General features: G+C 66.7%; 49 protein-coding genes and 2 riboswitches (1 of these 51 cut by a window edge). Of the genes, 30 read left to right on the top strand and 19 right to left on the bottom strand.

What is annotated here, in order from left to right:
* From gcvP to ASE28_RS30875, 6 genes are all read right to left on the bottom strand, one after another.
* Window positions 1–983, bottom strand: the 5' portion of a protein-coding gene (gene gcvP / locus ASE28_RS30900; RefSeq protein ID WP_057269795.1) for an aminomethyl-transferring glycine dehydrogenase. It extends 1906 nt beyond the left edge of the window; only the first 983 of its 2889 coding nucleotides appear in the window; it begins with the start codon at window positions 981–983; the stop codon falls past the left edge of the window.
* Window positions 984–1013: 30 nt separating this feature from the next.
* Window positions 1014–1388, bottom strand: coding sequence for a glycine cleavage system protein GcvH (gene gcvH / locus ASE28_RS30895; RefSeq protein ID WP_057269794.1), 375 nt, complete (start codon window positions 1386–1388; stop codon window positions 1014–1016).
* A gap of 86 nt (window positions 1389–1474) precedes the next feature.
* On the bottom strand, window positions 1475–2617 hold the full coding sequence (gene gcvT, locus ASE28_RS30890) for a glycine cleavage system aminomethyltransferase GcvT (protein ID WP_057269793.1): 1143 nt from the start codon (window positions 2615–2617) through the stop codon (window positions 1475–1477).
* Between the two features lie 50 nt (window positions 2618–2667).
* Window positions 2668–2794, bottom strand: a riboswitch (glycine riboswitch).
* A 13-nt stretch (window positions 2795–2807) separates the two neighbouring features.
* A riboswitch (glycine riboswitch) is annotated at window positions 2808–2899 on the bottom strand.
* 6 nt (window positions 2900–2905) lie between these two features.
* Window positions 2906–4183: a TRAP transporter large permease gene (locus ASE28_RS30885; RefSeq protein ID WP_057269792.1), complete on the bottom strand. Its 1278-nt coding sequence runs from the start codon at window positions 4181–4183 to the stop codon at window positions 2906–2908.
* Window positions 4180–4674, bottom strand: a complete 495-nt coding sequence (locus tag ASE28_RS30880) for a TRAP transporter small permease (protein ID WP_057269791.1) — start codon at window positions 4672–4674, stop codon at window positions 4180–4182. The genes ASE28_RS30885 and ASE28_RS30880 overlap by 4 nt, the downstream gene beginning before the upstream one ends.
* A gap of 108 nt (window positions 4675–4782) precedes the next feature.
* Complete coding sequence (locus ASE28_RS30875; RefSeq protein ID WP_057206097.1) at window positions 4783–5754, bottom strand: TRAP transporter substrate-binding protein; 972 nt, start codon at window positions 5752–5754, stop codon at window positions 4783–4785.
* Between the two features lie 432 nt (window positions 5755–6186).
* On the opposite strand from ASE28_RS30875, the gene ASE28_RS30870 reads away from it, so the two are divergent.
* The 10 genes from ASE28_RS30870 to ASE28_RS30825 all read left to right on the top strand — a co-directional run bounded on the left by ASE28_RS30870 (window position 6187) and on the right by ASE28_RS30825 (window position 18942).
* Complete coding sequence (locus ASE28_RS30870; RefSeq protein ID WP_007860247.1) at window positions 6187–6645, top strand: Lrp/AsnC family transcriptional regulator; 459 nt, start codon at window positions 6187–6189, stop codon at window positions 6643–6645.
* 88 nt (window positions 6646–6733) lie between these two features.
* Complete coding sequence (locus ASE28_RS30865; RefSeq protein WP_057269790.1) at window positions 6734–7642, top strand: LysR family transcriptional regulator; 909 nt, start codon at window positions 6734–6736, stop codon at window positions 7640–7642.
* Window positions 7643–8106: 464 nt separating this feature from the next.
* Complete coding sequence (locus tag ASE28_RS30860) at window positions 8107–8931, top strand: putative hydro-lyase (protein ID WP_057269789.1); 825 nt, start codon at window positions 8107–8109, stop codon at window positions 8929–8931.
* Between the two features lie 18 nt (window positions 8932–8949).
* Window positions 8950–9915 (top strand): TRAP transporter substrate-binding protein, encoded by a 966-nt coding sequence (locus tag ASE28_RS30855; RefSeq protein WP_057269788.1) that lies wholly within the window; start codon window positions 8950–8952, stop codon window positions 9913–9915.
* A gap of 122 nt (window positions 9916–10037) precedes the next feature.
* Entirely contained in the window at window positions 10038–10547 is a 510-nt protein-coding gene (locus ASE28_RS30850) for a TRAP transporter small permease (RefSeq protein ID WP_082608326.1), read from the top strand.
* Window positions 10548–10562: 15 nt separating this feature from the next.
* On the top strand, window positions 10563–11864 hold the full coding sequence (locus ASE28_RS30845; RefSeq protein ID WP_057269786.1) for a TRAP transporter large permease: 1302 nt from the start codon (window positions 10563–10565) through the stop codon (window positions 11862–11864).
* Between the two features lie 51 nt (window positions 11865–11915).
* Window positions 11916–12881, top strand: a complete 966-nt coding sequence (locus ASE28_RS30840) for a TRAP transporter substrate-binding protein (RefSeq protein ID WP_057269819.1) — start codon at window positions 11916–11918, stop codon at window positions 12879–12881.
* Window positions 12882–12912: 31 nt separating this feature from the next.
* Window positions 12913–13461 (top strand): hypothetical protein, encoded by a 549-nt coding sequence (locus tag ASE28_RS30835; protein ID WP_057269785.1) that lies wholly within the window; start codon window positions 12913–12915, stop codon window positions 13459–13461.
* Between the two features lie 38 nt (window positions 13462–13499).
* The gene (locus ASE28_RS30830) at window positions 13500–17156 is read left to right on the top strand and encodes a hydantoinase B/oxoprolinase family protein (protein WP_082608325.1); all 3657 of its coding nucleotides are present in this window, start codon (window positions 13500–13502) and stop codon (window positions 17154–17156) included.
* Window positions 17157–17274: 118 nt separating this feature from the next.
* The gene (locus ASE28_RS30825; protein WP_057269783.1) at window positions 17275–18942 is read left to right on the top strand and encodes a methyl-accepting chemotaxis protein; all 1668 of its coding nucleotides are present in this window, start codon (window positions 17275–17277) and stop codon (window positions 18940–18942) included.
* A 152-nt stretch (window positions 18943–19094) separates the two neighbouring features.
* On the opposite strand, the gene ASE28_RS30820 is transcribed toward ASE28_RS30825, so the two are convergent.
* Entirely contained in the window at window positions 19095–20792 is a 1698-nt protein-coding gene (locus ASE28_RS30820; RefSeq protein ID WP_057269782.1) for an electron transfer flavoprotein-ubiquinone oxidoreductase, read from the bottom strand.
* A 140-nt stretch (window positions 20793–20932) separates the two neighbouring features.
* Between ASE28_RS30820 and ASE28_RS30815 the strand changes: the two genes are divergently transcribed.
* From ASE28_RS30815 to ASE28_RS30800, 4 genes are all read left to right on the top strand, one after another.
* Window positions 20933–21715, top strand: a complete 783-nt coding sequence (locus tag ASE28_RS30815) for an SDR family oxidoreductase (protein WP_057206117.1) — start codon at window positions 20933–20935, stop codon at window positions 21713–21715.
* Between the two features lie 18 nt (window positions 21716–21733).
* Window positions 21734–22630, top strand: coding sequence for a DMT family transporter (locus ASE28_RS30810; RefSeq protein ID WP_057269781.1), 897 nt, complete (start codon window positions 21734–21736; stop codon window positions 22628–22630).
* A complete protein-coding gene (locus ASE28_RS30805; RefSeq protein WP_057269780.1) occupies window positions 22627–23049 on the top strand; it encodes a thioesterase family protein in 423 nt (140 codons plus the stop codon). Before ASE28_RS30810 ends, ASE28_RS30805 begins: the two co-directional genes overlap by 4 nt.
* Window positions 23050–23207: 158 nt before the next feature.
* Window positions 23208–26282 carry an EAL domain-containing protein gene (locus ASE28_RS30800; RefSeq protein ID WP_057269779.1) on the top strand — a complete coding sequence of 1025 codons (3075 nt, stop codon included), beginning with the start codon at window positions 23208–23210 and terminating at the stop codon, window positions 26280–26282.
* 18 nt (window positions 26283–26300) lie between these two features.
* Here the strand turns inward: ASE28_RS30800 and ASE28_RS30795 are convergent, their stop codons facing one another.
* Genes ASE28_RS30795 through ASE28_RS30785 form a run of 3 tightly spaced genes read right to left on the bottom strand, consistent with a single transcriptional unit; the run spans window position 26301 to window position 28460 of the window.
* Entirely contained in the window at window positions 26301–27032 is a 732-nt protein-coding gene (locus ASE28_RS30795; protein ID WP_235516253.1) for a hypothetical protein, read from the bottom strand.
* A gap of 20 nt (window positions 27033–27052) precedes the next feature.
* Window positions 27053–27634 (bottom strand): peroxidase-related enzyme, encoded by a 582-nt coding sequence (locus tag ASE28_RS30790; protein ID WP_057206256.1) that lies wholly within the window; start codon window positions 27632–27634, stop codon window positions 27053–27055.
* Window positions 27635–27677: 43 nt separating this feature from the next.
* Window positions 27678–28460: an IclR family transcriptional regulator gene (locus ASE28_RS30785; RefSeq protein ID WP_057269778.1), complete on the bottom strand. Its 783-nt coding sequence runs from the start codon at window positions 28458–28460 to the stop codon at window positions 27678–27680.
* Between the two features lie 122 nt (window positions 28461–28582).
* Here ASE28_RS30785 and ASE28_RS30780 point away from each other — a divergent pair, with 122 nt between their 5' ends.
* From ASE28_RS30780 to ASE28_RS30730, 11 genes are all read left to right on the top strand, one after another.
* Window positions 28583–29590, top strand: a complete 1008-nt coding sequence (locus ASE28_RS30780) for a tripartite tricarboxylate transporter substrate binding protein (protein WP_057269817.1) — start codon at window positions 28583–28585, stop codon at window positions 29588–29590.
* Between the two features lie 44 nt (window positions 29591–29634).
* Entirely contained in the window at window positions 29635–30588 is a 954-nt protein-coding gene (locus ASE28_RS30775) for an amidohydrolase (protein WP_057269777.1), read from the top strand.
* Complete coding sequence (locus ASE28_RS30770) at window positions 30585–31568, top strand: tripartite tricarboxylate transporter substrate binding protein (protein WP_057206130.1); 984 nt, start codon at window positions 30585–30587, stop codon at window positions 31566–31568. The genes ASE28_RS30775 and ASE28_RS30770 overlap by 4 nt, the downstream gene beginning before the upstream one ends.
* Window positions 31569–31633: 65 nt before the next feature.
* Window positions 31634–32320 carry an RraA family protein gene (locus ASE28_RS30765; RefSeq protein ID WP_057269776.1) on the top strand — a complete coding sequence of 229 codons (687 nt, stop codon included), beginning with the start codon at window positions 31634–31636 and terminating at the stop codon, window positions 32318–32320.
* Window positions 32317–33255 carry an NAD(P)-dependent oxidoreductase gene (locus ASE28_RS30760; protein ID WP_057269775.1) on the top strand — a complete coding sequence of 313 codons (939 nt, stop codon included), beginning with the start codon at window positions 32317–32319 and terminating at the stop codon, window positions 33253–33255. The genes ASE28_RS30765 and ASE28_RS30760 overlap by 4 nt, the downstream gene beginning before the upstream one ends.
* Before the next feature lie 49 nt (window positions 33256–33304).
* Window positions 33305–34297 carry a tripartite tricarboxylate transporter substrate binding protein gene (locus ASE28_RS30755; protein ID WP_057269774.1) on the top strand — a complete coding sequence of 331 codons (993 nt, stop codon included), beginning with the start codon at window positions 33305–33307 and terminating at the stop codon, window positions 34295–34297.
* Window positions 34298–34314: 17 nt separating this feature from the next.
* The gene (locus ASE28_RS30750) at window positions 34315–35271 is read left to right on the top strand and encodes a tripartite tricarboxylate transporter substrate binding protein (RefSeq protein ID WP_057269773.1); all 957 of its coding nucleotides are present in this window, start codon (window positions 34315–34317) and stop codon (window positions 35269–35271) included.
* Window positions 35272–35277: 6 nt separating this feature from the next.
* A complete protein-coding gene (locus ASE28_RS30745) occupies window positions 35278–36177 on the top strand; it encodes an amidohydrolase (RefSeq protein ID WP_057269772.1) in 900 nt (299 codons plus the stop codon).
* A 26-nt stretch (window positions 36178–36203) separates the two neighbouring features.
* Window positions 36204–37121, top strand: coding sequence for an SMP-30/gluconolactonase/LRE family protein (locus ASE28_RS30740; RefSeq protein ID WP_057269816.1), 918 nt, complete (start codon window positions 36204–36206; stop codon window positions 37119–37121).
* Window positions 37122–37264: 143 nt separating this feature from the next.
* Window positions 37265–39469, top strand: a complete 2205-nt coding sequence (gene katG, locus ASE28_RS30735; RefSeq protein ID WP_057269771.1) for a catalase/peroxidase HPI — start codon at window positions 37265–37267, stop codon at window positions 39467–39469.
* Window positions 39470–39583: 114 nt separating this feature from the next.
* The gene (locus tag ASE28_RS30730) at window positions 39584–39973 is read left to right on the top strand and encodes a carboxymuconolactone decarboxylase family protein (RefSeq protein ID WP_057269770.1); all 390 of its coding nucleotides are present in this window, start codon (window positions 39584–39586) and stop codon (window positions 39971–39973) included.
* 5 nt (window positions 39974–39978) lie between these two features.
* Here ASE28_RS30730 and ASE28_RS30725 read toward each other — a convergent pair whose 3' ends face one another.
* The gene (locus ASE28_RS30725) at window positions 39979–40521 is read right to left on the bottom strand and encodes a PAS and helix-turn-helix domain-containing protein (RefSeq protein WP_057206148.1); all 543 of its coding nucleotides are present in this window, start codon (window positions 40519–40521) and stop codon (window positions 39979–39981) included.
* 90 nt (window positions 40522–40611) lie between these two features.
* Between ASE28_RS30725 and ASE28_RS30720 the strand changes: the two genes are divergently transcribed.
* Complete coding sequence (locus ASE28_RS30720) at window positions 40612–41319, top strand: CoA transferase subunit A (RefSeq protein WP_057206149.1); 708 nt, start codon at window positions 40612–40614, stop codon at window positions 41317–41319.
* 2 nt (window positions 41320–41321) lie between these two features.
* A complete protein-coding gene (locus ASE28_RS30715; protein WP_057269769.1) occupies window positions 41322–41960 on the top strand; it encodes a 3-oxoacid CoA-transferase subunit B in 639 nt (212 codons plus the stop codon).
* Between the two features lie 119 nt (window positions 41961–42079).
* On the opposite strand, the gene ASE28_RS30710 is transcribed toward ASE28_RS30715, so the two are convergent.
* The 8 genes from ASE28_RS30710 to ASE28_RS30675 form a co-directional block, all read right to left on the bottom strand.
* Entirely contained in the window at window positions 42080–42373 is a 294-nt protein-coding gene (locus ASE28_RS30710; protein ID WP_057206153.1) for a hypothetical protein, read from the bottom strand.
* A gap of 52 nt (window positions 42374–42425) precedes the next feature.
* On the bottom strand, window positions 42426–42719 hold the full coding sequence (locus tag ASE28_RS30705; RefSeq protein ID WP_057269768.1) for a hypothetical protein: 294 nt from the start codon (window positions 42717–42719) through the stop codon (window positions 42426–42428).
* 249 nt (window positions 42720–42968) lie between these two features.
* Window positions 42969–47648, bottom strand: a complete 4680-nt coding sequence (locus ASE28_RS30700) for an Ig-like domain-containing protein (protein WP_057269767.1) — start codon at window positions 47646–47648, stop codon at window positions 42969–42971.
* A 172-nt stretch (window positions 47649–47820) separates the two neighbouring features.
* Window positions 47821–48675 (bottom strand): class I fructose-bisphosphate aldolase, encoded by an 855-nt coding sequence (locus ASE28_RS30695; RefSeq protein ID WP_057269766.1) that lies wholly within the window; start codon window positions 48673–48675, stop codon window positions 47821–47823.
* A gap of 43 nt (window positions 48676–48718) precedes the next feature.
* Window positions 48719–49699, bottom strand: a complete 981-nt coding sequence (locus tag ASE28_RS30690) for an aldo/keto reductase (protein ID WP_057269815.1) — start codon at window positions 49697–49699, stop codon at window positions 48719–48721.
* A gap of 23 nt (window positions 49700–49722) precedes the next feature.
* On the bottom strand, window positions 49723–50757 hold the full coding sequence (locus ASE28_RS30685; RefSeq protein ID WP_057269765.1) for an ABC transporter permease: 1035 nt from the start codon (window positions 50755–50757) through the stop codon (window positions 49723–49725).
* Window positions 50754–52274: a sugar ABC transporter ATP-binding protein gene (locus ASE28_RS30680; RefSeq protein WP_057206261.1), complete on the bottom strand. Its 1521-nt coding sequence runs from the start codon at window positions 52272–52274 to the stop codon at window positions 50754–50756. The genes ASE28_RS30685 and ASE28_RS30680 overlap by 4 nt, the downstream gene beginning before the upstream one ends.
* A gap of 11 nt (window positions 52275–52285) precedes the next feature.
* Window positions 52286–53332 (bottom strand): substrate-binding domain-containing protein, encoded by a 1047-nt coding sequence (locus ASE28_RS30675; protein WP_057206162.1) that lies wholly within the window; start codon window positions 53330–53332, stop codon window positions 52286–52288.
* A 180-nt stretch (window positions 53333–53512) separates the two neighbouring features.
* Here ASE28_RS30675 and ASE28_RS30670 point away from each other — a divergent pair, with 180 nt between their 5' ends.
* The 3 genes from ASE28_RS30670 to ASE28_RS30660 are packed head-to-tail and all read left to right on the top strand — an operon-like array spanning window position 53513 to window position 57592.
* A complete protein-coding gene (locus tag ASE28_RS30670) occupies window positions 53513–55063 on the top strand; it encodes an FGGY family carbohydrate kinase (protein WP_057269764.1) in 1551 nt (516 codons plus the stop codon).
* On the top strand, window positions 55060–56835 hold the full coding sequence (locus ASE28_RS30665) for a glycerol-3-phosphate dehydrogenase/oxidase (protein ID WP_057269763.1): 1776 nt from the start codon (window positions 55060–55062) through the stop codon (window positions 56833–56835). Before ASE28_RS30670 ends, ASE28_RS30665 begins: the two co-directional genes overlap by 4 nt.
* A 1-nt stretch (window position 56836) precedes the next feature.
* Window positions 56837–57592 carry a GntR family transcriptional regulator gene (locus ASE28_RS30660; protein ID WP_057269762.1) on the top strand — a complete coding sequence of 252 codons (756 nt, stop codon included), beginning with the start codon at window positions 56837–56839 and terminating at the stop codon, window positions 57590–57592.
* Window positions 57593–57671 lie beyond the last annotated feature (79 nt).

Here is a 57671-nt window from a genome sequence, read left to right as displayed (position 1 = left end):
TCGCGCGTCTGCAGTGCCAGGCGGTAGGCGGGCTTGCCATGCACGTCCACGCTCACGCCGACCAGGCGGCCGGGCAGCGAGCGCTTGAACTCGTCGCGGCAGGCCATGTAGGCAGCGTGCGGGCCGCCCGCGCCCATGGGCATGCCAAAGCGCTGCGTGGTACCCACGACGATGTCGGCGCCCCATTCGCCGGGGGCGGTGATCAGGGTCAGGGCCAGCAGGTCGGCTGCGGCGATGAATGCGGCCTGCTTGGCATGGGCCTTCTCCACGTCGGCACGCAGGTCGTCGATGCGGCCGCTGGTCGCAGGGTACTGGGCCAGCACGGCGAAGTACTCGCCGTCCAGAGCGGCGTGCCACTCGGGCGCGGAATTGGCCAGCACCACCTCGATGTTCAGCGGCTTGGCACGGGTCTGGATGACCTCGATGGTCTGCGGGTGCGCGTCACCGGCCACGATGAAGCGATTGCTCTTGGATTTGACGGAGCGCTTGGCCAAGGTCATGGCCTCGGCCGCGGCCGTGGCCTCGTCGAGCATGGAGGCGTTGGCGATCGGCATGCCGGTCAGGTCGCAGACCATGGTCTGGAAGTTGACCAGCGCCTCCATGCGGCCCTGCGAGATCTCGGCCTGGTAGGGCGTGTAGGCCGTGTACCAGGCTGGGTTCTCCAGGACGTTGCGCAAGATCACGCCCGGCGTGTGCGTGCCGTAGTAGCCCTGCCCGATGAAGCTCCTCAGGACCTGGTTCTTGCCTGCCATGGCCTTGAGCTCTGCCAGGGCCGCCGCTTCCGTCACAGGCAGCGGCAGGTCCATGGCCGTGCTGCGCGCAATCGAGCGCGGCACGATGCTCTCGATGAGGGCGCGGCGCGAGGCCTCGCCGATCACCGACAGCATGTGCGCCTCGTCGGCCGCATCGATGCCGATATGGCGGGGCAGGAATTCGGTGGCGTTTTCGAGCGCGCCGAGCGGCAGGGCGGATTGCATCAACATGGGGCAGGTCTCAGGCAGGGGCGGTTGCAGTTATGCGTTTTTCGCGAACTCGGTGTAGTCGGTCTCGCTCAGGAGGGCGTCGAGCTGGCCGGCATCGCTGAGCTTGACCTTGAAGAACCAGCCGGCGTTCAGGGGATCGGAATTGGCCAGCGAGGGGTCGGCGCGCAGGGCTTCGTTGACCTCGACGATCTCGCCCGAGACGGGCATGTACACGTCGGCTGCTGCCTTGACGGACTCGACCACGCCGGCGACTTCGCCCTGGGCAAAGGTCTTGCCGACTTCGGGGAGGTCCACGAACACCACGTCACCCAGGGCGTCCTGGGCATGCACGGTGATGCCCACGACAGCGGCAGCCGCGTCGGCGGCGTTGATCCATTCGTGGTCTTTGGAGAATTTGACGGTCATGGGGAAGCTCCTGTGGCTCTTGAAAAATGAAGGAATCTGCAATGTAAGCGGCATCGGCCCACGCAGGGGCCGTGCCAGGGCGGGCTTCAGCCCCGGAAATAGTTGGCGGGCACGAAGGGCATGGCGCGCACTTCCATGGGAATGGCCTTGCCGCGCACGATGGCGTTCACCCGGGTGCCGATGGCGGCAAATGCGGGCGTGACGTAGCCCATGGCCACGGGCTCGTTCACCGTGGGCCCGAGCAGGCCGCTGGTGACCTCGCCGATGGCCTGGCCGTCGGTGCTCTGCAGGGGCGTGTGCTCGCGCACGGGCACACGCTCCAGCGCCACCAGGCCCACGCGCTTGCGCGCCAGGCTGGCGGGGTTGTCGATCTGCGCCAGCACCTTGTCGGCACCAGGAAAGCCACCCGCGCGCGCACCGCCGGTGCGGCGCACCTTCTGGATCGCCCAGTTGAGCGCCGCCTCGGGCGGGGTGGTGGTAGTGTCGATGTCGTTGCCGTACAGGCACAGGCCGGCTTCCAGGCGCAGCGAGTTGCGCGCGCCCAGGCCGATGGGCTTGACCTCGGGCTGCGCCAGCAGGGCGCGGGCCAGGGTGTCGGCCTGGGCGGCCGGCACCGATATCTCGAAGCCGTCTTCGCCCGTGTAGCCGCTGCGCGTCACGAAACAGTCGCAGCCGGCAATGGTGTAGCTGCCACCGGTCATGAACACCAGTTTTTCGATGCCCGGCGCCAGGCGGGCCAGGGCGGTCACGGCCTGCGGGCCCTGCAGCGCCAGCAGGGCGTGGTCGGGCATGGGTGCAACTTCGCAGCGCTGGCCGATGCGCGCCTGGATATGCGCGATGTCTTCCACCTTGCAGGCACCATTGACGATCACGAACAGCGTATCGTTGCCCTGGTTGAAGAACATCAGGTCGTCGATGATGGTGCCTTCATCCGTCAACAGCAGGCCGTAGCGCTGCTTGCCCACCGGCAGGTCGATCACGTCCACGGGCACCAGGGTCTCGAAGGCGGCTGCGGCATCCGGGCCGATGAGTTGGAGCTGGCCCATGTGCGATACGTCGAACAGGCCGGCGGCCTGGCGTGTGTGCAGGTGCTCCGCCATTAGTCCGGCGGGGTACTGCACGGGCATGGAGTAGCCGGCAAACGGCACCATGCGGGCGCCCAGCTCCAGGTGCAGGGCGTTCAGGGGCGTGGTGAGCAGGGGGGCAGCGTTGGCGGCAGGGGCAGACATGGGGCGGACTCCGGGCAAATAGGGGCCGCGACCCTCAATGAGGTCGCGGGATTTGCCCTGCTGTCCGCTTTACCTGAGAGATTCACCGCACCGCCCTGGCTGGCGGCTGCGGCTTGCTCCTTCGGTGGATGGCCTGCGCGCTGTGCTGCGCGGCCACCTCTCTCCAGCAAGGGAACGCCTGCATCCCTGCAGGCGGTTGCCAGTCCTTTTGCCTGAGCGTTCGGGGTGTCCCTGCGCCTTCGGCGGCCTTCTCGAAGGAAGGCTCTCTCCTGACCGGGTGAATTCTAACTACTTTGAATACACCAGATCGCGCAGCGCGAGCGAAATGCCTGGGATATAGGTGATGAGCATCAGGCACACCAGGATCACGCCGACGAAGGGCAGCAGGTGCTTGATGATCCGGTCCAGCGAGATGCGCGCTACCGTGCAGGCCGCAAACAGGTTCACGCCAAAGGGCGGGGTGATCATGCCCAGCGCCAGGTTCACCACCATGATGAGACCGAAGTGCACGGGATCCACGCCGAAGTGCATGGCCACTGGCGCGAGGATGGGGGCCAGCACGATGATGGCGGCGCTGGTTTCGATGAACATGCCGATCACGAACAGGGCCGCGTTCACGCCCAGCAGGAAGAGGGTGGGCGATTGCAGCACCGACTCCAGCCAGCGGCCGATTGCATCGGGCACGCCCGCGCGGGTGATCAGGAAGGCGAACAGCCCCGCGTTGGCGATGATGAACATGATCACCGCCGAGGAGATGACCGATTTGCGCAGGATGGCGAACAAGTTCTGGATCTTGATTTCGCGGTAGATCACGACGCCCACGACGAGGGCGTAGAACACTGCCACGGCCGATGCCTCGGTGGGGGTGAACACGCCGCCATAGATGCCGCCCAGGATGATCACCGGCATCAGCAGCGCCCAGCCGGCCTGCAGCGTGGCCTTGCCGAAGGGCATGCGGCCTTCGCCATCGGTCTTGCCCCAGCCCTTCCACTTGCAGTACGCCCAGACGAAGAGCATCAGCGCACAGCTGATAAGCAGCCCGGGGCCGAAACCGGCGATGAACAGCTCGCCGATCGACACCTCGGCGCTCACGCCGTAGAGGATCATCGGGATGGAGGGCGGAATGATCACGCCCAGTTCGGCGCTGGTGGCCTGCAGCGCTGCGGCATAGCTCGTGGGGTAGCCGTGCTTGATGAGGGCCGGGATCAGGATGGCGCCGATGGCGAAGGTGGTGGCCACCGACGAGCCCGACACCGCGGCAAAGATCATGCAAGTGAGCACGCAGGTCATGGGCAGGCCGCCCTGCACGCCGCCCACGATGCTCTTGGCAAACTCGACCAGGCGGCGCGAGATCCCGCCGGTTTCCATCAGGTTGCCCGCCAGGATGAAGAAGGGGATGGCCGCCAGCGGAAACTTGTTGATCGAGGCGAACATCTCCTTGACGGAAATGAGCATGTTGGCATTGGAGGCCTGGATGCCCAGGATGGACGCCAGGCCGATGGAAACCGCTACCGAGATGGTCAGTGCAAAGCACAGCACCATCGTTGAAATCATGACCAGGCTCATTGGGCCGTCTCCAGTTCCATGCGCAGGGGATCGATCAGGTTGCCGATGATGCCGACCACGCAGAACAGGCCGCCGACAGGCATGGCCAGGTAGGCCCAGAACATCGATACCGACTCCAGCCCGGCCATGCTCTGCACTCCGCCGCGCACCGAATAGTCCCAACCCCACCAGATGATCACGCCGATGAGCGCGAGGGCTGCGAGCGACACCACCCAGTCGAGCACGCGCCGCATTTTGGGCGGGCTCCAGCGATACAGCACGTCCACACTCACCATCGCCCCCTGGCGAAAGGCGGCAGGGATGGCCAGGAACACCATCCAGATCAGGCTGAAGCGGATCAGCACCTCGGTCCATTCGGCAGGCTGCTCCAGCACGAACCGCGTGATGATCTGGAACATGCCGAGCGACGAGGCCACGGCCAGCATGGCGCAGGCGGCCAGCATCGCGATGGAGGTCGTCCAGCGCTCAAAAGTCAGAAAAGCATTTTTCATGGGGCAGGGCCAACCACAGGAAATAGTGGGTCGGTAAAAGGCAAGAACCAAACGCCCGGTAGCAAGGGTGCTACGGGCGTTTGGTTCCGGGGTGCGCAGCGCGCAGGATTACTTCACGTCGCGGATCTTGTCGAGCGTGGCCTTGCCAAACTGCTTTTCGAACTCGGCATTCACCGGGGCCAGTGCGGCGACGAACTTGGCCTTGTCCACATTGTCGATCACCGTCATGCCCTTGGCACGCAGGTCGGCCACACCCTTGGCATCGTCTTCATCGACGCGGGCGCGGTTGGCCTTGGTGCCTTCCTTGGCGGCGTCGAGGAAGGCCTGCTTGTCCGCCGCGCTGAGCTTGTCGAACGAGGCCTTGTTCATCACGAAGATGCAGGGCGAGTAGACGTGGCCCGTCAGCGTCAGGTGCTTTTGCACCTGGTCGAACTTGGCCGAGATGATGACCGGCAGGGGATTCTCCTGGCCGTCCACGGTGCCTTGCTGCAGGGCCGTGAAGACTTCCGGGAAGGCCATGGGCGTGGTGATGATGCCAAAGCCCTTGTAGGCCGCGATGTGCACGGGGTTCTCCATGGTGCGCATCTTCAGGCCCTTGAGGTCGCCTGGCTCCTTCACATCGCGCTTGCTGTTGGTCATGTGGCGAAAGCCGTTCTCTGCCCAGGCCAGGGCCTTGAAGCCCTTGCTGTCGAACTTGGTCAGCATCTCCTGGCCGATGGGACCATCGAGCACGGCGCGGGCATGGGCCTTGTCGCGGAACAGGAAGGGCACGTCCAGGATTTTGGTTTCGGGCACGAAATTCGGGATGGGGCCGGTGGAGCTGAAAGCCAGCTCCTGCGTGCCCAATTGCACCGCCTCGATCGACTCGCGCTCGCCGCCCAGTGCACCGTTGTAGAAGGTCTGCACCTTGTAGCGGCCGCCCGTGCGCTTTTCGACTTCCTTGGCAAACGTATCGATGGCCACGCCCTGGTGGGAGTTCTGCGCCGTCGAAATGCTGATGCGCATGGTGGTCTGCGCAGCAGCGGTGGCCACAAAGCCGAGCGCGAGGCTCAGGCCGACGACGAGTCTGGTCAATTGCATGGTGTCTCCTGTTGATTTTTGGGCTGACTGCGAGGGTGCCATGTCCCCTCGCAAGCAATGGAGCATCCACTCCACGCCAGTGCCAAATTATGGCGTTGCAGCATGGCTGGGGGCATCGGGGTTTGTGCTGGTAAGTGTGCGTACGAACAGACAATGCCCGTGCCTGGTCGCCAGGGCGACAGGGAGTGACAAAGGATGCGCAAAAGGGTAGGGGTGCAGGGGGTGCGGGGCTGGTTGTGCCCCTGCTTGCCAAGTGCCCCGGTCTGGCGGTAACCAGTCCGGGGCCCTGTCAGTTTGTGCGCTCCGGTAAGAGCGCCTTGATGTCCAAAGTATGCCCTGCAGAGGGCAGCAGTTCCTTCTAATTTTCTTTTAAATTGGAGATTTTGCAGAAAAATTTGCTGCAAATATAGAAATTCATGAATAATTGCAGCCATGGACCGTCTCGACAGAAAAATTCTCGCTGTGCTGCAGGGTGACGCGCGCGCCAGCCTGCAGGAAATTGGCCAGGCCGTGGGCCTGAGCCCCTCACCCTGCTGGGGCCGCATCAAGAAGATGGAGGAGGCTGGCGTCATCCAGGGCTACACCGTGCGGCTCAATCCGCAGGCTCTGGGCCTGTCCGACACGGTTCTGGTGCAGGTCACGCTCGACAGCCACTCGGACAACACGCTCGAAAAATTCGGCGAGACGCTGGCCAGCATCCCCGAGGTGATCGAGGCGCATCTCGTCTCGGGCGACTACGACTACCTGCTGCGCGTGGTGGTCAAGGACACGCGCGACTACGAGCGCCTGCTGCGCGAGAAGCTCTACAAGATCAAGGGCATACGCCACAGCCGTTCGAGCTTCGTGCTGCGCACGCTCAAGAAGGCCGACCTGCCGTTGTTCGCCGAATAGGGCCGGCCGCAGCGCCACTGGCACGTTCGGTGCTCCGCAGCTCGCTGGCAGGCGCACAATCCTGGCGCTGCTGCCCCACGGAAAAACCATGAACCTGCGTTTCGTCGAAGCCTTCTACTGGGTAGCCTCCCTGCGCAGCGTGACGCGCGCGGCCGAAAAGCTGTTCCTCACCCAGTCGGCCATGTCCAGCCGCGTGGCCGCGCTGGAGGAGGAGCTCGGCGTGCTGCTGCTCGACCGCAGCGACAAGCGCTTCAAGCTCACGGTGGCGGGCACGCGCTTTCTGACCTACGCCAAGCGCATGCTGGAACTGCAGCGCCAGCTCAAGGCCGAGATGGGGTCGGGCGGGCCCATGGAGGTCTCGATCCGCCTGGGTGCCATCGAATCGGTGCTGCACTCCTGGCTGATCCCGTGGATCGAGCAACTGCGCAAGGACAACCCGCTGTTGGAGCTTGAACTCACGGTGGAGACGACGCCCGTGCTGCTCGATCAGATCCGCCGCGGCGCGCTGGACACGGTGTTCGCCGCGCTACCCGCGTCGGCCGAGGGCATACGCACGCAGGCGCTCACGCCCATGGAAATGGTCTTCGTGGGTAACAGCACCCTGCACCGCAAGCGGCGCTATGCGCTCGCGGATTTCGCCGAGACCGACATCCTGACCTTCCAGCGTGGCTCGCAGCCGCACGTGACCCTGCTCGATGTGCTGCGCCAGGCGCAGGTGGAGCCACGCTGCGTGCACACCATCTCCTCCATCTCGGCCATGGTGCAACTGGTGCAGGGCGGCTTTGGCGTGGCCACGCTGCCGCGCCAGGCCGTGCAGCGGCTGCTGGCCTTTCCCGACCTGCGCCCGCTGGCCTGCGAGGCCGAGCTGCGGCCGCTGCCCATCCACCTGAGCTACCGCGAAGACCCGTCTTCCCCGGCTGTGGAAGGCGTGGTGCGTTCCGCCCTGGCCTTTGTCGAACTGCAGGCCGAGCGCACCAAGGGCCGCGCCAAAAGCTGAAATCTGGCTGACGGAGTGTGCCGGGCGCTGCGCCTTTGCAGGCCTGTATGGCTGCTGCGTGGCAGTTGGCCACCCATTTGCAGGCGTCAGACAGGCCCCCGGCAGCCGCTGCGGTCCGGGCATGCCTGTTGTTGGTGCAGCCCGGCCACCGCATGCAAGCCTGCGGACCTGCGCCATGGAGGTGCGAAAGCGCATCCGCGCGCCCGTCGCTGTTCCCCTCCATCCCCGCTGTGGAGCGCTGTCTGCACGTGGCGTTTTCTCGTGCCGACGTGGCCGAATGGCTGGTCTTCTCAATCCCTAGGGTTTCCACTTAGCACCAAGTTGGGTGAAGTGTGCTCCAGCGTAGTGCATCGAAAAAATCGATGAACTAAGAGAAATTTTTTGAATTTGCCAGTGGCAGTGGACCGCCAACACAATCCATCCATCGTCATGCATCTGACATTTCGCAACGCAAGGAAGCCACGGTGGACTCCACACACAACAACACTCCCGAGGTCTTTGGTTCAGCAGGCAGCAGTAACGCCGCGCATGTACGCAGCGTGATTCGCCAGGGCCTGTGGACCTCGCACACCAGCGGCCTGGCCGATGGCCATGTGCAGGGCAATCTGGTCATCCTGCCCGAGGTGCAGGCGGGCGACTTCCTGCGCTTTTGCCAGCGCAACCCCAAGCCCTGCCCGGTGCTGGCAGTGAGCGAGCCCGGCCAGTTCGCGTTGCCCTCGCTGGGCGAGGGCATCGACATCCGCAGCGACGTGCCGCTGTACCGCGTATGGCGCCATGGCGAGATGGCCGAAGAGGTGACGGACATTGCTGCGTTCTGGCGCCCCGACCTGGTGACCTTCATCCTGGGTTGCTCGTTCTCGTTTGAATCCGCACTGATCGAGGCTGGCATCCGCCTGCGCCACATCGATGAAGGCAAGAACGTTGCCATGTTCCGCACCAATGTGCAGACCGAGACCGCAGGCCCCTTCGGCGGCCCGATGGTGGTGACCATGCGCCCCATGCCAGCGGCCGACGTGATCCGTGCGGTGCAGGTGACCTCGCGCTTTCCCAATGTGCACGGCGCACCCGTGCACATCGGCGATCCGTCCCTGATCGGCATTGCCGATCTGTCGAAGCCCGATTACGGCGACGCCGTGGCGCTGATGCCTGGCGAGATCCCCGTCTTCTGGGCCTGCGGTGTCACGCCCCAGTCCGCCATCCTGCACGCCCAGCCGGCGTTCTGCATCACGCATGCCCCGGGCTGCATGCTGATTTCCGACCTCTTGAACCACCAACTTGCCAGCTTTTAACCTCAAGGAGCCTCCACCATGAAACGCATCGCCATCGCCCTCGCCGCCATCACCGTCTGTGCTGCAGGTGCCCATGCGCAAGTCAAATGGGACCTGCCAACCGGCTACAGCGCCAACACCTTCCAGACGGTCAACGTCCAGCAGTTTGCCAAGGAGGTGGATGAGCTGACCGCTGGCAAGCTGAAGATCACGCTGCACCCCGGCGGATCGCTCTACAAGGCCAACGAACTCAAGCGCGCCGTGCAAACCGGGCAGGTGCCTTCAGCGGAGTTCATCCTTTCGGGTGCGGCCAACGAAAACCCCTTGTACGGGGTCGACTCTATCCCCTTCCTGACCAAGTCGTACGCCGAGTCCCTGAAGCTGTACCAGGTGGCCAAGCCCGCGCAGGAAAAGCTGCTGGCTTCGCAGGGCATGAAGCTGCTGTTCAGTGTGCCATGGCCTGGGCAGTCGCTGTACTCCACCAAGCCGGTGCAGAGCCCTGCCGATCTGGCCGGTACGAAGATGCGTTCCTTCAGCCCGGCAACGACGCGCATCGCGCAATTGCTCAAGGCCCAGCCGGTCACCATCCAGCTCACGGAACTCGGCCAGGCGCTGGCCACCAACACGGTGAACAACTTCCTCACCTCCACGGCCAGCGGTGTCGAGAGCAAGCTGTATGAGCAGGTCAAGTACTTCTACCCCGTGGCCGCATGGCAGCCGCGCAATGCCACGGTGGTCAACCAGAAGGCCTTTGACAGCCTGGACAAGGCCACCCAGGACGCCGTGCTCAAGGCCGCTGCTGCGGCAGAAAAGCGCGGCTGGGAAGCCAGCGAGCGCCTGGATAAGGAGTTCCTCAAGGAACTGGGCGCCAAGGGCATGACGATTGCCGAGCCATCGGATGCCCTCAAGAAGGAGTTCGCCTCGATCGGGAACACGATGACGGAAGAATGGATCAAGTCCGCCGGGCCTGAAGGCAAGGCCATCATCGACGCCTACCGCAAGTAAGGCGCGCTCGCGCAACTGCCCGCGAGGCCACTCGCGGGCGGTTACCAGGGTGCCGACCCCTGCGGCCCGGCCACCACCCTGCCATCCCCTTCTTTTTTGTCAGCGACCTCCGGGAGATCGCCATGGACCAGTTCGTCCGAAATTTCTACCGCTTGCTTACCGGCCTTTCCTGCGTATCGATGGTGGCTGCGTTCCTCATCGTGATGCTGGGCGTTCTGTCACGCCAGGTGTCGTTCATCGAGATCCAGGGCCTGGACGCCTATGCGGGCTACGCGATTGCCGCAGCCTTGTTCTTTGCACTGCCCGGCACCTTGCAAAACGGCGACCACATCCGTGTCACCTTGCTGCTCGACCGCCTGCCAGCGCGCTGGCGTTCGGCCTTTGAATGGTTCTGCCTGATTGCCGCGCTCGTGCTGACGGTCTATGTGGCCTGGTATGCAGCCCGTTCTGTCTGGATTTCCTACGCTACGCACGATATTTCCCCCGCAGCTGACGCCTCGCCGCTGTGGATTCCCCAGATCAGCATGGCCGTGGGCAGCATCGGCTTTGCCGTCGCATTCGCCCATGCCCTCATCCTTAGGGCCCGCGGCGAGAACCTCATCGCAGTGAGCGAGACCGCTCGGTCCGAATAACCATCAAAGTAGAAAATCATGGATGTCATCATTGCATTCGGACTGATCGTGGTGCTGTTCGCAGTGCTTGGATCAGGTCTGTGGATCGGGCTGTCACTGCTGGCGGTGGCGCTGCTGGGCATGGAGTTCTTCACGAGCCGCCCCGTGGGCGACAGCATGATGCTGACCATCTGGGGCTCGACCTCCAGCTGGACGCTGACCGCGTTGCCGCTCTTTCTGTGGATGGGCGAGATCCTGTTTCGCAGCAAGCTGTCCAGCGACATGTTCAAGGGCCTGGCTCCCTGGCTGGAGCGACTGCCGGGCCGCCTGTTGCACGTGAACGTGGTGGGCTGCACCATCTTCGCCGCCATCTCCGGGTCGTCCGCAGCCACTTGCGCCACCATCGGCAAGATGACGCTGCCCGAGCTCAAGAAGCGGGGCTACCCCGACGACATCTCGGTGGGCACCCTGGCCGGTGCGGGTACGCTGGGGCTGCTGATTCCTCCTTCGATCATCATGATCGTGTATGGAGTCGCTGCCAACGTGTCCATCTCCAAGCTGTTCCTGGCCGGCGTGATTCCGGGGCTGATGCTGGCGGCGCTGTTCATGGGCTACATCATCGTCTGGGGCCTGCTCAACAAGGACAAGGTTCCCGCGCCCGACGTGAAGATGAGTTTCCCGCAGATGGTGTACGCCTCGCGCCACCTGATTCCGGTGGTCTCCCTGATCGCCCTGGTGCTGGGTGCAATCTACAGCGGCATCGCCACCGCCACTGAGGCTGCGGCATTGGGAGTGGGCGGAGCACTGCTCCTGGCCCGGATCGAGGGTTCGCTGAACTGGACGCTGTTCAAGGAAGGTCTGGTGGCCGCCTGCCGCGTGTACTGCATGATCGGCCTGATCCTCGCCGGCGCCGCGTTCCTCACGCTGGCGATGGGCTTCATCGGCCTGCCTCGGCACCTGGCGGAGTTCATCGGGTCGCTGCACCTGGCTCCGTTCTCGCTGATGCTGCTGCTCATCGTGTTCTTCATCGCACTGGGCTGCTTCCTGGATGGCATCTCGATGGTGGTGCTGACCATCGCCGTGCTGCTGCCCACGGTGGAGGCTGCGGGCTTCGATCTGATCTGGTTCGGCATCTTCATCGTGCTGGTGGTGGAGATGGCGCAGATCACGCCGCCAGTGGGCTTCAACCTGTTCGTCATACAGGGGCTCACGCGGCGGGAAATCATGTGGATCGCCCGCACGGCCTTGCCGCTGTTCATGCTGATGATCGCGGCGGTCATTGCCACGTATTTCGTGCCTGACATCGTCCTTTGGCTGCCCAACCGAATGCAGGGTTGAAGCGCACGAGCCTGCAACGCCTGTCGTCCATTTCCCTTGCTGGAGCAGATCATGATCAGAGCTTTCTTGCTGGCTGCGTTTACCGTGGCCCCGATGGTGCACGCCCAGACGCAGTGGAAACTGGCCACCGGCTACCGCGCCGAGTCGTTCCACACACGCAACGTGGTGCAGTTTGCGCAGGACGTGGAGCGTGCCTCCTCGGGCGCCCTGCGCATCGAGGTGCACGCCAACAACGCCCTGTTCAAGCTCGGCGACATTCCCCAGGCGGTGCAGGAGGGCAAGGCCCAGGCGGGCGAGACCATCATGACCAGCCTGGTGAAGGGCATGCCGATCGCCGGTGCCGACGCGATTCCGTTCGTGGTGCGCAGCTACGCGGACGCACGGCGCATGTGGGACCTGCAGCGCCCCCTTATCGAGGGGCACTTCGCCCGCAAGGGGCTCAAGGCCCTGTATGCCGTGCCCTGGCCGCCGCAGGGGCTGTTCTCGATTACACCCGTGCGCTCGTCGGCCGATTTCAAGGGCACCCGCATGCGCACCTACAACCCGGCCACCGTGCGCATTGCCGAGATGTTGGGCGCCACCACGGTGGACGTGCCCATGGTCGAGGTCAACAGGGCCCTGTCTGCGGGCCAGCTCGACTCCATGATCACCTCGGCCCTCACGGGAGTCGAGAACCAGGTCTGGGGCCAGATCCGGCACTACTACGGCATCAATGCCTGGTTCCCCAAGAACATCGTGTTCGTGAACCTGCAGGCTTTCGAGGCGCTGCCGCCTGCGGTGCGCCAGGCGGTGACGACGGCCGCCAGCGAGGCCGAGGCGCGCGGCTGGGCCATGAGCCAGGCCGTGGCCGACGAATCGGTGGGCGAGCTACAGCGCAAGGGCATCAAGGTGGACCGCGCCTCCGCCGAGCTCGACACCGAACTCAAGCGCCTGGGCGAGCGCTTCTCACGCGAGTGGGTGCGCTCCGTGGGGGGCGAGGCCAACCAGATCTTCATCCCGTACTACACGCAGCGCTGAGCTTTCCCAACCCCATTCCAGGAGAAGCACCATGCACACCCCCACCGACACCATCGAGATGTACCTGCGCGCCAAGGACGGCAACCGCCCGCACCTGATCGCCCAGGCCTTTGCCGGCGGCGCGCTGCTGCAGATGGAGATGCGCCAGGGCGGCATGGTCTTCCCGCCCTCGGCCCAGGGGCGCGAGGCGATTGCAGAGACCCTGGTGCGCAATTTCAACCGCAGCTTCGAGAACGTCTACACCTTCTGCCTGTCAGCACCACCCCATCCGGACAGCGCCGACTTCCATTGCGACTGGCTCGTGCTCATGACCGAGAAGGACAGCCGCGCCGTGCGCGTGGGCTGCGGCCACTACCACTGGCGCTTTGCGCCCGGCAACCGGCTGGCGCAGGAGCTGCGCATCGTGATCGAGGCGATGCAGACCCTGCCGCCTGCCGACATCCTGCCCGTGATGGCCTGGGCCACGGCGCTCGGCGGGCCCTGGTGCCCCCTGGACCAGGCCTTGGCAACCGTACCCCCCATTCCGGCCCTGCGCCAGGTGATGCAGCGCCTGGCCCCTGCCAGCGCAGCGTTGGCCTGACGCGGATTTCACCCCATTTCTATCCCATCGAAACCACCATGACCTCAATGACACCCCAAGTACAGATTCCCCGCTGGCAGTTCTGGATCGACCGGGGCGGCACCTTCACCGACATCGTCGGCAAGCGCCCCGACGGCACGCTGGTCACGCACAAGCTCCTTTCCGAGAACCCCGAGCAGTACAAGGATGCGGCCGTGGCCGGCATCCGCCACCTGCTGGGCCTGGCACCCGGTGAAGCGGTGACGCCGGCCCTGGTGGAATGCGTGAAGATGGGCACCACAGTGGCCACCAATGCGCTGCTCGAACGCAAGGGCGAGCCCACGCTGCTGGTCACCACGCGCGGCTTTCGCGATGCGCTGCGCATCGCCTACCAAAACCGTCCACGCTTGTTCGACCGCCACATCGTGCTGCCCGAGCTGCTGTACACCGAGGTGATCGAAGCCCGCGAGCGTACCGGTGCGCACGGCAACGTGATGCAGCCGCTGGACGAAGCCACCCTGCGCGGCGACTTGCTGGCGGCTTGGGGGCGCGGCCTGCGCAGCGTGGCCATCGTCTTCATGCACGGTTACCGCTACACGGAGCACGAGCAGGCGGCCCAGCGCATCGCGAAGGAGGTGGGCTTCACGCAGATCAGCACCTCGCACGAGACCAGCCCCATGATGAAGTTCGTGAGCCGGGGCGACACCACGGTGGTGGACGCCTACCTCTCGCCCATCCTGCGCCGCTATGTGGAGCAGGTGGCCAGCGAGATGCCCGGGGTCAAGCTGTTCTTCATGCAGTCCTCGGGCGGCCTCACCGATGCCAACACCTTCCAGGGCAAGGACGCCATCCTGTCCGGGCCAGCCGGCGGCATTGTGGGCATGGCGCGCACGGCCGGCCTGGCCGGGCAGGAGCGCGTGATCGGCTTCGACATGGGTGGCACGTCCACCGACGTGAGCCACTACGCCGGTGCATTCGAGCGCGAGTTCGAGACCCACGTGGCCGGCGTGCGCATGCGCGCCCCGATGATGAGCATCCACACCGTGGCCGCTGGCGGCGGCTCGGTGCTGAGCTATGACGGTGCGCGCTTTCGCGTGGGGCCGGAGAGCGCTGGCGCCAACCCGGGCCCGGTGAGCTACCGCCGCGGCGGCCCGCTGGCCGTGACCGATGCCAACGTGATGGTCGGCAAGGTGCAGCCGGGCTACTTCCCCAGCGTGTTCGGCCCTGCGGCCAACGAGACGCTGGACGCGCAGGCCGTGCGTGCGCGCTTTGGGGAACTGGCGTTGCAGACGAATCGCCAGCCCGAGGAGGTGGCCGAGGGCTTCATCCAGATCGCCGTGCAGCAGATGGCCAATGCGATCAAGAAGATCTCGGTGGCGCGCGGCTACGACGTGACGCGCTACACCCTGCAGTGCTTTGGCGGCGCAGGCGGCCAGCATGCCTGCCTGGTGGCCGATGCCCTGGGCATGACGCGCGTGTTCGTGCACCCGCTGGCCGGTGTGCTCAGCGCCTACGGCATGGGCCTGGCCGACCAGACCGTGATCCGAGAGCAGGCGGTGGAGCTGCCGCTGGCCGAGGCCTCGCTGCCCCTGATCGCCGAGCGCCTGGATGCGCTGGGCGCAGCCGCCCAGGCCGAGCTGGAACGCCAGCAGGTCAGCCAGCACCCGGTGCAGGTGCGCTACAACGTGCACGTTCGCTACGAGGGCACGGACTCGGCCCTCGTGGTGCCGTTCGGCGACATGGCGGCCGTGCAGACGGCCTTCGAGGCCGCCTATCGCCAGCGCTTCGCCTTCCTGATGGTGGGCAAATCGCTGGTGGTCGAGGCGGTATCGGTCGAGGCCGTGATCGCCGGTGACGCACCGGACGAGCCGCGTCTGCCGCTGCATGCCGAGCGCGTGCATCCACGGCGCGACACCGTGCGCATGTACTCTGGCAGCCAGTGGCACGATGCCGCCCTGGTGGTGCGCGAAGACCTGCAACCCGGCGACGTGATCCCCGGCCCTGCCATCATCGCCGAGAAGAACACCACCACCGTGGTCGAACCCGGCTGGCTGGCCCGCCTGACCGACCTGGACCACCTGGTGCTCGACCGTGTCACGGCGCGCAGCGTGCAGTACGCCGCCGGCACCACGGTGGACCCGGTGCTGCTGGAGGTTTTCAACAACCTGTTCATGAACATCGCCGAGCAGATGGGCCTGCAGCTGCAGAACACGGCCTACTCGGTCAACATCAAGGAGCGCCTGGATTTCAGCTGCGCGCTGTTCGATGCCACCGGCAACCTGATCGCCAATGCGCCGCACATGCCGGTGCACCTCGGGTCCATGGGCGAGAGCATCAAGACCGTGATCCGCGAAAACACCGGCAGCATGCAGCCGGGCGACGTGTACATGCTCAACGACCCCTACCACGGTGGCACCCACCTGCCGGACGTCACCGTGATCACACCGGTGTACGTGGCGGGCGGCAAGGAGCCCACCTTCTACGTGGGTTCGCGCGGCCACCATGCCGACATCGGCGGCACCACGCCAGGGTCGATGCCCCCGTTCTCGACGCGCATCGAGGAAGAGGGTGTGCAGATCAACAACGTCAAGCTGGTGGACCGCGGTGTGTTGCAGGAGGAGTCCGTGCGCCACCTGCTGGCCACCGGTGGCGGCACCACGCCGTACCCGAGCCGCAACCCGCACCAGAACCTGGCCGACCTGCGCGCGCAGATCGCCGCCAACGAGAAGGGCGTGCAGGAGCTCTCGAAGATGGTGGAGCAGTTCGGCCTCGATGTCGTGCAGGCCTATATGCGCCACGTGCAGGACAACGCCGAGGAATCGGTGCGCCGCGTCATCACGCACCTCAAGGACGGCCAGTTCACCCTGCCGCTGGACAATGGCGCGCAGATCAGCGTTTCGGTCAAGGTCAACGTGGCCGAGCGCAGTGCGGTGATCGATTTTGCCGGCACAAGCGCCCAGCAGGTGAACAACTTCAACGCCCCGCGCGCGGTGTGCATGGCGGCGGTGCTCTACGTGTTCCGCACCCTGGTGGACGACGACATCCCGCTCAATGCCGGGTGCTTGAAGCCCCTGCAGGTCATCATCCCCCAGGGCTCCATGCTCAACCCCAACCCGCCGGCCTCGGTGGTAGCGGGCAATGTGGAGACCTCCACCTGCATCACCAATGCGCTGTTCGGTGCGCTCGGTGTCATGGCAGGCAGCCAGCCGACGATGAACAACTTCACCTTCGGCAACGCGCAGTACCAGTACTACGAGACCATCGCGGGCGGCAGTGGTGCGGGTGCGGTGCTCAATGGGGAGGGTCGGGTGGTGCGCGGCTTCGACGGCACGAGCGTGGTGCAGACGCACATGACCAACTCGCGCCTGACGGACCCCGAGATCCTGGAGTTCCGATTCCCCGTGGTGCTCGACAGCTACGAGATCCGCGAGGGCTCGGGCGGCAGCGGCCGCTGGGCCGGGGGCAATGGGGGCGTGCGCCGCGTACGCTTTCTGGAGCAGATGACGGCGAGCATTCTGTCCAACGGCCGCGTCAAGCCCGCCTTCGGCATGGCCGGCGGGCAGGCCGGGCGCACCGGGCTCAACCGTGTGCTGCGTGCCAACGGCCAGGTGGAAGACCTTGCGCACATCGGCGCGGCGCTCATGGAGCCGGGTGACGTGTTCGAGATTTCCACGCCCGGCGGCGGGGGCTTTGGCGAATGCGTGGCTGCAGGCTGAGCCTCACCTGACGTTTGCGGTGCAGTCCCCGCGTTTTGGCACAGGGATTGCATTGCAAGGGCATACCTACCCATCGCGCCCGATGGGTCGAAAGACACGCAACACCACGGAGAAAGCCATGAACTACCTTCCCGCCACGGCCGGTGCCATCCGCAACCCCGCCGTCACGGCCTTTCCTGCTGCTGCACCCCTGGCGGCATCCCAACCGTCTTCGTCGCCGTCCCCGCGCGGCAAGCGCACCCTGACCGTGGGCCAGAAACTGGCAGCGGCCTTTGGCCTGCTGGGCGTGGCAGTGGCGCTGCTGGGCTCCACCACCTGGCTCACCGGCCAGGACACGACGCGCCAAGCCACGCTGCTCACGGCGGAGCAGTTGCCCATCGAGCGCTCGGTGCGCGAGTGGAAGACCCAGTCGGTGCACATCGGCCAGATCGCGCTGCGCGCCACCAGCTCGACCGACGTGTTCCCCCTGGTGGCCGAGATGCGCACCCAACTGGCCGCCGAGGAGGGCATGCGCAAGCGCATCGACGAAGCGCTGGCGGCATCGGCTGCGGCTGCAAGCACCGTGCCCGCGTGGAAGCAGACCCAGACGCAGCGCCAGCAGTACGCAGCCCTGCGCGACACCCTGGTGCAGAACGCACTCGAATCCAAGGTCATCAGCCAGAAGGAGCTGCAGGAGCATGCCGCAGCGCTGGCCCAGTACCTGAAAACCATCGACCAGTTGCTGGCCGAATCCGAAAAGTCCTCGGTGGCGGCCGCCGATGCGATGATTGCCGATGCCTCGCGTGCCCAGTGGGTCAGCGCGCTGGCCGTGGCCTTCGTGGTGGGCCTGTCGGCGCTGTTCGGCTGGCTGCTGCGCCGCTCCATCGTGCTGCCGCTGCGCCAGGCGTCGGACGCGGCGGCCCTGGTGGCGCAGGGCGACCTCACGGTGCGCATGGCCACGGACCGCACCGACGAGATCGGCGAGCTGCTCACCGCGCTCAACAGCATGGTGGAATCGCTGCACTACGTGGTGACCGAGGTGCGCGATTCGGGTGAATCCATCCACGTCGCCAGCTCCGAGGTCGCGGCCGGCAACACCGACCTGAGCGCACGCACCGAGCACACGGCCAGCAGCCTGCAGCAGACGGCTGCCAGCATTGCCCAACTGGCGCAGACCGTGGCCGCCAATGCCGACAGCACCCGCCAGGCCAACACCCTGGCCCACAGCGCCGCCCAGGTGGCGAAGAAGGGCGGCGAGGTGGTCGGCCAGGTGGTCAAGACCATGGACGAGATCAACGCCAGCAGCAAGAAGATCGCCGACATCGTGGGCATCATCGACGGCATTGCCTTCCAGACCAATATCCTGGCACTCAATGCCGCGGTGGAGGCCGCCCGTGCGGGCGAGCAGGGCCGGGGCTTTGCCGTGGTGGCCAGCGAGGTGCGCAACCTGGCGGGCCGCAGCGCCAACGCCGCCAAGGAGATCAAGGCCCTGATCGCCACCAGTGTCGACAAGGTGAGTGACGGTGCGCGCCTGGTGGTCACCGCCGGCTCAACCATGCAGGACATCGTCACCAGCGTGCAGCAGGTCACCACGCTGATGTCCGAGATCAACGCCGCCAGCAGCGAGCAGAGCAGCCAGATCGGCCAGGTGAGCCAGGCCGTGGACCAGCTCGACCACATGACCCAGCAGAACGCCGCGCTGGTGGAAGAAGGCGCCGCTGCGGCCCAGAGCCTCAAGGACCAGGCCAACCGCCTGGCGGGTGCGATGGGGCAGTTCCAGTTGACGGCAGGCGCCGCGATGGCGTGACTACGATCCGCTGCGCCATGAAAAAGGGCCTGCAATGCAGGCCCCCCGTGCTTGNCTCAGCGAAGCGGTTCTGGCTAGGCGCTGCGTCGCAGGCAGTACGAGTAGTACGACAAGACGCGGCAACGACGCCAGAAGAGTTTTGTTGGCCGCTCTTACATGCCCGAGTAGTTCGGGCCGCCGCCGCCTTCTGGCGTCACCCAGACGATGTTCTGCGTGGGGTCCTTGATGTCGCAGGTCTTGCAGTGCACGCAGTTCTGCGCGTTGATCTGCAGCTTGTCCTCGCCCGCATCGGTCTTGATGAACTCGTACACGGCGGCCGGGCAGTAGCGCGCCTCGGGCCCGGCGTACTTGGCCAGGTTGATGTTCACGGGCACGCTGGCGTCCTTGAGCGTCAGGTGGGCCGGCTGGTTCTCGGCGTGGTTGGTGTTGCTGATGAACACGCTGGAGAGCCGGTCAAACGTCAGCTTGCCATCGGGCTTGGGGTAGATGATGGGCTTGCACTCGGACGCGGGTTTGAGGTGCACATGGTCGGGCTTGTCGCGGTGCAGCGTCCAGGGGATATTGCCCTTGAGCACGAACTGCTCCAGGCCGTTCATGATCGTTGCGGTGACCAGGCCCTTCTTGAACCAGTTCTTGAAGTTGCGGTCCTTGTTGAGCTCGGTGTGCAGCCAGCTCTTCTCGAAGGCCTCGGGGTAGGCGCTCAGTTCATCGTGCTGGCGCCCGGCCACCACCGCGTCGTAGGCGGCCTCGGCGGCCAGCATGCCGGACTTGATGGCGGCATGGCTGCCCTTGATGCGGCCCACGTTGAGGTAGCCCGCGTCGCAGCCGATCAGTGCGCCGCCGGGGAAGATGGTCTTGGGCAGGCTCAGCAGGCCGCCGGCCGTGATGGCGCGCGCGCCGTAGCTGATGCGCTTGGCCGGCTTGATGCCCTTGGACTCGTCGCCCTCCAGGTACCAGCGGATGTTGGCATGCGTCTTCCAGCGCTGGAATTCCTCGAACGGGCTGAGGTAGGGGTTGGAGTAGCCCAGGCCGGTGATGAAGCCCAGCGTGACCTTGTTGTCGTCCAGGTGGTACAGGAAGGCGCCACCGTAGGTGTCGTTCTCCATGGGCCAGCCGGCGGTGTGCATCACGAAGCCGGGCTGGTGGCGCTGCGGGTCGATCTCCCACAGTTCCTTGATGCCGATGGCGTAGCTTTGCGGGTCGGAATGCGCGTCGAGCTTGAAGCGCGAGATCAGCTGCTTGCCCAGGTGGCCGCGCGAGCCTTCGGCGAAGATGGTGTACTTGGCATGCAGTTCCATGCCCAGCTGGAAGTCGGCCGTGGGCTCGCCTTCCTTGCCGATGCCCATGTTGCCGGTGGCCACGCCCTTGACGGAGCCGTTGTCGTTGTAGAGCACTTCGGCGGCCGGAAAGCCCGGGAAGATCTCCACGCCCAGGGCTTCGGCCTGCTCGCCCATCCACTTGACCACGTTGCCCAGGCGCACCACGTAGTTGCCGTGGTTCTGGAAATTGTGGGGCAAAAACACGTTGGGCACGCGAAAGGACGATTTCTCGCCCAGGAAGACCATCGCGTCGTCGGTCACGGGCTGATTCAGGGGCGCGCCCTTGGCCTTCCAGTCGGGGATCAGCTCGGTCAGGGCCTTGGGATCCATGATGGCGCCCGACAGGATGTGCGCGCCGGGCTCGGAGCCTTTTTCGAGCACCACGACGGAGATGTCCTTGCCATGGATGGCTGCCATCTGCTTGAGCCGGATGGCGGTGGCCATGCCGCCGGGGCCGCCGCCCACTACGACCACGTCGTATTCCATTGCTTCACGGGGACCATACTGGGCGAGGATTTCTTCGTTCGTCATGGGTTTCTCGTCGGGCGTTTGATATCGTGTGGATTGTCTTCGGACAGGACCCTGGTTCCTGTCTGCCTGGAGACTGATTGTATTCATGGATTTCGGACAATCGAACGACCGTTCTTTTTTCTGCAGTGGAGGCTCTCTAAATGGCATACAGCATCGATCTATCCGGCCGCGTGGCGTTCATCACCGGAGCGTCCAGCGGGCTGGGCGCCCAGTTCGCGCGGACCCTCGCGCGCGCAGGAGCCGGGGTGGTGCTGGCCAGCCGCCGCGTCGAAAAGCTCAAGGAGCTGCGTGCCCGCATCGAGGGGGAGGGCGGTGACGCCCACGTGATCGAACTGGACGTGACTGACCACATGTCGATCAAGGCGGCGGTGGCCCATGCCGAGACCGAGATGGGCTCCATCGACATCCTGGTGAACAACTCGGGCGTGAGCACCACCCAGCGCCTACAGGATGTGACGCCCCAGGACTACGACTTCATCTTCGACACCAACGTCAAGGGCGCCTTCTTCGTCGCACAGGAGGTGGGCAAGCGCATGCTGGCGCGCTCGCGCGGGGCGGCTCCGGGCAGCTTCACCGGCGGGCGCATCATCAACATCGCCTCCATGGCGGGCTTGAAGGTGCTGCCGCAGATCGGCGCCTACTGCATGAGCAAGGCCGCCGTGGTGCAGATGACCAAGGCCATGGCCATGGAATGGGGGCGCTTTGGCATCAACACCAATGCCATCTGCCCGGGCTACATCGACACCGAAATCAACCACCGCCACTGGCAGACCGAACAGGGCCGCAAGCTCATCGACATGCTGCCGCGCAAGCGCGTGGGCAGTCCCGAGGACCTCGATGCGCTGATCATCATGCTGGCCAGCGACCAGAGCCACTTCATCAACGGGGCCGTGATTGCGGCGGACGATGGCTTTGCGGTGTAGCCCGCGCCGCTTGACCCGATGCTGACCGGAATCCTGGCCGGGCTCGCTGCAGGCGCGCTCTGGGGGCTGGTGTTCGTGGCGCCCTACATGGCGGGCACGTTTGCCTCGGTGGACCTGACGGCGGGCCGCTTCGTGGCCTACGGCGCAGTGGCCGTGAGCATGCTGCTGTGGGGCCTCAAGGGCAAGCCGCGCCGACCCACCCTTGCCCAGGCCTGGGCGGCGCTGTGGCTGTCCGTGCTGGGCTTCACGGGCTACTACCTGCTGCTGGTCTGGGCGATCCGCGATTCGGGGGCCGAGATGCCGGCGCTGATCATCGGCACCATTCCGGTCTGGGTCATGCTGCTGGGCAAGCCCCAGGGCCTGCGCTGGGCCGCACTGGTGCCCGGGCTGGTGCTCACCGTGGCCGGCCTCGCGCTGATGGCCGAGGTTCCGCACGGCGATGCAGCGGCATCCGGCGCCGGCAGCTACTGGCGCGGCATCGCCATCGCGCTGGTGGCGCTGGTGTTCTGGACGGCCTTCGCCATCCTCAATTCCGCATGGCTCAAGCGCCACCCCGAAGTGCGCGCCACCGACTGGGCCAACTGGCTGGGCGTGGCCACGGGGCTGGTCGGCCTGCTGTTGTGGCTGGCAGGGGGCTCCAGCCTGCCCGCCCTGGCCGCGCAACCGGGGTTCGGGGTCTTCGTGGCCGTGTGCCTGGCGCTCGGTTTTGGTTCGAGCTGGCTGGCCACCATCTTGTGGAACATCGCCAGCCAGCGGTTGTCCGCCAGCCTGTGCGGGCAGCTCATCGTGAGCGAAACTTTGTTCGCTCTCGTATATTCGTTCGCGTGGGATGGGCGCTGGCCCTCGCCTGCACAGTGGGCGGCCGTGGTGCTGTTCACTCTGGGCATCCTCGCTTCCATCAAGGCACACCGATGAAGATTGAAATCCCCGAAAAGAAGAAGCTGGTGCACGAGATGCGCTTTCCCGTGCGCTGGGGCGACATGGACGCCATGGGCCATGTGAACAACACCGTGTATTTTCGATATCTAGAGACGGCGCGCATCGACTGGCTGGTGTCCGTGGGCTGCAACCCCGACCCCACAGGCCAGGGGCCGGTCATCGTCAACGCCTTTTGCAACTTCTACCAACAGCTCGAGTACCCGGCCGACGTGCTGCTCAAGCTCTATGTGAGCGACCCGGGCCGCACCACCTTCGAGACCTGGGGCACCATGGAGCGGGTGGACCGGCCGGGCGTGGTTTATGCCGCTGGCGGTGCTACCACGATCTGGGTCGATTTTCCGCAGAAGAAGGCGGTGGCCCTGCCGGAATGGATGCTGGCCATCGTTCAGGACTGATTTTGCGGCGCTTGACACCTCTGGGTGAATCGGACTAAATGGGCCGATCACAGGGCTCGGGCGGCTGATGGGGGTCGCACGGGTTCATTGAAGAAATGGGGGGAAGGCTGGCGACGTCCTGGCCACGCCGCTTTTCCCGGTCACGAGGGTTTTCGGCCATGGCCACAGAGAGCAGTCCCGCGCGCGATGGTGCGCAACCTGGCGCCTGGCTGCCTGGCTGGGCGGTGCCATTGGCCTTTGCGGCCTTTGTGGCTGGCGTCATTGCGCTGGGGATTGCCCTGCATTTGCAGGGTCAGCGGGCTGCCGAACAGATTGCATCCGAGACCCTGCGGGTCACCTCCGAACTGTCGGCCCATTCGCTGGACACCTGGCTCACGGAGCGCTCTGGCGATGCCGAGGCCATCGGCTCCAATCCCCTGCTGGTCAAGGCGCTCGACCACTGGTGGCAGGGCGATGCGCAACGCGCCGAGTACACCCCCTTCATCCAGCAGCATCTCGAGGGCATCCGGCGCGTCTACGGCTACCGGAGCATTGCGGTCGTCGATGTGGGTACGGACAGGGCGGTGTTCAGCAGCGGAGCCCCTCTGGACGCGCAGCAACGCAGCCGCGTGGCGCAGGCTGGAACGGGTGCGTACCCGCGGTGGATCGAGCTGCCTGCGGAGAATGGCGCAGGGCTGCGCCTGGCCCTGGCGCGCAGCATTGCCGACACCACCCGGGGAACGGGCCATGTGCTTTACATGGAAATGGACCTCCAGTGGCTGGTGGATACGCTGGCCAAGGCCAAGCTGCCGAACTGGGGTGGCGAAACCATCCTGGTGCACCGCGATGCACGGGGCCTGCAGATCCTTGCACCGGCCGGCGGGCCCGGGCTGCAGCCCCTTGACGGGCCCGGGCCCGTGGTCGAGTCCCTGCTGACCGAGCCCGGTGTTTCCGTGGTGCAGGGGTTCAACCGCCATGGTGTGGCGGTGATGGCGCGGCGCGAGAACATCCTGCTGCCGTCGTGGATGGTGCTCAGCCTGATGCCTGACAAGGCGGTGTATGCGGCGGTGCAGGACCGCAGCAAGCTCCTGGTTCTCGGGGTGGTGGTTCTCCTCCTCCTCGGCTCGCTGCTCTACGCAGCCTGGCGCCGGGGCGACCACCACCGCCACGCTGCGCGCGAGGCGGGGCTGCGTCGGCACTATGAGCAGGTGATGCGTGGCTCGACGGACATCTTTTTCCTGACCGACAACGACGGCATCATCCTCGATGTGAGCCAGGCGGGCGTCGACGTGTATGGCTACCCGCGCGAGCAGCTCATCGGCATGAATGCGCAGCGCCTGCGGCCGCCGGAACAGGCGGCGGAGCAGGCCGAGATCCTGGAGGCCATGCAGCCTGGCGAGTCGCGACAGGTGCGCATTCCCCGGCTGCGCGCCGATGGCAGCACCTTCCTGTTGGAGGGCACCGTCGGCTGCTTCGAATCGGAGGGCATGCGCTACTACGTGGGCATGGGCCGCGACATCACTCGCCAAGCCGAAGTGGAAACGCAGCTGCGTGTGGCCGCGAGCTTCTTCGACCGCTCCGCTGCTGCCATCGTGGTCGGCGACCGTGACAAGCGCGTCGTCTCGATCAACCCCCACCTCACCAAGATCACCGGCTACACGCTCGAGGATCTGCAGGGGCAGCCCACGGTGCTGCTCAATGCCGGGCTCGACTCCGCAGGGGTCGAGCGTGCGCGCGCCATCCTCAAGGCCGAGGGCTTCTGGGAGGGCGAGATGCATATCCGCCGCAAGGACGGCACGGTCTTCCCGGCGCGCCTGCTGGTCTGCGCGCACCGCGGTGCCGATGGCCAGGTGGAGCAGCATGTGGATCTGTTCACGGACCTGACCCGCCTCAAACAGGCCGAAAGCCAGGCCGAGTACCTGGCGGTGCACGACCCCGTGACCAGGCTGCCCAATCGCGCCAGGCTTGAGCAGGACCTGCCGCAGTACATCGCTGCGCTGAATGTCCAGAGTGCAGCGCCCCACAACAGCCTGTCGCTGGCCCTGGTCAATCTGGACCGGTTCAAGAGCGTCAACGAATCGTTTGGCTACGCGCAGGGCGATGTTTTCCTGGTCGAGGTGGCCGAGCGCCTGCGTGGGCTCAGCGCGGACCTCAAGGGCCTGTACCGCTATGGGGGCGATGAATTCATGCTGGTGCTGGCGGGCAACCCCGTCACCCATGCACTGCTGATCAGCCAGGTGCGTGCGCTGCTGGCACCGCCCATCCGACTGGGCGCGCAGGAGCACCCGGTGTCCCCCACTGCCAGCATTGGCATTGCGAGCAGCCCCGAGCATGCGCGCACCGCGGAGGAACTGCTGCACAACGTCGAAGCCGCCATGCGCATCGCCAAGGCCCAGGGGCGCAACACCTGGCGCCTGTATGCGCCCGAGATGAACGCCTCGGCCTACGATGACATGCTGCTCGCGGTGGACCTGCGCCAGGCCATCGATGTCGGTGACCTCGAGCTGCACCTGCAGCCCCAGTTCACGCTGGCGCATGGCCAGCCCGTGGGCATGGAGGCCTTGCTGCGCTGGACGCACCGGACGCGGGGCCCGGTGTCCCCGGCGCGCTTCATCCCGATTGCCGAATCCTCGGGGATGATCGCGGAAATCGGCGCCTGGGTGCTGCGCGAGGCGGCGCGCATCTGGTCACGCTGGCGCGGCGAGGGGCTGGTGCCCCTGCCCATTGCCGTGAACCTCTCAGCGGTGCAGTTCCAGGCGCCTGACTTCCTGCACGAGGTGGGCCGTGTCCTTTCGGAGTTCGACCTGCCCGCCGGTGCGCTGGAGATGGAACTGACGGAAGGCACGCTGATGGCCAACATGGACGCAGCGGTGGATATCCTGCGCCAACTGGTAGACATGGGCATCCAGATCGCCATCGACGACTTCGGCACGGGCTACTCCAGCCTGAGCTACCTGCGCCGCTTTCCGGTGAGCAAGCTCAAGATCGACCGCTCCTTCATCCTGGACCTGGGCAGGCACGGCAACGAGGAAGCCGAGGCCATCGCCTCGGCCGTCATCGCCATGGCCAAGAGCCTGAAGCTGCGCGTGATCGCCGAAGGCGTGGAAACCCCCGAGCAGCGCGATTTCCTCAAGGACCATGGCTGCGATGAGGTGCAGGGCTATCTGTATGCCCGGCCGATGCCCGTGGAGGCTGCGACGGCGCTGCTCGTGCAGCGCACAAGCCCCACCGAAACGCAAGGCAACTTCGCCTGAGCGCTGCCGCGGCTTGGTTCAGCCCGGTGGCAGGGCGATGCAGCGACCCTGCGGGCCTTCCGGGCCATTGCCCACGCCAAGCAACAGCACCCGCTGCAACTGCGGCAGGTAGCGGATAGCCGTCTGCGGCGCGCTGTACCCGGCCGAGTCCTGCAGTGCCTCGTCCATGCGCCAATTGCGGCCGGAGGACATGTGCTCGATGGTGAGTGTGCGCACGCCGGTGTAGAAGGTGCTGGTGATCTGCCCTTCGGTACCGAAGAAGCCGCCGCCCGTGCGCGCCGTGCGCCGGGTTCCCAGGAACGCGGTGCCCACGCGCAAGCGCTGGTCACGGCTGGTGCAGCTGCCCTCGAACGCTGCGGCGCAGTGCAGGGGCAGGGCGTTCTGCTGCACGGTGACGGGCTGCACGGCCGGCTGCTTGACCTCGTCGAGTGCCACGGGCACCAGGCGGGCGCAGTCGGCATCGGGCTCCACGCGCCAGGCGCCGGCACCGGGCAGGTCGGCAATGCCGTAGCGCGGCACACCCAGGCCCACCGCCAGGTAGTACGTCGGTCCGGTGACATCCTGGCGCAGCAGCAACAGGGGCGGCTGGGTGCTCGACAGGGGCGAGAGCGTGCCCGACGGGACTTGTACTGCCAGGGGTTGTGCATCCAGCGTGCCGTTGCCCGGTGCGAAGCCGCTGGCAACGGCGTGGGTGCCAGCCAGGTAAACCAATGCCGCACACCACCATGCTGCCATCGAACGATTGGACATGCCCGTGTGCATGGCGTGCTTCAAGCCGAAGGTTTTGCCTTGGGCACGCGGCCCATCAGGTAGAACTCGGGGTTGGGCTGCATGCCGGCAAAGCTGGCCATGCGGTTGCTGAGCCCGAAGAAGGCGGTGATGGCCGCGATGTCCCAGATGTCCTCATCGTCGAAGCCGTGCGCATGCAGCGCAATGAAGTCGGCATCTTCGATCTCGTGCGAGTGCTCGCAGACCTTCATCGCAAAGTCGAGCATGGCGCGCTGGCGCGGGCTGATCTCGGCCTTGCGGTAGTTCACCGCCACCTGGTCGGCCACGAGCGGCTTTTTCTCGTAGATGCGCAGGATGGCGCCGTGCGCCACCACGCAGTACAGACACTGGTTGGCCGCGCTGGTGGTGGTGACGATCATCTCGCGCTCGCCCTTGGTCAGGCTGCCTTCCTCCTTGAGCATCAGGGCGTCGTGGTAGGCGAAGAATGCGCGCCATTCGGCCGGGCGGCGGGCAAAGCCCAGGAACACATTGGGCACGAAGCCGGCCTTTTCCTGCACTTCGAGGATGCGGGCGCGGATGTCATCGGGCAGGCTGTCGAGCGATGGGGCGGGGTAGCGGGTCACGTCGGTCTCCTTGTTTTTTCTGATGGGCACCAGTATCGGGGATTCAAGGATGCCAATGGGTGGCGCGTACCGGACTGTGCGAGGGCGCTGCGGTGTTGCCCGCTAGCGCATAGGACAGCTGTGTGGCGGCGGCCATCACGGTCTGCGCGAGGGCTTCGAGCTTTTCTGCCGGCAGGCGCGAAGCCGGGCCCGAGATGCACACCGAGCCCATCAGCCGCCAGTGCATGCCGAACACCGGCGCCGACACTGTCGCCACGCCCTGTTCACGCTCGCCGATGGACCAGTGGTAGCCCTTCTGGCGGATGGCTTCGTAGGCCTTGCCCGGCTCGCCCGAGAAGGCCAGGATCACGCGTCCCGGCGAGCCCTTGTCCAGCGGCAGGCCTTCGCCCATGCGCGCATGGTGGCGCAGTGCCTGCGGCCCCTCCACGCGCACGAGGCAGGTGCGCACCTCGCCTTCGCGCACGTAGAAGGCGGCGCTCTCGCCCGTGGCATGGGTGAGCTCGCGCAGCGCGGGCTCCAGCACGTTCTGCACGTCAAAGCCCGCCTGGTAACGTGCGCCCAGCCAGCCGGCAGCAGGGCCCAGGCGCCAGTCGCCATCTTCGCGCTGCACCATGAAGCCCGACTGCGCCAGCGTGCGCGCCAGGCGCAGCACCGTCGTTTTGTGCAGGCCGCAGCGCCGGCTCAGCTCGGCCAGGGGCAGGCTCGATTCGCCCAGCGCAAACGCCTCCAGCACCTGCAGGGCGCGGGTGACGGCGATGACTCCGCCGGTGGTGTCGGCGGCCAGCGGTGCGGCAGGGGCCAGGGGCTTTTCAGGGGTGTTGCTCATGGCGCAATTCGTTTCATGGTGTGCAACTCCATTGTATGGGTTGAAACGTCTGCGTAAAGTCGCATCCACGGCGCCGGGCCATGCAGGCCGGCGTGACGAACCACCACAACGGAGACAAATCCATGCCAGTGCTTTCATCGCTTTCGCGTTCTGCCGGTGCACACCTGTGCGCTGCCTTCCTCGGGCTCGCCGCCGCTGCCATGCCGGCCGGCACGGTTTTCGCGCAGGCAGCCTATCCCAGCAAGCCGATCCGCCTGATCGTGCCCTTCCCGCCCGGCGGCGGCACAGACATGATCGCCCGCACCGTGGCCCAGAAGCTCACCGACCAGAACAAGTGGAACGTGATCGTGGACAACCGCCCCGGTGCGGGCGGCAACCTGGGCGTGGATGCCGCAGCCAAGTCCGCACCCGACGGCTACACGCTGGTCATGGGCCAGACCAGCAACCTGGCCATCAACCCCACGCTCTACCCCAAGCTGCCCTACGACCCGCTCAAGGACCTGGTGCCCGTGGCGCTGGTGTCGTCCTCGCCCATCGTGATGGCCGCGCCCGTCAACTCGCCCTACAAGAGCTTTGCCGACGTGGTGGCTGCCGCCAAGGGCAAGCCCGATGCGCTCACCCTGGGTTACTCAGGCAACGGCACCGTCGCCCACCTGGCCGGCGAGTTGGCCGAGAACGCTGCCGGCATCCAGCTGCGCCACATCCCCTACAAGGGCGCGGCCCAGGCCATGACCGACCTGGTGGGCGGGCAGATCGACCTGTACATGTCCTCCGTGCCTACATTGCTGGGCCAGGTGCGCAATGGCAAGCTCAAGGTCATCGCCATCACCTCCGCCAAGCGCGCTGGCCAACTGCCCGACGTGCCCACGCTGGCCGAGTCGGGCTACAAGGGCTTCGACGCCGTGACCTGGTTCGGTATCCTCGCGCCGGCCGGCACGCCCGCGCCCATCGTGGCCCAGCTCAACAAGGCCATCAACCAGGCCCTGCAGCAGCCCGACGTGGCCGACAAGCTGCGCAGCGAAGGCGGCGACGTGATGGGCGGCACGTCCGAGCAGTTCGGCCAGTTGCTGCGCACCGAGGTGCCGCGCTGGGGAAAGATCGTCAAGGACTCCGGCGCAAGCCTCGACTGAGCCTGCAGACCCCCAGCTGAGCCCACGCCCACCGGACCATCGCCATGACCCGCGATTGCCTTGTCACGCCCGTACCTTTCTCGGCCGGCACAGAAAAGCCCGCAGTGGCCGTACCCGCCGGGGCCTGCGACTGCCATGTGCATGTCTACGACAGCGGCTTTGCCCCGGCCCCCGGTGCCCGGCTGCTGCCGCCCGATGCCTCGGCCAGCGACTATGGGCCATTGCAGCGGCGCATCGGCACCACGCGCACCGTGCTGGTCACGCCATCGACCTATGGCACTGACAACCGCTGCATGCTCGAAGGGCTTGCTGCACTGGGTGAGCAGGCGCGTGGGGTCGCGGTGATCGACGGCAGCGAGAGCGACGAAGCCTTGCAGCAACTCCGTATCCAGGGTGTGCGCGGTGTGCGCCTGAACCTCTCGCTGGGTGTGTCGGGCAGCGCCGATCTGCTGGAGCCGCTGGCCGCGCGCATCGCGCCGCTGGGCTGGCACCTGCAACTGCTGATGGCGCCCGACCTGCTGGCGTCGCTGGCCCCTGTGCTGCGGTGCCTGCCGGTGCCACTGGTGTTCGACCACTTCGGGCGCATCGCACCTGCGCAAGCCGGCACGCATGCCGCCCACGCATTGCTGCTGCAGCTGCTGGCAGATGGCAAGGCCTGGATCAAGCTCTCCGGCTGCTACATCGTCAGCCCGCTGCACACGGTGGACGACCCCGCCCTCGACGCGCTGGCCCAGGGCTACCTGCGCTGTGCGCCCGACCGCGTGCTCTGGGGCAGCGACTGGCCCCATGCCACCGCCACGGCCGGCGTGCAGCCCCTGCCCGACGACGCGCGCCAGTTGGACCGCCTGGCGCAATGGATCGACCAGGCGCCGAACAGCGGCGCGACCCTGCGCGGCGTGCTGGTGGACAACCCGCAGGCGCTCTACGGCTTCGCTGCGCCCGCAGCCACTCCTGCATCCCCCCTTTCTGACGACGACCTGAAGAGGCCCATGCCATGACCATTTCCACTTCCCGCCGCAGCGTTCTTGCGGCCCTGGCTGCCACGCTGGCCACAGGCTCTGCGTTCGCGCAGGGCGACTGGCCCGCCGGCAAGCTCATCACCTGGGTCGTGCCGTACCCGCCCGGCGGCAGCACCGACGTGCTGGGCCGCAACCTTGCGCTGCGCGTGGCGTCCTCTCTGGGCACCAACGTCATCGTGGACAACAAGGCCGGTGCCACGGGCACCATCGGTGCCGCCTTCGTGGCCAAGGCCGCGCCCGACGGCTACACCCTGCTGGGCACGTCCATCGGCCCGCAGGCGATTGCGCCTCACCTCATGGGCAAGCTGCCCTACGACCCCATCGCGGGCTTCGAGCCCGTGATCACCATCGGCACCATTCCGCACATCCTGGTGGTGGGGGCCAAGCAGCCATTCCAGTCGGTCGCCGACCTGTTGGCGGCGGCCCGTGCCCAGCCGGGCAAGCTCGCCTTCGCCTCGGGCGGCAACGGCACCATCCTGCAGATGCAGGGCGAGCTGCTGCAGCAGCAAAGCGGCACGCGCTTCATCCACGTGCCCTACAAGGGCGACACCCCGGCACTGCAGGACACGCTGGCCGAACAGGTGCAGTTCATGTTTGCGCCGGCCGCCGCCGCGCTGCCCCATGTGCAGTCCGGCAAGCTGCGCGCGCTGGCGGTCACGTCGGCCCAGCGCCTGAAGGCGCTGCCCAGCGTGCCCACCATGGGAGAGGCCGGGCTCAAGGACTTCGTCGTCGAGCAGTGGCAGGCCGTGTTCGCGCCCGCCAAAACCCCCGCACCCGTTGTGCAGCGCCTGAACGATGAGATCGGCAAGGCCCTCAAGGACCCTGCCGTCGTGGCCCTGGCCGACAAGCTCGGCGTGACCCTGGTGGGCGGCACGCCGCGCCAGCTCGGCGACCTGCAGAAGGCCGACTCCGCCAAGTGGGCCAAGGTCATCAAGGACGGAAACATCACCGCCGAGTGATCCCTCGGACCGACACAGGCACCACACCTCTTCTCCGCATACCGAAACAAGACAAGGACCGCACCATGAGCCAGCTTCCCGAAATCATCCGTGGCATCGAACGCGTCAGCGCCGACGTCGTCCAGAAAGCCGCCACCTTCCAGGCGGCCATCCTCGCCGATGTAGCGGGCCGCCGCGGCACCATGCACGGCCGCGTGGCGCCCGTGCACCAGGACATGAAAGTGGCAGGCCCGGCATTCACCGTCGAGGTGCGCCCCGGCGACAACCTCATGATCCATGCTGCCATCGCCCTGGCCCAACCTGGCGACGTGCTGGTGATCGACGGCAAGGGCGACCAGACCGCCGCGCTGATGGGTACGCTGATGCTCAGCGCCTGCAAGAAACTGGGGCTGGCCGGCGTGATTGTCGACGGCGCGATCCGTGACAAGCTCGAATTGCTGGACCTGGGCTTTCCGGTGTTCAGCGCGGGCTTCAACCCCGCTGGCCCCACCAAGTACGTGCCCGGCCGCATCAACCACCCCATCTCGGCCGGCGGCGCCACAGTCCACCCGGGCGACCTGGTGGTGGGCGATGCCGATGGCGTGGTGGTGATCGAGCGCGAAAAGGCCCCCGCCATGATGGCCCTGGCCGACAAGAAGGTGGCCGACGAGGCTGCCCGCATCGAAGCCATTGCCCGCGGCGACACGGCATCCAAGTGGCTGCCCGCCGCCTTGCGCGCAGCCGGCGTTCTCAAGGAAGGGGAATCGCTGTGAGCCGCCCGAGCCTCATCGTGACGGGCGCCGACCTGGCCGGGGAGGCCCTGGCGCTGCTCGACGACTTCGAGGTCGTCTATGCCGGCAAGGCGCCCACCGAGGACGACCTGGTGGCCCTGTGCCGCACGCACGACCCCGTGGCCATCATCGTGCGCTACGGCAAGGTGGGCGCGGCGGTGATGGATGCTGCGCCCTCGCTCAAGGTCATCTCCAAGCATGGCAGCGGCACAGACACCATCGACAAGGTGGCTGCCAAGGCGCGCGGCATCGAGGTGGTGGCCGCCGTGGGCGCCAATGCCGCAGCGGTGGCCGAGCAGGCGCTGGCCTTGCTGCTGGCCTGCGCCAAGTCGGTGGTGGCGCTCGATGCGCGCATGCACGCCGGCCACTGGGACAAGGCCACGCACAAGAGCCTGGAGCTCGGTGGCCGCACCGTGGGCGTGGTCGGCCTGGGCGCCATCGGCCTGCGCTTTGCCAAAATGGCCGACGCGCTGGGCATGCGCGTGATCGGCTTCGACCCCTTCGCGAAGAACCTGCCGGCGTATATCGAGAGCGTGGACCTGGCCACCATCTGGCGTGACTCGGACGCGATCTCGCTGCACTGCCCGCTGACCGACGAGAACCGGGGCATGCTCAGCGCGGCGACGCTGGCGCAGTGCAGGCGCGGCGTGATCGTGGTGAATACCGCACGCGGCGGCCTCATCGACGAGCCGGCCTTGCTGGCGGCTGTGCGCAGCGGCCAGGTGATGGCTGCGGGGCTGGACAGCTTTGCGGTCGAGCCCATGGTCGCCGGCCACCCCTTCCAGGGCGAGGCGAATTTCATCCTCTCCCCGCACATCGGCGGCGTGACCAGCGATGCCTACGTGAACATGGGCGTGGGCGCGGCGAAGAACCTGCTGCAGGTCCTGGCGCGTACCCCTGCCCCAGCGGCCGCGTGAGGGAGCAGGGGCGGTACATCCACAGGATCACGATGAGGAGACACAAGCAATGAACAGGCACATACGACTTCCAGCGCTCGCGAGAAAGGCGATGCTGGCCACTTTGACCCTGGCATCCGCCACCTGCTTCGCGCAGGCCGCCGGCTATCCGTCCAAGCCGGTGAAGCTGGTGGTGGGCTTTGCGGCGGGGGGCCCCACCGACGTGGTGGCGCGGGCCTTTGCCGACCACGCCAGCCGTGCGCTGGGCCAGCCCTTCGTCATCGACAACAAACCGGGCGCCAACACCATCTTGGCCGCGCAGGCGGTGGCCAGCGCACCGGCCGATGGCTACACGCTGCTGTTCGGTGCCACCAACCACACGATGATCCCGGGGCTGTACAGCAACTGGGTGAAGTTCGATGCGGTGAAGTCGTTCAAGCCACTGTGCACGGTAGCCACCAGCCCCACCGTGCTGGTGGTGGGGCCGGGCCTGCCGGTGAAATCGCTGGCCGACTATCTGGCGCGTGCGCGCAGGGAGCCGGGCCGCACTACGGCTGGCACAGCGGGCGTGGGCAGTTCAGGCCACTTCGCCACCGAGATGTTCGCCCGGGCCAATGGCCTGCAGCTCAACCACGTTCCCTACAAGGGCGCTGCGCCGGTGGTGACGGACCTGATGGGCGGCCAGCTCGACAGCTCGTTCGCTACCCTGGGCTCGGTGCTGCCGCAGATCCGCAGCGGCAAGCTCGCGGCCCTGGCCGTGGCATCGGCCAAGCGCTCTCCGCTGCTGCCCGATGTCGCCACCTTTGCCGAAGCCGGTGGCGGCAACTACTCGGCCGATGCCTGGTACGGCGTGCTGGCTCCTGCAGGTGTGCCCGAGGCCGTGGCCCGGCAACTGGAGCGCGTGGCGGCAGATTTCGCGAAAAGCGCCGCGGCGGTGGAGAAGCTGCGCGGCATGGGGCTGGATGCGGATTCCACCTGCGGCAAGGCATTTGCCACGCAGGTCGAGCGCGAGGTCGCCACCTACACGCAGATAGCCAAGGACCTGGACCTCAAAGCTGAGTGAATGATCGGAGACATGACATGTTGCGTTTTCTCAAACCCCTGATCGCTGCCTGCGCCCTGGCCGTCGGCATGGCCCATGCTGCGTTCCCTGATCGTCCCATCACCATCGTCGTGCCCTATGCGCCCGGCGGCGCAGCCGACGCTGTGGCGCGCGTGCTGGCCACGCGCCTGGGCGCCAGGCTGAGCGCCAGCGTGATCGTGGACAACAAGGCCGGTGCCAGCGGCACCATCGGCGCCAGCTACGTGGCCAAGGCCAATGCCGACGGATATACCCTGCTGTACGACGCCACGCCGTACTCCATCAACCCGCACCTGTTCCCCAAGATGCCGTATGCGGCCAACGCGCTGCAGCCGCTGTCGCTGGTGCTGCTGGCACCCAACGTGCTGATCGTGAAGGCGGACTCGCCGCTCAAGAACATCAACGACCTGGTCGCCAAGGCCAAGGCCGCTCCGGGCAAGCTCAACTTCGCCTCGGGCGGCAGCGGCACGGTGCAGCGCCTGGCTGCGGAGCTGATGCGCCAGCAGCTCGACCTGGACATGGTGCATGTGCCCTACAAGAGCGGCGGCCCGGCCATCACCGACGTGATGGCCGGCCAAGTGGACTTCATGTTCGGCACCGTGGCCGCGACCTATCCCCACATAGCGGGCGGCAAGTTGCGCGCACTGGCCGTGTCGGCGCCCGAGCGCTCCAGGCGCCTGCCCGATGTGCCCACGGTGGCCGAGACGGTGATCCCCGGCTACGAGGCCTTTGAATGGAACGGCATGTTCCTGCCCGCCGGGACGCCCGAGCCCATTGCCGCCAGGCTGCGCCAGGCAGTGCAGGACGTGATGAAGGAGGACGAGGTGAAACAGCGCCTGGCCGATATGGGCGCCCAGGCCGTCGGCTCCACACCCGCCGAGTTCGCCACCTTCCTCAAGAAGGAAGACACCAAGTGGGGCGAGGTGGTGCGCAAGGGCAGCATCAAGCTGGATTGACCGGCCATGGGCCTGCCACCCCTTCTGGATCCCGTGCCGCATTCGCTGGGCCTGAACCGCCCGTTGCGCGCGCTGCCCGCCCTGGCGTGCGACAGCCACATGCACATCTTCGACACGCGCTTTGCGCCGTCGCCGCACTGGCCGCGCACACCGCCCGAGGCACCCGTGGCCGCCTACCGGCAGCTGCAGCAGCGCCTGGGCACCGCGCGCACGGTCGTGGTCACGCCCTCCACCTACGGCATCGACAACGCTTGCACGCTGGATGCACTGGACCAACTGGGCGACAGCGCACGCGGCGTGGCCGTGGTGGACCAGCAGGTCAGCGATGTGGAGCTGGGCCGCCTGGCCGCACGGCGCGTGCGCGGGCTGCGTGTGAACTTCGTCTCGCCCCAATCCTGGGGCATGACCACAGAAGAGATGCTGACCACCCTGGCGGGCAAGCTGGCGCGCCATGCGGACTGCGGCGGCTGGCACATCCAGGTGTTCGCGAACCCGGAGCAGATCGTGGCGCTCGAAGCGGTGCTGCAGGCCTTGCCGGTGCCGCTGGTGATCGACCACCTGGGCCGCATCGACCCGGCCGAGGGGCCATCGGCCCCGGCCTGGGCTACGCTGCAACGCCTGCTTGACGGGGGCAACACCTGGGTCAAACTCTCCGGCGCCTACATGCGCTCCACGGTGCAGGCTCCGGGTTACGCCGATACGCTGCCCCTGGGCCGCGCGCTGGTGCAGGCCGCTCCCGAGCGCCTGGTGTGGGGCAGCGACTGGCCGCACACCACCGAGCCGCAAGGCACGGTGAACGATGCCGACCTGGTGGACCTGCTGCAGGCCTGGGTCGTGACGGATGCTGCGATGGACCGCATCCTGGTGGACAACCCTGCGCGGCTGTACGGATTTCCTGCCGCGTGAAGATCAGAGCCAACGAAAGCCATCCCATGTTTCTGCTGCAAGCCCCCCAAGTGCGCGACCTCGAACTCTTCAACGCCATGCCCGAGTCGCTGCGCCGGCGCGAGCGCAGCGCCTGGGCCGATGCCAACCGGGCAGGCACCATCACCGACTCGTTTCTCGAAGGCCCGGTGTTCGACGGTGCTGGCAACCTGTACGTGACCGACATCCCCTGGGGCCGGATCTTCCGCATCGACCCTGCAGGCGCCTGGACCCTGGTGGCGGAGTACGACGGCGAGCCCAACGGCATGAAGTTCCTCAATGCCGGCACTTTGTTGATCACCGACTACAAGAACGGCCTCATGCGCCTGGACGTGGCGAGCGGCAAGGTGTCTCCGTACCTGGAGCGGCGCAACAGCGAGCGCTTCAAGGGCGTGAACGACCTGGTCTTCGACGCCGAGGGCAACCTGTACTTCACCGACCAGGGCCAGAGCGGGCTGCACGATCCAAGCGGGCGCCTGTACCGCCTGCGCCCCAATGGCCAGCTTGATCTGCTGCTGGCCAATGTGCCCAGCCCCAATGGCGTGGCCTTGTCGCCCGACGGGCGCGTGCTCTACTTGGCCGTGACGCGCGGCAACTGCGTCTGGCGCGTACCGCTGCTGCCCGATGGCAGCGTGGCCAAGGTGGGACAGTTCTTCACCTCCTACGGCCCGAGCGGCCCGGACGGGCTGGCCGTGGACGCCCAAGGCCGGCTGCTCGTGGCCAATCCTGGCCTGGGCTATGTCTGGGTGCTCAACCACCGGGCCGAGCCCGAGCTGGTGCTGCGCGGGCCAGCGGGCGCCTCGACGACCAACCTGGCGTTTGGCGGGGAGGGCGGGCAGACGGTGTTCGTGACCGACTCGACCCATGGGCACATCCTGCGGGCGGATATGGAAGCGCCAGGCCTGCCGCTGGCGCGCGGTCTCTGAGTTAGCACGCTGTTTGACAATGGCTATGGCATTTCGATAAATATTGACTATCGACGAAATTCAATCGATTCAATTTACGCGCCATGGATTGTTTCCTACCATGGGTCTTGCCAAGTGCCTGAACCACTTACAAGGAGAGACCCATGACAACAGAAGCCAAGTGCCCCTTCGACCACAGCAAGGCTGCCGCGCCCAAGGGCCGCGGCAACGCCGACTGGTGGCCCAACCAGCTCAACCTGCGCCCGCTGAACCAGAGCTCCCCGCTGGTCGACCCCATGGGCGACGGCTTCAACTACGCCGAAGAATTCAACAGCCTGGACCTCGCTGCGGTGAAGGCCGACCTGCTGGCGCTGATGACCGACTCGCAGGACTGGTGGCCGGCCGACTTCGGCCACTACGGCCCGCTGTTCATCCGCATGGCCTGGCACAGCGCCGGCACCTACCGCCTGGCCGATGGCCGGGGCGGCGCAGGGGCAGGGCAGCAGCGCTTTGCGCCCCTGAACAGCTGGCCCGACAACGCCAACCTGGACAAGGCGCGCCGCCTGCTGTGGCCCATCAAGCAGAAGTATGGCCGCAAGATTTCGTGGGCCGACCTGATGATCCTCACCGGCAACGTGGCGCTCGAATCCATGGGCTTCAAGACCTTCGGCTTTGCCGGTGGCCGCCCCGACGTGTGGGAACCCGATGAAAACGTGTACTGGGGTGCAGAGACCACCTGGCTGGGCGGCGACAAGCGCTACAGCGGCGAGCGCGACCTGGCCAAGCCCCTGGCCGCCGTGCAGATGGGCCTGATCTACGTGAACCCCGAGGGCCCCAACGGCAACCCCGACCCCATCGCCGCAGCGCGCGACATCCGCGACACCTTTGCCCGCATGGCCATGGACGACGAGGAAACCGTGGCACTGATCGCTGGCGGCCATACCTTCGGCAAGACCCACGGCGCGGGCGACGCAGCCCTGGTGGGTAAGGAGCCCGAAGGCGGCGGCATCGAGGACCAGGGCTTTGGCTGGATCAGCAAGCACGGCAGCGGCTTTGGCGGCGACGCCATCACCAGCGGCCTGGAAGTCACCTGGACCACCACCCCCACGCAGTGGAGCAACAACTTCTTCGAGAACCTGTTCGGCTTTGAATGGGAGCTGACCAAAAGCCCGGCCGGCGCCCACCAGTGGACCGCCAAGGGCGCCGAGGCGACCATCCCCGATGCGCACGACCCCTCCAAGAAGCGTGTGCCCACCATGCTCACCACCGACCTCTCGCTGCGCCAGGACCCGGCCTACGAGAAGATCTCGCGCCGCTTTTTGGAGCACCCTGAACAGTTCGCCGATGCCTTTGCGCGCGCCTGGTTCAAGCTCACGCACCGCGACATGGGTCCGCGCGTGCGCTACCTGGGCCCTGAGGTGCCGGCCGAAGTACTGATCTGGCAGGACCCGATCCCCGAGGTGGACCACGCCCTGGTGGATGCGCAGGACGTGACGGTGCTCAAGGCAAAGATCCTGGCCTCGGGCCTGTCGGTTGCGGAACTGGTGTCCACCGCCTGGGCGTCGGCCTCCACCTACCGCGGTGGCGACAAGCGCGGTGGGGCCAACGGTGCCCGCGTCCGCCTGGCGCCGCAAAAGGACTGGGAGGTGAACCAGCCGGCGCAACTGGCCAAGGTGCTGGGCAAGCTCGAAGCGATCCAGCAGGACTTCAATGCCGCGCAGCCCGGCGGCAAGAAGATCTCCATCGCCGACCTCATCGTGCTGGGCGGCGCTGCGGCCGTCGAGTCCGCTGCCCGCAGCGCCGGCCAGGAGGTCAGCGTACCCTTCGCCCCGGGCCGCATGGACGCCTCGCAAGAGCAGACCGACGTGCCCTCGTTCGAGGTCATGGAGCCGCTGGCCGATGGCTTTCGCAACTATGTGCGCCCCGGCCTGGAGGAAGCCGTGGCCGAGCTGCTGATCGATCGCGCCAACCAGCTCACCCTGACGGGCCCCGAGATGACGGTGCTGGTGGGCGGCTTGCGCGTCCTGGGCGCCAATGCGGGCCAGGGCTCGCATGGCGTGTTCACCCAGCAGCCCGGCGCGCTCACGAATGACTTTTTCGTGAACCTGCTGGACATGCGCACGCGGTGGCAGAAATCCGGCTCGGCTGCCGGTGTCATTGAAGGGGTGGACCGCACTACCGGTGCAGCGAAGTGGACGGGCACCGTGGCCGACCTGGTGTTCGGCTCCAACTCGCAGCTGCGTGCGCTGGCCGAGGTGTATGGCAGCAGCGATGCGCAGGCGGTGTTCGTGCAGGATTTCGTGAAGGCCTGGACCAAGGTCATGAACCTGGACCGTTTTGACCTCGCTGGCGCAACCGCCGACGCCTGAGTGAGCTGACAACGCCACCGTCCTTTCCCTTCGCGGGGCAGGGCCGGTGGCGTTCTGCTTTCCGCAGGGGCGAGCCGGCTAACATGGCGGCCCCAACCGTATTGGAGCGCCCGCATGACCCAACCCCCATCCTCCAAAGACTTCGACAAAGGCCTGGCCACGCGCAAGCAGGTCATGGGCGAGGACTTCGTGGCCAATGCCTTCGGCAACGCCACCGAGTTCACCCAGCCCATCCAGGAGTTCATCACCCGCAATGCCTGGGGCGATGTCTGGCAGCGCCCGGGGCTGGACCTGAAGACGCGCAGCCTGGTCACCGTGGCCTTTCTCACCGCGCTGGGCAAGCAGCACGAGCTCAAGGGCCATGTGCGCGGCGCGCTCAACAACGGCGCCACGGCGGCCGAGATCCAGGAAGTGCTGCTGCACGCCAGCATCTACTGCGGCCTTCCCGCAGCAGTCGATGCCTTTCGCTCGGCCGCCGAGGTGGTCGACGGGCCGAAAAAATAGGGTTGTCAGCCCGCCAGCAGTTTGTGCACGAGGTCGGCGGCTGTCGACGCGTTGTACTTGCGCATGAGCCGCGCGCGGTAGATCTCCACCGTGCGGTGGCTGATGTCCAGGGTGCGCCCGATCTCCTTGGAGGTCAGGCCTTCGAGCAGCCGCGCGGCCACTTCGCGTTCGCGGCCGGTCAGCTCGGCCTTCACGGGGCGCTGCGAGCTCAGGTCCTCGAAGCTCCAGATGCCCGAGGCGTGGGGGTCTTCGCGGTTCAGGGCGCGGCCTGACACATGGCACCAGAACACCTCGCCGTTGGCGCGCTTCATGATGCGGTTGTCGGCGTAGTGGCCCTTGGCGTTGAGGATGGGCTCCATGTGCGCGCCCAGGCGCTCGTACTCGTCGGCGCTCGGATAAAGTACCTGGAACGACTGGCCGATCAGCAGCTCGCGCGAGGCGCCGAACATCTCGCAGACCTGCCGGTTGCAGTCCACCATGGTGCGGTTGCGCGAGAGCACCAATCCCACGGGGGCCATGTCAAACGCGAGTTTGTAATCAACGTCCATCGGTGGCGTCCATAGTGCAAATCTTTACGGGGTACTACTTATGTCTGTACGTAGTATCGTAGCGCATCCAACATTCGCAAGGAGATCGTGGTGAACAAGATATTTCCCTCCGCAGCCAAAGCGCTGGAAGGCGTGGTTGCAGATGGCCAGTTGATGGCTGTCGGCGGTTTCGGGCTGTGCGGTATCCCTGAGGCCCTGATCGACGCGCTGCGTGATTCGGCCGTGAAGAACCTCACCGTGATCTCCAACAATGCGGGCGTCGATGGCTTCGGCCTGGGCAAGCTGCTCGAGACGCGCCAGATCAAGAAGATGATCTCGTCCTACGTGGGCGAGAACAAGGAGTTCGAGCGCCAGTACCTGGCGGGCGAGCTGGAGCTCGAATTCACGCCCCAGGGCACGCTGGCCGAGAAGCTGCGTGCCGGCGGCGCGGGCATCCCGGCCTTCTTCACCAAGACCGGTGTGGGCACCATCGTGGCCGATGGCAAGGAGTTGCGCGAGTTCGACGGCGAAACCTACGTGATGGAGCGCTCGCTGGTGCCCGACGTGTCGCTGGTCAAGGCCTGGCGTGCGGACAAGTCCGGCAACCTGCAGTTCCGCCTCACGGCGCGCAACTTCAACCCTGCGGCCGCCACGGCCGGCAAGGTCTGCATCGTCGAAGTGGAAGAGATCGTGGAAACCGGTGCCATGGAGCCCGACCAGGTCCACCTGCCCGGCATCTACGTGCACCGCATCGTGCACAACGCCAACCCCGAGAAACGCATCGAAAAACGCACCATCACAGAGAAAGCAGGAGCCTGACCATGCCGTGGACCCAAGACCAGATGGCCGCACGTGCGGCGCAAGAACTCGAAGACGGTTTCTACGTGAACCTGGGCATCGGCATCCCCACGCTGGTGGCAAATTTCACGGGTGACAAGGAAGTGTGGCTGCAGTCCGAAAATGGCATGCTGGGCATCGGCCCCTTCCCGACCGAAGACGCTGTGGACGCCGACCTGATCAATGCCGGCAAGCAGACCGTTACCACGATCAAAGGCTCGTCCATCTTCGGCAGCGACCAGTCGTTCGCCATGATCCGCGGCGGCAAGATCAACCTGTCCATCCTGGGCGCCATGCAGGTCAGCGAAAAGGGCGACCTGGCCAACTGGATGATCCCGGGCAAGATGGTCAAGGGCATGGGCGGCGCGATGGACCTGGTGGCCGGCGTCAAGCGCGTGATCGTGCTCATGGAGCATGTGGCGAAGAAGAAGGACGGCACCGAAGACCTCAAGATCCTGCCCCAGTGCACGCTGCCCCTCACGGGCGTGGGCGTGGTCGACCGCATCATCACCGACCTGGCCGTGCTGGACGTGACGCCCGAAGGCCTGAAGCTGATCGAGCTGGCCCCTGGCGTGACGTTTGAAACCCTGCAGGCCAAGACCGGCGTGACCGTGCTGCAATAAGGCAAGGCACATGCCGTGGCCCCATGGGCCACACGAAAAAGGCCGGGGCCCCGCGATGGGCACCGGCCTTTTTTGCATGCTGGCCGCAGTTGCGGTCTGCAGCCTTGCACTGGTGCGGATTACAGAACGCCGATCTCGCCCGAAGGGATCTGGCCGGTGCGCACGGCTTCGGCAGCAGCGGCACGCACGGCGGCGCGGTCGGCCTTCGATTGGTAGGTCACCACGCGGGAGCCGGCAGGCTCCATGCTGTGCGTGCGGGCCTCCACGGCAGCTTCGGCAGCCACTTCGGCGCGGGTGCGGTTGGTTTCGAACTTGAGGGCGAACTGCGAGCTGTCGGCTTCATCGGCGTAGGCGCCGAAGGAAGCAAAAGCGGCAACGGCAGCGATGGACAGGAAACGTGCGGTGTTGTTCATGGTGATTCTCCGATCAAATGGGGGTAGGGGGCTTGCTGCGGGGCGGTGCGGATTACAGGTAACCAGCTTCGCCCGACGAGATCTGGCCGGTGCGCAGGGCTTCGGCAGCCTCGGCGCGCACGGCGGCACGGTCGGCCGTCGATTGGTAAGTCACCACGCGGGAACCAGCGGGTTCCATGCTGTGCGTGCGGGCCGTCACGGCCGCTTCGGCAGCCACTTCGGCGCGGGTGCGGTTGGTTTCGAACTTGAGGGCGAATTGCGAGCCATCGGCTTCGTCGGCATAGGCGCCGAACGATGCAAAAGCGGCAACAGCGGCGATGGAGAGAAAGCGTGCAGTCGTGTTCATGATGAAAATCCTTGAAAGATAAAAAGCGTCTCGAAAACCGGTACGAAACTGTTTCGGGCCGGGTTCGGTGAGTCGCCTTGCGGGTTCGGCTCATCGATGGGTTGAACTGTACGCCTGGTGTGTTCAGAGAAAAACCACCCAGTCGCGAACTGACTGTTCCAGTTTTGAAAACAGTTGCACGAGCGGCAGGCATAAAAAAAGCCCGCGGCTGCATTGCAGCCGCTGGCCGAAGAAGAACCGCTCAGGTGCTCAGGGCAACTGGCTCCAGTTCTGGTTGTTGCCGCCGTTGCAGGTCCAGGTGAGCAGGGGCGTGTCCTGCACCGTCGAGTTGTTGGGTACGTCGATGCAGGCGCCCGATGCCCGGTTGCGGATGGTCGAGCCCACAAGGCTCCACTGCGCCGTGTTGCCGGTGCTGCAGGCCAGTTGCACCACACCGGCGCCGCTGGCTGCAGCGCTGTCCTGCGCCAGGCACAGGTTGCTGTGTTTGGCGACCAGTTGCACATAGCCTCCGGTGATGTTGCGCAAGGTGAAGGTCTCGTTGTCCGCGTTGCCGCAGGGCCACTGGATGGCCACGGCCCCGCTGGCCGCCGAGGCCCCCCGGATGTTGATGCACATCGTGCTCTGGTTGGACCGCAGCCGTGCCGTGATGTCCGAGCCCGTGTCCAGCGAGCGCACGTAGTCGGCCAGCGCCAGCCGGTCCGCTGCCGGCAGGCCTGCGGCATTGCCGTGGCCACCCGCGATCACGTCCAGCACGCTGGCCTTCTGTCCGTTGTGCAGGTAGGCCTTGGCGGCCCAGCTGCCGATCAGCGTGGGCGTGTCGAAGCCCACGCCGGCCAGCGGCTGGTTGGCGCCCTTGCCCGATGATGGCTGGATGGTGCCTACGTCGTGCCTGAGGCCGTCGCGCAAGGTGCCGCCCGCATGGCAGCTGGCGCAGTTGGCACTGGCGAACAGGGTCTGCCCGCGTGCAGCCTCCACCGTCAGGCTGCCATCGGCGGCGCGCGCCGGGCTGCGCATGGACTTGTTGAGCGAGGCGAGGTAGGCGGCCAGGTCGTCGAGTTGGGCATTGCGGCCGGCCTTGGGCGCGCCCAGCGGATCGCTGGTTGCGGCAAAGTCCGCGTCGCTCAGGAAGCCCGTGCCGCCGAAGGCGCTGCGCATGTCGTTCTCGAAGTCCTGCACCTCGTCGAAGTTGGCGCTCCAGTGCAGCTTGCCGTGGCCGGTGCCGCGCCGGCCCTGCAGGCTGATGGTGCGGCGCAGGCCCTCGCCGCGCTGGGTGAAGTCCCAGACCATGCCGTCGTCGCCGCCATCGGCGTGGCAGCTCGCGCAGGACATGTAGTTGTCCTTGCTCATGCGCCGATCGGCCGCGTTGTAGAACACCAGCTTGCCGCGCAGAGCCGCAGCCGCCATGGGCTCCTGCGCCACCGTGGCCACGTTCTGCAGGAACACCGCCGCCGCGCTGCGCGAGGCCAGCACGTCGGCCACATCGTGCACGGTGACCGAGCGCGCCAGGAAGTTGTTCACGTACAACCGCTTGCGTGCTGCGTCCAGGTACAGGCCGTGGGGGGCGCTGCTGGCGTTGATCTCGCCGCGCACGGCGCGAGTGTAGGCATCGACGATGGCAATGTTGTTGCCCTCCATCTGCGCCACGAACACATAGTCGCCCGCAGGGGAGAAGAGGGCGGCGCGCGCCGGTGCCCGGTCGTCGAAGTCGATCTGCTCGGGCAGCAGGTGCGTGGCCTGCGCCAGGTCCACCTGCGAGAGGATGGAGCGCACTGTCTGGTCGTGCAGCAGGTCGCCACCGTCACGGAAGCGCCCGCGCACGATATTGTCCTTCTTGCCCGGCAGCACCGCGCGCGAGCCATCGGGCGAGATCACCACCTGGCTCAGGTAGTTGGCCACGCCGCGTGCGCTGTTCTCGGTGTCCACCGTGGTCGTGTCCACCGGCAGGGCGATGGTGGACAACAGGCCCATGGAACTGAGGCCCACCTTGTGCAGTTGCCCGCCCGTCATCTTCGACTTGAAGCGCGTGACGTAAACCGTCTGCGAGTCGGCCGCCACTGCGATGCCACGCAGGTCGCCTTCCAGCACCAGGGTGCCCGTGGTGCTGCCATTGGCCGGGTCGAAGGCGATCAGCGTGGACTTGCTTTCCAGTGTCAGCAGGCCCTTGCTGCCGTTGGGCGTGAAGGCCACGCCGTAGGGTCCGCTGCCGTAGGGCAGGGCCACCGTGGCCGCGATGCTGCCGTCCGCCGGGTTCAGTGCCACGAGCTTGTCCTCGCCCTGCACGGTGACCCAGATGCGGCCATCGGGGGCACGCGCCAGGGTCTTGGGCTCGTCGCCCACGCGCGTCTCCCAGCGCTTGGTCAGGGCCAGCGCGTCGATGGCTGCCACCGTGCCGCTGTCCGGGTTCACCGCATAGACGCTGTTGGCATCGCCCACGATGTTGCTCGAATGCGTGGGCGCCGTGGCCGTTGTCGGGAAGATCACGGTCACGTTGTAGGTGTAGAAGGTCTCCTGGCCCGCCGCATTGCGCACCGTCAGGGTCACCGTGTAGTGGCCAGGGCGGTTGTAGCTGTAGGTGGTGTTGGCCTGGGCCGAGAAGGCGGTCTGCGTGCCGTTGCCGAAATTCCAGCGGTAGGTGACGCCGCTGCCACCGCCCAGGCGGATGGGGTCGAAGCTCAACTGCCCGTTCACCAGCTGCGGCCCGCCGCTCACGCCGGCATCGCCGATGATGGCCTGCGACCTCAGTTGCGTGACGTCTGAATCGCTGAGCACGCGCCCGTAGACGCGCATGTCGGCCAGGCTGCCGCGAAAGAAGTCGGTGTTGCCCTGGATCTGCCCCAGCAGCGCGAACTTGTTCGACAGGCCCTTGGTGCCCGTGAGCCCGGTGGAGCTGGTCTTGGTGCCGTCGATGTACAGCGTCTGTGCGCCCGAGGCCGCGTCGCGCGTCATCACCACATGGTGCCAGTTGCCGTCGTTCACGGCCGAGGTGGAGCGGGTGCCCGGGTTGTTGGCCGCCACGTTGCCCACCGAGAGGTTCATCCGACCGGTGTTGTCGATCCAGCCCCAGAACACGTCGTCCGCACCGCCCGACTGGTCGCGCCCGAAGAGGCCGGGCGCCGTCCAGGCGTTGGCCGAGCCGGCCTGCGTGGTCTTCATGTAGAAGGCCAGCGAGGCCGTGCCGCCCAGCGCGGTGGCCACGCTGTCGTTCTTGAGCGGCACGCCGCCCGTGCGCTGCGCGAAGTTCAGGCCGATGCTGCTGAACTGGTCGGCCGCCGAGGCCGTGCCGTTGTTGGCGCCGATCTCGTCGGTGAGGGTGCTCGACAGCGGCCAGTGGTTCATGAGGCTGATGTCGGTGGCATTGCCGGTGTGAAAAACGGCCTTGTACTCCGCCGCGATGCCGTTGCCCGCATAGTCCTTCACGCCGCCGGCGGTGAGCACGATCTCATAGCTGGTGCCGGCCGCCAAGGGCTGCGTGGGGTGGAAGTTGATGATGCCCAGCTGCACGCTGTAGGTGCCGGCCAGCGCGTTGCCGTTGACCGGGCGCACGATGAAGGTGCTGGCGCTCACGCTCTCGGGCCGGATGCTGTCGGTGAGGCCCACGCCGATGCGCGATGTCAGCGCCTGCTGCCTGGCGCCGTTGGTGGGCGAGGTCTGCTTGACGGCCGGTGGCGTGGTGTCGGGCGCGGTCTGGTGCACGATGAAGCCGCTGCCCGAGCCGTGGTCGTTGCCGATGAACAGCAGGTTGCCCATGGGCGCCACCTGGCCATGGTCGGAGTGTGTGTACTCGGGGTCGCTGGTGGCGAACAGGCTGCCCTGGCCCACCTCGACGTGGTTGAGCGGATTGCTCACGTCCACCTTGTGCACCTTGAACTGCGCGCCCTGGAACACGTAGTGGTCCTGCGTGCCGCAGTACAGTTGCTCATCGATGACCAGCCGGTTATCTTCCGCAACGAACTGGGTGCGGTCCGCGAGGTCGTAGCTGTACATGCGGGCACCACCGCCGCGCGCCGAGGCGTGCAGGTTCCTGCCGTCGAAGCAGGTGGCATAGTAGTTGGGGTTGGAGCCCACGGTGTCCAGCACCTTGGGGTTGAGCGGGTCGGAGATATCGAGGCTGGCAAAGCCATCGGTGTTGTCCATCGAGGAGAGCACCATGTGGTTGCCCATGGTGAAGATGGGCCCGACGCGAAAGCCCCCGAGCTCGCCGGTGGGCACGGGGTTGGGCTTGCCCACACCGCGGTTGGCGATCACGGCATTGGCCGGGTCGCTCGCATCCACGATGTAGACACCGTCGTTGGCCGAAGCCACGTAGACATAAGGGGCCTGCCACCACAGCTGCCAGGCCACGTTGGCATAGTCGCCGCCATTGACCGTGGGCAGCGCCAGCTTCTTGACCTGCTGGATGTTGTTGATGTCGGTGAAGTCCCAGAACTCGATGCCCTTGATGCTGGGCACCACCACATACTGCTTGCCGCCGATCTTCGCGGTACCGAAGGCATGGGCCTCGCGGAACTCCTTGGTGCGCCCCTCGGGCTCGTAGATCTTCTTGGCGAGCACGATGGCGCGCGGGTTGGACACGTCGTACAGCAGAAAGCCGCCGGGGCCCAGGCCGCTGTCCGGCGCGAACGAGGTCAGGAAATAGCCGTTGAGCATGATGCCCACGTTCAGCCCGTAGTCCTTGCGGCCGGGGTAGGTGGCCGGCACGTCGCCCGAGGCGCGTGTGATCATGGAGACCGGCTTGAACAGCTCGGCCGAGGTGTAGGTGAGGTTGCCCAGGCCCGGCCCCTGCAGCGGGAGCGGGACCTCGGCGGCCTGCGTGACTGCGGCCGCCATGGTGGTAAGGGTGGTCATCGGGTTGACCCCCGTGATCGCTGCATGCGTCAGCAGTGTGACGAACGGCAGCAGGAGCGCCATCACGTAATACCGGATTTTCATCGTCGCCTCCAGGTTGTTTGAAGTTCTCGGAAAACTCTCTTCTTCGATCCATCCGACGGCGCTGCCACATGCGCGCGCAGACGCGCCGGCCGGTGGCACAGCTGCCACCGGCCGCAGGGCTCGTTTTCTCCTTCTCCCCTCTGTCTTCTTGTCGTCTGCAGCGTTGGCGGGATCAGGCCTGCGCTTGCGCGGTCGCGTAGATGTCCCAGGCCGCCGCAGCGCTGGCGCCGCGGTGGATCATGGCCATCAGCGCATCGACCACCGCCGAAGGGTTGGCGTGCTGGTACACGTTGCGCCCGTAGACCATGCCCACGGCCCCCTGGTCGAGCAGAACGCGCGAGCGCGCGAACACCTGCTGCAGGTCCTCGCGGCCTCCGCCGCGCACCAGCACCGGGCAGCGCGCGGCCTGCACCACACGATGGAAGTCGGTGGGGTCGGTGGTCGGGTCGGCCTTCACGATGTCGGCCCCCATCTCGCGCGCCAAGCGCACCAGGGTGACGATCTTCTCTGCGTCGCCGTCGACCATGTAGCCGCCCTGGTCGCTGTGCGGGCGCATCACCAGCGGCTCGATCATCAGCGGCATGCCGTAGCGGTCGCAGTCGGCGCGCACGCGTGCGATGTTCTGCACGCACTGGCGGAACAGGTCGGGTTCATTGGGCAGCATGAACAGGTTGACCACCACACAGGCCGCATCGCGCTGCACGGCCGGCAGCACCGGGTCGTGCTCGTTCTGCAGCAGAGCCCACATCACGCGGTGGGCGGTGGCGTTGTAGGGGTTGCCCATGTCGATGCGCATCACCAGCGCCGGCTTGCTGCGGCCGGCACGGTCCTGCAGCAGGTCGGCCTGGCCGTAGTTGAGCTGGATGGCATCGGGCGCGGCGGCCACGAGCCTGTCCATCACGCCGGGCATGTCCTCCAGCCCGTTGAGGAACGAGGGTTCGTTGCACACACCGTGGTCGAGTGCGATGTCCAGGCAGCGCCCGTTGGTGAGCAGGCGGTTCAGGCGTGCGGTCTTGTCCTTCGACATACGAAGAGGTCCTTGGTTGGGGGGGTGAAGTGGGGGAGGAGGGTCAGGCCAGGGCCTGCAGGTGGCGGGCTGCGGCCTCGTCGATGCGCTGTACGGCCTCTTCGGGCAGGTCCAAGGCCCCGGCCGTGGCGTTCTCGATGGCTTGCACGCGCACGCGCGCGCCGCACAGCGCCACCGACACATTGCCGCTGGCCAGCGTCCAGGCAATCATCAGTTGGCCGAAGGAGCAGCCGAGCTGCCGGCGCACCGGTTCGAGCTCGTCGAAGAAGGCCTTGAGCCTGGCGCGGTTGGCGGTGCTAAAGCGCGGGTTGCTGGCACGCTGGTCGTCGCCCGTGAACTCGCGCGCCGGGTCGATGGGGCCGGCCAGCAGGCCCAGCGCCAGCGACGAGTAGCCCAGCATGGCCACGTTGTGGCGGGTGCACAGGGGTACCAGCGTCTGCTCGATCTCGCGGTCGATCAGGCTGTAGCGCTCCTGCGCCGCGTCCACGGGGCCGTACTGCAGGTACTCGGCCAGCGTCTCGGGGCTCGCGTTGCTCACACCGATGGCGCGGATCTTGCCCTGCTGCTTGAGCGTGAGCAGGGCATCCATGGTCTCCTCGACCGGCGTGGTGCTGTCCTGCCAGTGGGTGATGTACAGGTCAATGTAGTCGGTCTGCAGGCGCTTGAGACTTTCCTCCGCTTCATGGAAGATCGATTCGCGGCCCAGGTGGCGGTACACCGGGTGGCCGTCTTCGTCGAAGAAGTGCGTGCCCTTTTGCGTGTGCCACACCAGCCCGCATTTGGTGGCGACCACCGCCTCGTGGCGGCGGCCCTTGAGGGCGGCGCCGACGATGCTCTCGGAGGCGCCCAGGCCATAGGCCGGCGCGGTGTCGATCAGCGTCACCCCGGCGTCGAGCGAGGCGGCAATGGCGTCGGCGGCGGCGGCGCTGTCCTGGCCGCCCCACATCCAGCCGCCCATGGCCCAGGTACCGAGGCCAATGGCCGAGCACTCGATGCCCGAGGGGCCGAGGGTGGTGGTCTTCATGGCTGCATTCATCATCACGGCATTCATCGCTTGGTCTTTCGGGTGTTCATGAGGTGGTCGATGGTCACGGCCGCGAGCAGGATCAGGCCCTTGATCACGTCCTGCCAGTAAGGCGATACGTCCAGCAGGATCAGCGAGCTGGTCACCACCGAGAGCAGGGCCAGGCCCAGTACGGCGCCGAGCACCGTGCCCGAGCCGCCCTTGAGGCTGGCGCCACCGATGACGGCCGCAGCGATCACGTTGAGCTCCATGCCCACGCCGAAGGTCGGCGTGGCCGCACCGAAGCGCGCGGTGTAGATCACGCCCGCCAGGCCGGCCGAGGCCGCGCACAGCACCGTCACCCAGAACTTCACGTGGCCCACGCGGATGCCCGAGTACAGCGCCGCCTTCTCGTTGCTGCCGGTGTAGAACACGCGGCGCAGCAGGCTGGCGCGGCGCAGCACGAAGTCGCTGACCACCACGATGGTCAGGAAGATCAGGATCACCGCCGGGATGCCGAGCACCGCGCCCTGACCAATGAACTTGAACGAGGCCGGCAGCGAGAACAGCGACTGCGGCGTGCCCTGCGTGAGCGCCAGGCACAGCCCGCGCACGATGACCATGAAGGCCAGCGAGGCGATGAAGTGGTTGAGCCCGATGCGCACTACGCAGCCGCCGATCATGGCCCCGATCAGCGCGCTGGCGGCAATGGCGATGAGCCCGGCCGTCCAGGGATCAAAGCCCAGCAGGAACAGCTTGCCCGTGACCACCATGGCAAAGCACACCACCGAGCCCACCGACAGGTCGATGCCGCCCACGATCAGCAAGATGGTCATGCCCACGACCACGATGCCTTCGATGGAGAACGACAGCAGCATGGCTCTGATGTTGTCCCAGGTCAGGAAGTAGGGCGAGGCAAAGCTCATGCCGATGCACAGCACCAGGATGATGGCCAGCAGGCCCATCTCGCGCATGCTGGTGAGCTTGGTGCCACCGGGTTTGCCCGGCCCTCCCGGTGCCTGGCGCGGCGGATGCAGGCCGGCCACGCTGCCGGCGTTCAGTTGTGCGGGGTGATTCATGCCGTCTCCTCTTGTCGTCGTTCCAGTCCCGAGGCCAGCCGCAGCAGGGCCTCTTCCGTCATGTCCTTGCCTTGCACCTCGCCCGCGACACGGCCGTCGCGAATGACGAGGGCCCTATCGCACAGCCCGATGATCTCGGGCAGCTCCGAGGAGATGACCACCACGCCCACGCCCTGGCAGGCCAGGTCGCGCAGGATGTGGTGGATCTCCGACTTGGCGCCCACGTCCACGCCGCGCGTAGGCTCATCCATCAGCAGCACCGCCGGGTTGGTGGCCAGCAGCTTGGCGATGGCCACCTTCTGCTGGTTGCCGCCCGACAGGCTGGCCACCTCGATCTGCACGCCGTCGGACTTGAGCTTCAGGCGCGCGCCCAGCTCCTGCGCCAGCCGGTGCTCGGCTGCACGCTGCAGCAGGCCGAAGCGCGAACTCACGCGTGCCAGCGCCATGGAGGCGATGTTCTGCGCAATGGGCAGGTCCAGGTACACGCCTGCGGCCTTGCGGTCTTCGCTGAGGTAGGCGATGCCTTCGCGCAGCGCGTCGCTGTACTTGCGGATCGAGAGCGCCTTGCCGTTGAGGCGCACGCTGCCGCCGATGGCGGGGCGCAGGCCGCACAGTGTCTGCGCCAGTTCGCTGCGCCCCGCGCCCATGAGTCCGGCAATGCCCAGGATCTCGCCGCGCTGCACGGTGAACGAGACACCATGTACGCGCTCGCCGTCGGCCAGGCCCTCCACTTCGAGCACGTGTTCGCCGCAGTCTGCATCCTGCTGCTTGGGTGGGTAGTAGTTGCCCAGGTCGCGCCCGACCATGCGCCGCACCAGGCCATCGGCATCGAGTTCGGCCAGCGGGCCCGAATGCACGTTGCGCCCGTCGCGCAGCACGGTCACGCGCGTGCAGTGCGCAAAGATCTCGGCCATGCGGTGGCTGATGTAGATGATGCCGATGCCCTGGTCCTTGAGGTCGTGCAGCACCTGAAAGAGGGCGGCCGACTCGTTGTCGGTGAGGGCGGCGGTCGGCTCGTCGAGGATCAGCACCTTGCAGTCGAGCGTGAGCGCCTTGGCGATTTCGATCAGCTGCTGGCTGGAGATGGGGAGCTCGCCCACGCGCACGGCGGGGTCGATGTCCTGGCCCAGCCGCTGGAGCACCTTGGCGGCGCGTGCGTTGATGTCGGCGTAGTCCATAAAGGTCTGCCGGCCCGCGTTGATCTCCGGCATGAAGATGTTCTCGGCCACGGTGGCGTCGGCGCAGAGGGCGATTTCCTGGTGCACCAGGCCGATACCCAGGCGCATGGCATGGGCCGGACCATCGATGGCCACCGGGCGGCCGTCGAGCACGATCTCGCCCGCGTCCGGCTGGTGGATGCCATCGATGATGTTCATCAGCGTGGACTTGCCCGCGCCGTTCTCGCCACACAGGGCGTGGATCTCGCCCGCCTGCAGCGAGAAGTCCACGCCCGAGAGCGCATGCGAAGCGCCAAAGCGCTTGCTGATGCCGCGCAGCGCGAGCAAGGTGGGACCCATGGCGCTGCTGCTCACTCGCTGATGCCCTTGGTGCCGCGGCGCGCGAGGTACTTGTCCCAGTAGAAGTCGTCGGCATTGGCCTTGCTGACCACGGCCAGGCCGTTGTCCAGGAAGGGCACGGCCATGGGGTTGGTGCCGTTGCGCTTGGCGTCGTTCATCGGGTCGATGAGGCCGGGGTTCTTGGCCAGGAACAGCATCATCATGCCCATGTAGCCTTGCATGCCCTGGTTGGGGTTGATGGCGCCGAACACATCGCCGGACTTGATCATGTCCAGGATCTTGGCGTTCACGTCGCAGCACATCACCTTGATGTTCTTCTTGGTCTCCACCTTGGCCTGTGCCGCGCCCAGGGCCGAGTTGGCCTCGGGCATGAACAGGGCGCCCAGGTTGGGGTTCGCCTGCGCCAGGCTCTGCACCGCCTGGTAGGCCTTGTTCGGGTCCTGGTTGCTGGCGGCGCGGCCCACCAGCTTCATGCCGGGGTGCTTGGTCTTCATGCGGTTGATGAAGGCGGCGATGCGGCGGTCGTGGTTGTCCTGGCCGGGGTTCTCCAGCACGGCGAATTCGCCCTTGCCGTTCAGCGATGCGGCAATGGCGTCGGCGGCCTGCGCGCCTTCACGCTCGTTGTCCGAGGTGATGAACGAAGTGCGCTTGGAGTTGGGCGAATCCGCCGCGAAGGTGACCACCGGGATCCCCATGGCCGCTGCGCGGTTGATGGGCTCGATGAACGGATCGGGGTTCATGGGGTGCAGCAGGATGCCGGCGGGCTTGCGTGCCAGCTCCTGCTCGAACGAGGCCAGCTGCTTGTTCACGTCGTACTCCGGCGTGCCGGTGTAGCGGGTGCGCACGCCCAGGGTGCGGCCCAACTGCTTCATCATCTCGTAGACCGGAAACCAATATTCCACGCCCGACACCATCACGTTCATCACGTAGACGTCGTTCTGGTTGCCGCGCAGGCCGCCTGCGGCGGCGGGGGCTGCTGCGGGTTGCTGCGCGAATGCGCTGGTGCCGGCCAGGCCGATACCGGCGGCGGCTGCGGACTTCAGGAAATTACGCCTCATTTTTTGTCTCCTCTTGTTGAACGGTGCAGCTGGGGTGCTGCTTTCTCCAGGGCTGCGATGGGGTGCTTTTTGTCACGACAGTTGTTATGACAGGTAGAATGTAATCTTGGATCGAATCGCCAGATAGTTAGGGGAAACACTACTGGATATGCCGGCTAGATCGGCGGAAGCTGTTATGACATGAAGACCCAACTACTGATTGGCATCGACCTCGGGTCGAGCAGCCTCAAAGCCCTGGCCCTGGAGGCCGCGAGTGGTCGCACCGTGGCCTTGTCCCGCCTGCCCTTGCAGCACGACCGCTTGCCCGGTGGCGGCTGCGAGGTGGGCGCGCCTGTGATCCGCTCGGCCCTGTCCACCGTGCTGCGCGACGTGGCGCACCAGCTTGGCAACCGCGTGGCCGATGTCCAAGCCATCGGCTGCACGGGGCACGGGGCAGGCCTGTATGCACTGGACGCCCGCAATGAACTGGTGGGCGGCCGGGCCGTGGCCTCGACCGACCAGCGCGCTGGCGCGCGGGCAGAGTCCCTGGCAAGGAGCCATGGCCCGCAATTGCGCGCCGACGTCGGCTGCCAGCCCTGGCCGGGCCAGCCCACCGTGATCGCGGCCGAACTGCTGGGCAGCGGCGCGGTGCGCAGCGGTGCCTTGAAGCGCCTGATGTTCGCCAAGGACTACGTGGGCTTTCTGCTCACGGGCGAGATCGCCACCGACGCCAGCGATGCCAGCACTGCGGGCCTGCTCTCGGTGGCCACGGGCACCTGGTCGCCGCTGGCCTTTGCGGCCTCGGGCATCGCCGACCTGTCGCCGCAGGCCTTCGGGCCGCTGGTGCCCAGTGGCGAGGTGATCGGCAGGCTGCAGCCCTCGACTGCCGAGGCGCACGGCCTGCCCGCAGGCATCCCCGTGGCCATGGGCGCCATCGACCTGCTGGCGTCGATGACGGCCATCCGCGCCGAAGAGCGTGGCCGCGCGGTGTCGGTGCTGGGCACCTGGTGCGTGAATGCCGTCATCGGTCCGGCGGTGGAGCCCCGGCCCGACGTGGTGGCGGTCGTCAATTTCGGGCCGCGCGAGCGGCGCCTGTACATGGAGAACAGCCCCTCGTCGATGGCCAACATCGCCTGGCTGGCCGGGGTGCTCGGCCTGCCCGACGCGCGGGCCGTGGTCGATCTGGCGATGTCGGTGCCGTTCGGGGCCGGGGGGCTGCGCTTTTTGCCGTTCGTGAATGGGGGCGCCGGCGTGTCGGCCGGCTTTGTCGGCCTCCAAAGCCACCACACACGCGGCGACATGGCGCGTGCCGTGGTCGATGCGGTGGCTGCATTGCATGCGCGCCATACGGCCCGCCTGGCGGCTGGCGGGCTGCCGGTGTCGGCCTCCACCGTGCTGGGCGGCGGTGCCAGCGACTCGCGCCTGGTGCGCCTGCTCGCGGGCCTGCTCGGGCATCCGGTGGAGCGCTGTGCCGATGACGAGACCGGTGCGCGCGGTGCGGCGATCTACGCCGCGATGTCGCAGGGCATCGATACCCACCCCTTGCGCGCGCCCTGCGACACGGTCGAACCCGACGCCAGCCAGGCGCGGGCCCATGCGGACTTCAACGCCGCCTTCAACGAACTGATAGCCACCATGTCCCCTGTCTTCGGCCATCTGGCAGGCACATCGCCAGACACTGCCCCGCCACTGCCAGCGCTTGCCTGCACCCCTGCCACCACACCCGCGCAGAGCGTGGAGGCCTTGCCATGAGCCCGCTTTCACCATTGCCTTTTGTGCGCCCGGCCGCCGTGGCAGGCCGCCATTTCTCGACCGTGATCGTGGGCGCCGGCATCAACGGCGTGGGCGTGTTCCGCGACCTTGCGCTGCAGGGCGTGGACTGCCTCATCGTGGACAAGGGCGACTTCAGCGCCGGTGCCAGCAGCGCGCCCTCGCGCATGATCCACGGCGGTCTGCGCTACCTGGAGAGCGGCAGCTTCTCGCTGGTGGCCGAGGCCACGCGCGAGCGCAACCTGCTGTTGCGCAACGCACCGCACCTGGTGCAGCCGCTCAAGACCGTGGTGCCGCTGTCGAGCTTCTTCGGCGGGCTGATGAGCAGCGCGCTCAAGTTCCTGGGCCGCACGCCGCCCCAGCGCACGCGCGGCCTGCTGGCCGTGGCCGCGGGGCTGCGACTGTACGACCTGCTGGGCCGGCGCCAGCGTGTGATGCCCAACCACCACATCAGCCGCGTGCAGCCCGCCGACCGGCTGCTGTTCCGTGCGGCCGTGCGCTGGACTGCGACCTTCTTCGACGCCTGGATCAGCCACCCCGAGTGGCTGGTGCTGGAGCTGGTGCGCGATGCCTGCCGCGACCAGCCGCGCTCGGCGGCCGCCAATCACTGCCGCGTGATGGGCTGTGCGGGCAAGACCCTCACGCTGCGCGACGAAGTCACGGGCGAGGTGGTGCAGGTGACGGCCGACGCCGTGGTCAATGCCAGCGGCGCCTGGCTGGACCGCAGCACCGAGCTGCTGGGCGGCGCGGGGCCGCGCGTGATGGGCACCAAGGGCTCGCACCTGGTGCTCGACCACCCCCTGCTGCGCGACGCGCTGGGCGGGCGCATGGCTTACTTTGAGGCGCTGGACGGGCGCGTCTGCATCGTTTACCCCTTCCTGGACCGGGTGCTGGTGGGCTCCACCGACATCCCGGTGGACGACCCCGACCAGATCGCCACCGAACCGGCCGAGGTGGACTACCTGCTCGATGTGCTGGGCGAGGTGTTCCCCAACCTGGCCTTCGACCGGCGTGACGTGGTCTATACCTACGTGGGGGTGCGGCCGCTGGCTCGCTCGGACGCCGACAAGCCGGGGCAGATCTCGCGCGACCATTCGGTGGTGGTCGATGCACCGTCCCCATCGCGCGATATCCCGGTGGTGGGGCTGGTGGGCGGCAAATGGACCACCTTCCGCGCCCTGGCCGAAGAGGCCACCGACGAGGTGCTGCGCCTGCTGGGGCGCGGGCGCACCGCCTCGACCCGGCAATTGCCCATTGGCGGCGGCACCGACATGCCACAGGGCGCGCAGGCGACCGAACGCTTCATTGACCGCATCGCCCAGGACGCCGGCCTGGCACGCACGCGCGCCCAGGCGCTGCTGCGCCGCTACGGCTCCCAGGCCTTGCGCATGGCCCAGCATTTCAAGGTGGCGGGTGACGAGCCGCTGCAGCATGCGCCCGATTACTCGGTGGCTGAGGTGGCCTGGCTGTGCACCGAAACCGGCGTGATCCACCTCGACGACCTGGTGATCCGCCGCACGCTGCTGGCCATCCGTGGCCTCATCACGGACGCGGCGCTGGTCGAAATGGCCGGCATAGCCGGGCAGGCATTGGGCTGGGATGCAGGGCGCGAACGGCAGGAGTTGCACAATTGCGCCAGCGCGCTGCGCGAACGCCATGGTGTGCGCCTGGCCACGGCAGCGCCCGATACCGATGCGGCAGCGCCGGCCTTCCATGCACCATTGACCATCCATCCGGCCCTGAGCCCGTCCTGACGTGAATGTACCGACCGAACTCCAGCCCCTGCTCGACCGCAACTCCGAATCGCCCCTGTGGGCGCAGTTCCGCGATGCCCTGCGCCTGCAGATACTGCAGGGCGAACTGGCCATTGGCGCCAAGCTGCCTTCCGAGGCCGAGCTCGGCGAGCAGTTCGGCATCTCGCGCATCGTGGTGCGCGAGGCGCTGGCCGACCTGGTGCGCAACAACCTGATCTACAAGATCAAGGGCCGTGGTGCCTTCGTCGCGGCGCGCGAGCGCGACGAGGATTTTGTCTCCACTGTGCTCGGCTTCTCCGACGAGATGGAGCGCAAGGGCCGCTCGGTGCGAACCCAGGTCCTTGTGCAGCAGCTGCGTGACCCCACGCCGCAGGAGATCAGTGCGCTGGGGCTCACGGACGACACCCAGGTGGTGGCCTTGAAGCGGCTGCGCAGCGTGGACAGCGAGCTGCGCCTGCTGGTGGAAACCGTGGTGCCCGCAGACCTGGCGCCCGGCCTGCACCGCATGCGCCTCGATGACCGTTCGCTGTACGACGTGCTGCGCCGCCAGTACGGCGTGCGCCTGGTGCGCGCCGAGCGCTGGATCGACGCCGTGCTGCCCGACGCCGAGACCTGCGAACTGCTGCAACTGGCAACGCCCGAGCCGCTCTTGCGCATCGAGTCCATCGCTTACGGTGCCAATGGCCGGCGCCTGGAGTACTACAGCGCCTTGCACCGCTGCAAGTCGAGCCGCCTGCACGTGCAAACCACGACGTGAAGCCCTCGGGGCCGACTCCAAAGGAAAAAGGGCTCCTGCACAGGAGCCCTTTTCAATGTCGCCCGTTTCCGGGCAGAGA

The organism is Acidovorax sp. Root219 (assembly GCF_001428665.1).
GTDB lineage: Bacteria > Pseudomonadota > Gammaproteobacteria > Burkholderiales > Burkholderiaceae_C > Acidovorax.
The sequence above is the reverse complement of the archived record's forward strand: the minus strand, read 5'-3'. Positions and strand labels throughout refer to the sequence as shown.

Excerpts from the sequence above, each read along its gene's own strand:
- ASE28_RS30705 (WP_057269768.1), bottom strand. The coding sequence starts at position 42,719 with ATGAACACGACTGCACGCTTTCTCTCCATCGCCGCTGTTGCCGCTTTT.
- ASE28_RS30770 (WP_057206130.1), top strand. The coding sequence starts at position 30,585 with ATGACCATTTCCACTTCCCGCCGCAGCGTTCTTGCGGCCCTGGCTGCC.
- ASE28_RS30695 (WP_057269766.1), bottom strand. The coding sequence starts at position 48,675 with ATGTCGAAGGACAAGACCGCACGCCTGAACCGCCTGCTCACCAACGGG.
- ASE28_RS30885 (WP_057269792.1), bottom strand. The coding sequence starts at position 4,183 with ATGAGCCTGGTCATGATTTCAACGATGGTGCTGTGCTTTGCACTGACC.
- ASE28_RS30835 (WP_057269785.1), top strand. The coding sequence starts at position 12,913 with ATGCACACCCCCACCGACACCATCGAGATGTACCTGCGCGCCAAGGAC.
- ASE28_RS30820 (WP_057269782.1), bottom strand. The coding sequence starts at position 20,792 with ATGACGAACGAAGAAATCCTCGCCCAGTATGGTCCCCGTGAAGCAATG.
- ASE28_RS30680 (WP_057206261.1), bottom strand. The coding sequence starts at position 52,274 with ATGGGTCCCACCTTGCTCGCGCTGCGCGGCATCAGCAAGCGCTTTGGC.
- ASE28_RS30755 (WP_057269774.1), top strand. The coding sequence starts at position 33,305 with ATGAACAGGCACATACGACTTCCAGCGCTCGCGAGAAAGGCGATGCTG.
- ASE28_RS30840 (WP_057269819.1), top strand. The coding sequence starts at position 11,916 with ATGATCAGAGCTTTCTTGCTGGCTGCGTTTACCGTGGCCCCGATGGTG.
- ASE28_RS30670 (WP_057269764.1), top strand. The coding sequence starts at position 53,513 with ATGAAGACCCAACTACTGATTGGCATCGACCTCGGGTCGAGCAGCCTC.
- ASE28_RS30700 (WP_057269767.1), bottom strand. The coding sequence starts at position 47,648 with ATGAAAATCCGGTATTACGTGATGGCGCTCCTGCTGCCGTTCGTCACA.
- ASE28_RS30725 (WP_057206148.1), bottom strand. The coding sequence starts at position 40,521 with ATGGACGTTGATTACAAACTCGCGTTTGACATGGCCCCCGTGGGATTG.
- ASE28_RS30830 (WP_082608325.1), top strand. The coding sequence starts at position 13,500 with ATGACCTCAATGACACCCCAAGTACAGATTCCCCGCTGGCAGTTCTGG.
- ASE28_RS30665 (WP_057269763.1), top strand. The coding sequence starts at position 55,060 with ATGAGCCCGCTTTCACCATTGCCTTTTGTGCGCCCGGCCGCCGTGGCA.
- ASE28_RS30880 (WP_057269791.1), bottom strand. The coding sequence starts at position 4,674 with ATGAAAAATGCTTTTCTGACTTTTGAGCGCTGGACGACCTCCATCGCG.
- gcvT (WP_057269793.1), bottom strand. The coding sequence starts at position 2,617 with ATGTCTGCCCCTGCCGCCAACGCTGCCCCCCTGCTCACCACGCCCCTG.
- ASE28_RS30865 (WP_057269790.1), top strand. The coding sequence starts at position 6,734 with ATGAACCTGCGTTTCGTCGAAGCCTTCTACTGGGTAGCCTCCCTGCGC.
- ASE28_RS30785 (WP_057269778.1), bottom strand. The coding sequence starts at position 28,460 with ATGAGCAACACCCCTGAAAAGCCCCTGGCCCCTGCCGCACCGCTGGCC.
- ASE28_RS30745 (WP_057269772.1), top strand. The coding sequence starts at position 35,278 with ATGGGCCTGCCACCCCTTCTGGATCCCGTGCCGCATTCGCTGGGCCTG.
- gcvH (WP_057269794.1), bottom strand. The coding sequence starts at position 1,388 with ATGACCGTCAAATTCTCCAAAGACCACGAATGGATCAACGCCGCCGAC.
- ASE28_RS30850 (WP_082608326.1), top strand. The coding sequence starts at position 10,038 with ATGGACCAGTTCGTCCGAAATTTCTACCGCTTGCTTACCGGCCTTTCC.
- ASE28_RS30815 (WP_057206117.1), top strand. The coding sequence starts at position 20,933 with ATGGCATACAGCATCGATCTATCCGGCCGCGTGGCGTTCATCACCGGA.
- ASE28_RS30795 (WP_235516253.1), bottom strand. The coding sequence starts at position 27,032 with ATGTCCAATCGTTCGATGGCAGCATGGTGGTGTGCGGCATTGGTTTAC.
- ASE28_RS30740 (WP_057269816.1), top strand. The coding sequence starts at position 36,204 with ATGTTTCTGCTGCAAGCCCCCCAAGTGCGCGACCTCGAACTCTTCAAC.
- ASE28_RS30855 (WP_057269788.1), top strand. The coding sequence starts at position 8,950 with ATGAAACGCATCGCCATCGCCCTCGCCGCCATCACCGTCTGTGCTGCA.
- ASE28_RS30685 (WP_057269765.1), bottom strand. The coding sequence starts at position 50,757 with ATGAATCACCCCGCACAACTGAACGCCGGCAGCGTGGCCGGCCTGCAT.
- ASE28_RS30715 (WP_057269769.1), top strand. The coding sequence starts at position 41,322 with ATGCCGTGGACCCAAGACCAGATGGCCGCACGTGCGGCGCAAGAACTC.
- ASE28_RS30810 (WP_057269781.1), top strand. The coding sequence starts at position 21,734 with ATGCTGACCGGAATCCTGGCCGGGCTCGCTGCAGGCGCGCTCTGGGGG.
- ASE28_RS30775 (WP_057269777.1), top strand. The coding sequence starts at position 29,635 with ATGACCCGCGATTGCCTTGTCACGCCCGTACCTTTCTCGGCCGGCACA.
- ASE28_RS30870 (WP_007860247.1), top strand. The coding sequence starts at position 6,187 with ATGGACCGTCTCGACAGAAAAATTCTCGCTGTGCTGCAGGGTGACGCG.
- ASE28_RS30710 (WP_057206153.1), bottom strand. The coding sequence starts at position 42,373 with ATGAACAACACCGCACGTTTCCTGTCCATCGCTGCCGTTGCCGCTTTT.
- ASE28_RS30875 (WP_057206097.1), bottom strand. The coding sequence starts at position 5,754 with ATGCAATTGACCAGACTCGTCGTCGGCCTGAGCCTCGCGCTCGGCTTT.
- ASE28_RS30690 (WP_057269815.1), bottom strand. The coding sequence starts at position 49,699 with ATGAAGACCACCACCCTCGGCCCCTCGGGCATCGAGTGCTCGGCCATT.
- ASE28_RS30675 (WP_057206162.1), bottom strand. The coding sequence starts at position 53,332 with ATGAGGCGTAATTTCCTGAAGTCCGCAGCCGCCGCCGGTATCGGCCTG.
- ASE28_RS30730 (WP_057269770.1), top strand. The coding sequence starts at position 39,584 with ATGACCCAACCCCCATCCTCCAAAGACTTCGACAAAGGCCTGGCCACG.
- ASE28_RS30800 (WP_057269779.1), top strand. The coding sequence starts at position 23,208 with ATGGCCACAGAGAGCAGTCCCGCGCGCGATGGTGCGCAACCTGGCGCC.
- ASE28_RS30765 (WP_057269776.1), top strand. The coding sequence starts at position 31,634 with ATGAGCCAGCTTCCCGAAATCATCCGTGGCATCGAACGCGTCAGCGCC.
- katG (WP_057269771.1), top strand. The coding sequence starts at position 37,265 with ATGACAACAGAAGCCAAGTGCCCCTTCGACCACAGCAAGGCTGCCGCG.
- ASE28_RS30780 (WP_057269817.1), top strand. The coding sequence starts at position 28,583 with ATGCCAGTGCTTTCATCGCTTTCGCGTTCTGCCGGTGCACACCTGTGC.
- ASE28_RS30805 (WP_057269780.1), top strand. The coding sequence starts at position 22,627 with ATGAAGATTGAAATCCCCGAAAAGAAGAAGCTGGTGCACGAGATGCGC.
- ASE28_RS30750 (WP_057269773.1), top strand. The coding sequence starts at position 34,315 with ATGTTGCGTTTTCTCAAACCCCTGATCGCTGCCTGCGCCCTGGCCGTC.
- ASE28_RS30825 (WP_057269783.1), top strand. The coding sequence starts at position 17,275 with ATGAACTACCTTCCCGCCACGGCCGGTGCCATCCGCAACCCCGCCGTC.